The following is a 57,047-nucleotide window of genomic DNA, read 5'->3' as shown; positions in this document are numbered from 1 at the left end:
CACCGCCGCCTGGGATCACGAGTACTCGATGGCGGGGCGTCGTGCGGGGGTCATCGGTACCGGATCCACCGGGATCCAGGTCATCCCCGAGCTGGCCAAAGAGGTCGCCGAGCTGACGGTGTATCAGCGCACGCCGATCCTGGTGACGCCCAAATCCGACGTGGTGTTCCCGCCGGTGGTGCAACGGATGTTTGCCCGGGTGCCGTTCACCCAGCGCATCGTGCGGTGGCTGACCGACAACACCACGGACTTCATGATGGTCCTGACGATGTGGCGCTACCGGCGTTTCAAGTTCGTCAACAAGGCGATGGCGGCCCAATCGGCAATGCATCGGCTGTTCTCGGTGCGGGACCGCGAGCTCGCTCGCAAGATGCGCCCCGATTTCGACTTCGGCTGCAAGCGCCCGTCGATCTCCAATGACTACTACCCGACGTTCACCAAGCCGCACGTGCACCTGGACACCGAAGGCATCGAGCGGATCGAACCGGACGGCATCGTGTCCTGCGACGGCACCAAGCGCGAGATCGACACCCTGGTGCTGGCAACCGGTTACGACGTGTGGGAGGGCAACCTGCCGGCGATCGAGGTGATCGGTCGGGGCGGTCGCAACCTGGGCAAGTGGTGGCGCGAGACCCGCTTCCAGGCCTACCAGGGCATGACAGCCCCGGCGTTCCCGAACTTCATCAACATGTCCAGCCCGTTCGCCTGGGTGGGGCTGTCCTGGTTCAACACCGTCGAATACCAGATGCGGCACATGAACCGGTTGCTCGGCGAAGTGCAGCGGCGCCAGGCGCATACCTTCGAGGTCACCGAAGAGGCCAACACGCGGTTCTACGAGCGGATGATGGGCCTGCTGGACAGCTCGGTGTTCCACCTCGGCAACTGCGCGACCTCGAATTCCTATTGGTTCAACCACAACACCGGGGAGGCTCCGCTTTTCCGGCCGACCTCGGTGCGCAGTGCTGTCAAAGAGCAGGACAACTTCCCGCTGTCGGACTACTCGTTCGGGTAACTTCTCCAGGCAGCGGTCGGCGAACTGGGGGGTTACAGTGACCGTTTGGGCAGAACATCGGGTGAGGGGCTTGGGAAAGTGACGAATACGCACCACCTGAGCCGTAGCCGGCCGTCCGCGGCAGCCCTGGTCCGCCGGTTCGCCTGGCCGATCATTCTCGGCTGGGTGGCGCTCACGGCGTTGGTCAGCATCGCGGTCCCACCGCTGGAGCAGGTCGCCAAGGAACACCCGGTGTCGTTGAGCGCCAAGGACGCACCGTCGATTCAGGCGATGGCGCGGCTGGGGCACGTCTTCCAGGAATCCAACACCGACAGCGCGGCGATGATCGTCATCGAAGGCGATGAACCCCTCGGCGACGCCGCCCACCACTACTACAACGAGCTGATCGCCCAGCTCAACGCCGACACCAAGCACGTCCAGCACATCCAGGACTTCTGGGGCGACCCGCTCACCGCGGGCGGCGCCCAGAGTTCTGACGGCAAGGCGGCACTGGTTCAGCTGAACCTCGCCGGAAACCAGGGCGAGGCGCTGGCCAACGATTCCGTCGAGGCGGTGCGCGACGTCGTCGAGCGCACACCCGCGCCGCCGGGGGTGCGGGCCTACGTCACCGGCCCGGCGCCGATGGTCACCGACATGAACACCAGCGGCGACCGGGCGGTGCTCAAGATCCTGGTGGCCACCGTCTCGGTGATCTCGCTGATGCTGTTGCTGCTCTATCGCTCGATCGGCACCGTCGCGCTGCTGTTGGCCGTGGTCGGTATCGAGCTGGCCGCCGCGCGCGGAATCGTCGCGTTCCTGGGGCACAGTGAGCTGATCGGGCTGTCCACGTTCGCGATCAACATCCTGGTGACGTTGGCGATCGCCGCCGGCACCGACTACGGCATCTTCTTCATCGGCCGGTACCACGAGGCCCGGCACGCCGGCGAGGACCCGGAGACGGCCTACTTCACCACCTACCGCGGGGTCGCCCACGTGGTGCTGGCATCGGGTCTGACCATCGCCGGCGCCACCTACTGCTTGAGTTTCACCCGATTGCCGGTGTTCCAGACCATGGGCGCCCCGTGCGCGGTCGGCATGCTCGTCGCCGTCGCCATCGCGCTGACGCTGGTCCCGGCGGTCCTGGCCGTCGCCACGCGCCACGGCATGCTCGAACCCCGCCGCAAGATGTCCGACCGCGGCTGGCGCAGGGTGGGCACGGCGATCGTGCGCTGGCCCGGGCCGATCTTCGTGGCCGCCTGCGCGGTCGCGCTCATCGGCCTGCTCGCTCTGCCCGGCTACAAGGTGAGCTACAAGGACCCGTCGTTCATCCCGCAGGACACCCCGGCCAATCTCGGCTGGGCGGCCGCGGCGCGGCACTTCCCGGAATCGCGGTTGCTGCCCGAAGTGGTGCTGATCGAATCCGATCACGACATGCGCAACTCCGCGGACTTCCTGGTGCTCAACAAGCTGGCCAAGAGCATCTTCGCGGTCGAGGGCGTCGCCATGGTGCAGGGTGTCACCCGGCCCGAGGGCACCCCGCTCGGGCACACCTCGATCCCGTTCCTGCTCAGCATGCAGAACGCCGGGCAGATGCAGAACCTGGACTTCGTCAAAGCCCGGGTGGCCGACATGCGCAAGCAGGCCGACGATCTCGAGGGCACCATCACCTCGCTGCAGCGCATGTACGGGTTGATGCAGCAGATGGCCGCCAACACCCACCACGCGGCGGGTGTCTCGGACGAGGCCATGGAACTGGCTAAGCAGGTGCGCGGCCACATGGCCGATCTGAACGAGAACTCCAAAGCGGTGCGTGAATCCGTCGATGGGCAGGACTGCCGCGGCGACACCACCTGTCTGTCGCTGCGGGCCGCGTATGCGTCGATGGACAGCACCACCCTGCTCACCGAGAAGCTCAACGAGCTGGCGCCCGACATGAACAACATCGACGTGGTGACGCCGCAGCTGCTGGAGATGATGCCGGCGCAGATTGCCGCCATGCGCAGCATGCAGACCATGATGCTGACGCTGCACAGCACCATGTCCGGGATGATGGCGCAGGTCGAGGAGGTCGGCGGGGACTCGGCCGCCATGGGTCAGGACTTCGACGCGGCGAAGAGCGACGACTCGTTCTACCTGCCCCGGGAGGCCTTCGACAACCCGGACTTCAAACGCGTGGTCCAACTGTTCCTGTCACCGGACGGGCAGGCGGCGCGCTTCTTCGTCACCCACGACGGCTACCCGGCGACTCCGGAGGGTATGGCCCGGGTGAACCTGATCAAGAAGGCCGCGGCCGAATCCCTCAAGGGCACACCGCTGTCCGGTGCCAAGGTCTACGTGGCCGGCACCGCCGCGCTGTTCAACGACCTGCAGGGAACCGCGAACTACGACCTGCTGATTGCTGGAATCACTTCGCTGGCAATCATTTTCATTATCATGTTGCTGATCACCCGCAGCTTCATCGCCTCGGTGGTGATCGTCGGAACGGTGCTGGCATCGCTGGGGGCGTCGTTCGGCCTCTCGGTGCTGTTGTGGCAGTACATCTTCGGCATCCACCTGCACTGGCTGGTTCTGGTGATGTCGGTGATCATCCTGCTGGCGGTGGGCTGTGACTACAACCTGCTGCTGGTCGCCCGGTTCAAGGAGGAGATGGGCGCCGGGCTGAAGACCGGCATCATCCGGACCATGGGCGGCACCGGCAAGGTCGTCACCGCAGCCGGGCTGGTGTTCGCCTTCACCATGGCGTCCATGCTGGTCAGCGATCTGCGAGTGGTAGGCCAGGTCGGCACCACGATCGGGCTCGGCCTGCTGTTCGACACCCTGGTGGTGCGCTCGTTCATGATGCCGTCGATGGCGGCGCTGCTGGGCCGATGGTTCTGGTGGCCGCTGAATGTGCGGGAGCACCCGGCGCGTGCGCCGCGGGTCGCCGCATCGGTCACCGCGGACGCCAAAGCCGCCAAAGCCGCCAAAGCCGCCGATGAGATCGTTTCCGCGCCAACAGGATCGGGTCGCGAGCATGACCGAACCTTCGAGGATATGGTCGCCACGGCGTTCCCCGAGTTGTCCACGCGACCCGCGAAGCCGGTGGACGACCGGCCCACCGAGGTGCTCGCCGCGATCCAGCCGCCGGAGGAAGAGACCGAGCGCTGACCCGCTCTGGTCAGCCCGCCACCCATGGGTTAACTTTAAACAAGTCTTACTTGTAAAAAATGTGCGGGCTCCTGGCCGGCGTCAGCCGGTGCCCGCAGGGGGTGAAGGAGTCGGCCGGATGAGCATCGCAGATCGCACCGTAGCGCCCACCTCGGAGGGTTCGCTGTCGAGGGCGCTCGAACGCGAACATCGGCAGGTCGCGGCCGGGATCGGGGCCTTCCTGGAGAAGCTGGACGGCGGCAGCGTTGACGCCGATGCCCTCCGGACGACCCTGGCCGTGCTGCGGCGCCACATCTACCTGGAGGAGCAACTGCTGTTTCCGCCGATCAGCCAGGGCGCCCAGATGATGGCGGTGTTCGGGATGATCCTGGGCCACGGCGAGATCTGGCGCACCATGAGCGCACTCGACGACCTGGCCGGCGCGGGGGCCGACCACGACACCCTGCGCGGCGTCTGCCGACGACTGCTGGCCCTGCTGGCCGACCACAACCAGGTGGAGGAGCCGGTGATCTACCCGGTTGCCGACACCGGCCTGGCGCCGGAGAAAGCCGCAGAGCTGGCCGAGTTCCTCGCCACCGGCCGGATGCCCGACGGCTGGATGTGCGCAAAAGCCACGGCCTGAGCGTCCCTGAGCGTTGACGGCCCTGCCGGTGTGCGCGGTCGTTGGAGGCTTTAGAATTTCGGCCAACGGCATCGATCCGGCCATCACCGGGGAGCCTTCGGAAGAACAGCCCGGCCCGCGCAACGGACCGGCTCAGTAGACCCGAACGGGACGGCCCGTCACAGCCCTACATCGAGCGGTCGCGCCCCACGGCGGGTGCGGCAAGCGGGGTGGTACCGCGGCGCTCGCGCAACCGCGCGGCGTCGTCCCCGGGCTGGGTCCTTGGGAGACGACACACGTGAGCGAACGCAGCTATCCGAAGCCGGCCGCCGGCGCCCCCGACTTCCCGGCGGCCGAAGCCGAGGTCCTCGACTACTGGGCCGCCGACGACACTTTCCGGGCCAGCATCGCCCGCCGCGACGGCTCGCCAGAGTACGTGTTCTACGACGGGCCGCCGTTCGCCAACGGGCTGCCCCACTACGGTCATCTGCTGACCGGCTACGTCAAGGACATCGTGCCGCGCTACCGCACCATGCGCGGATACAAGGTGGAACGCCGGTTCGGCTGGGACACCCACGGGCTGCCCGCCGAACTGGAGGTGGAACGCCAGCTCGGTATCACCGACAAGTCGCAGATCGACGCGATGGGCATTGCCGCCTTCAACGAGGCCTGCCGGGATTCGGTGCTGCGCTACACATCCGAATGGCAGGCCTATGTCACCCGGCAGGCGCGCTGGGTGGATTTCGACAACGACTACAAGACCCTCGACCTGCCGTTCATGGAATCGGTGCTGTGGGCGTTCAAGCAACTGTGGGACAAGGGCCTGGCCTACGAGGGCTACCGGGTGCTGCCGTACTGCTGGCGCGACGAAACGCCCCTGTCCAACCACGAGCTGCGCATGGACGACGACGTCTACCAGAGCCGGCAGGACCCGGCGCTGACCGTCGGATTCCGGATCGCCGACGCCGGTCCGGACGGCTCGCTGGCCGGTGCTCACCTACTGGTGTGGACCACCACGCCGTGGACGTTGCCGTCCAACCAGGCGGTCGCGGTCAACCCCGAGGTGACCTACGTGCAGGTTGCGGCGGGGGAGCGGCGCTACCTGCTGGCCGAGGCGCGGCTGGGCGCCTACGCTCGCGAGCTCGGCCTGAGCGAGGGCGACGAACCACAGGTGCTGGGCAGCTACCGCGGCTCGGAGCTGCTCGGCTTGGGTTATCTGCCGCCCTTCCCGTACTTCATGGACTCACCGGGCGCCTTCCGAGTGCTCGCCGCCGACTTCGTCTCCACCGACGACGGCACGGGCATCGTGCACCTGGCACCCGCCTACGGCGAGGACGACAAGAACACCACCGACCCGGCCGGCATCACCCCGGTCACTCCGGTGGACGCCAAGGGGCGCTTCGACGCGACCGTCCCGGACTATGCCGGTCAGCACGTCTTCGACGCCAACAAGGCGATCATCGCCGACCTCAAGAACGGCACCGGTCCGGCCGCGGCCAACGGTGCGGTGCTGGTGCGCCACGAAACCTACGAGCACCCGTACCCGCACTGCTGGCGCTGCCGCAACCCGCTGATCTACAAGGCGGTGTCGTCGTGGTTCGTCCGCGTCACCGAATTCCGGGACCGGATGGTCGAACTCAACGAGCAGATCACCTGGTATCCCGAGCACATCAAGGACGGGATCTTCGGAAACTGGCTGCGCGGCGCCCGGGACTGGTCGATCTCGCGAAACCGCTACTGGGGCACCCCGATTCCGGTGTGGAAGTCGGACGACCCGGCCTACCCGCGGGTCGATGTGTACGGCAGCCTGGATGAGCTGGAACGCGACTTCGGGGTGCGGCCGGACAACCTGCACCGCCCCTACATCGACGAGCTGACCCGCCCCAATCCCGACGACCCGACCGGTCGTTCGACGATGCGGCGCATCCCCGACGTGCTGGACGTGTGGTTCGACTCGGGCTCGATGCCCTATGCCCAGGTGCATTACCCCTTCGAGAACGCCGAGTGGTTCGACGGCGGCGGGGGGCAGGCTGCCCATTACCCGGGCGATTTCATCGTCGAATACATCGGCCAGACCCGCGGCTGGTTCTACATGATGCATGTGCTGGCGACTGCGCTGTTCGACCGTCCGGCATTCAAAACCTGTGTGGCGCATGGCATCGTGCTGGGCAGCGACGGGCAGAAGATGAGCAAGTCGCTGCGCAACTACCCGGACGTCAGCGAAGTGTTCGACCGCGACGGCTCCGACGCCATGCGCTGGTTCCTGATGGCCTCGCCGATCCTGCGCGGCGGAAACCTGATCGTCACCGAGGCGGGCATCCGCGAGGGCGTACGCCAGGTGATGCTGCCGCTGACGAACGCCTACACCTTCCTGACGCTGTACGCCCCGAAACCCGGTGTCTGGCGCACCGATTCGCAGCACGTACTGGACCGCTACATCCTGGCCAAGCTGGCGTCGCTGCGCGACGACCTGACCGCGGCGCTGGACGTGTGTGACATCTCCGGTGCCTGCGAGCAATTGCGACAGTTCACCGAGGCGCTGACCAACTGGTACGTGCGCCGGTCCCGGCAGCGGTTCTGGGACGAGGACGCCGACGCGATCGACACCCTGCACACCGTGCTGGAGGTCACCGCGCGACTGGCCGCGCCACTGCTGCCGCTGACCACCGAGGTGATCTGGCGCGGGGTCACCGGGGAACGCTCGGTGCACCTGACCGACTGGCCCGAGACCGCCGATCTGCCCGCCGATACCGAACTGGTGGCGGCGATGGATCAGGTCCGCGAGGTCTGTTCGGCGGCGTCGTCGGTGCGCAAGGCGCACCAGCTGCGGGTCCGGTTGCCGCTGCCCAAACTCACCGTCGCCGTCGACGAACCGCAGCGGCTGGCACCCTTTACCTACCTGATCGCCGACGAGCTCAACGTCAAGGCCGTCGAGCTGACCGACGACATCGCCGGCTACGGGCGGTTCGACCTGGCGGTCAACGCCAAGGTGGCCGGCCCCCGGCTGGGCAAGGACGTACAGACCGCGATCAAGGCGGTCAAAGCGGGCGACGGCGTCGTCAACCCGGACGGCACCCTGAGCGCCGGGCCGGTGGTGTTGCTCGAGGGCGAATACACCTCCAAGCTGGTGGCCGCCGACCCGGAGTACACCGTGGCGCTGCCCGAGGGCGCCGGCCTGGTGGTGCTCGACAGCGCCGTGACCCCTGAGCTGGAGGCCGAGGGCTGGGCCAAGGACCGGATCCGGGAGCTGCAGGAGCTGCGCAAGAACACCGGCCTGGAGATATCAGACCGGATCAGCGTGGTGATGGCGGTGCCGGCAGGACGGCGGGACTGGGCACAGGCCCATGCCGGGCTGATCGCCGGAGAAATCCTGGCGACCAGTTTCGAATTCGGCGACCCGGCCGATCCGGTGGAAATCGGGGACGGTGTGCGGGTGTCGATCGCCAAGGTCTGACCGGTCACCCGCCGGATAACCGAAGCCCTGGGCTGGGCCGACTTTCTCGCGGCCAGATTCTTATGACCGCGATGGCCGGCGGACAGCGCCCGCACCCTCCGGCGGCAGCCGCCGCATCGCGGCATTTCCCCAGTTTGCGGTGGTGAAAACTAACCGGCGGCAGTCACGCGGCCGTGTCCGCGACGGCCGAGGCGTCGGCGCAACGCCTGTGCCGCCGAGGCCGCCGAGTCGACAGCTGTTGGCCGCCGATTAACCTCCAGTTCATACGAGCCGCAGTGCGCGGCTGGTGCTGACCCACCCGGCTTACCAGCGAGTTCCCAGGTAAGCCGGGTGGGTCGGTTCATGACACGGCCCGAAGGGGGTACTCATGGATTTCGGGGCACTACCGCCGGAAGTCAACTCCGCGCGGATGTATTCGGGTCCCGGCGCGGCGCCGTTGTTGGCCGCCGCCGCGAACTGGGCGGCGATGGCGACGGAATTGCACTACACGGCGACGTCGTATGACGCGGTGATCACCGAACTGGCGGACTCGGCCTGGCAGGGCCCCTCGGCGGCCTCGATGGCGGCAGCGGCAGCGCCGTACGCGGCGTGGATGAAGGCCACCGCGGTGGGCGCCGAGGAGACCGCGCTCAAGGCCGCCGCTGCGGCCGGTGCCTACGAGGCGGCCTTCGCCGCCACCGTGCCGCCACCGGTGATCGCCGCCAACCGCGCCCTGCTGGCGTCGCTGGTCGCGACCAACCTGCTGGGGCAGAACGCTCCGGCGATCGCGGCGACCGAAGCGCAGTACGCCGAGATGTGGGCGCAGGACGCGGCCGCGATGTACACCTACGCCGGCTCGTCGGCGGCGGCCAGCCAGTTGGAGCCCTTCAGCGCCGCACCGGAGACCACGAATGCCGGCGGACAGGTCAGTCAGTCGGCGGCGGGCACCAACGCGCTGCAGGATGCGGCCGGCGTTGTCCTGGACGACTACCAGGCCATCCTGAAGACCCTCACCAATATCATCAGCACCGCGAACGGACCCTACGGTCTCAACCTCACCAACTCGCTGCGGAGCGCCTATCAGATGGCCATCAGCATCCCGGCTGTGGCGATGGCGCTGGGAAACCTGGGAACCACACTCAACCCGAAGCCGATCGTGGGCGCCTTGGCGCCGCTGCTGGCCAGCCCCCTGCTCAGCGGTTCGCACACCGTTCCGGCGGCGGCGTCGGGGGTGCTCGGCCGAGCCGGTCTGGTCGGACGGCTGTCGGTGCCGGCGAACTGGGCGGCCGCTGTTCCTGCGGCCAAGACCGCCGCCGTGGCGTTGCAGGCCGGCGTGCTCGAGGCCGCACCGGCCCTGGCCGCGAACGGCGAGGGTGTGCTGGCCGGCCAGATGGCCCTGTCCAGCCTGGCCGGGCGCGCCCTGGGCACCCCGGTGCGTCAGGCCGCGGGCGCCACCACCACCCGCGCCATCAGTGCCATCAGCCACGTCACGAATCCCCAGACCGGCCCGGATATCGCCACGACGGCCACCGTCATCGTCATCCCTCCGATCGCGAAGTAGCGGAAAGCAGGTCGCGTTCATGGTTTTTCAGAGTTTCGCCGCGCAACCCCCGGAGGTCATCTCCGGGCAGATGTATTCGGGGCCGGGCGCTGACCCGCTGCTCGCCGCCGCGGCGGCATGGTCGGGCCTGGCGACCGAACTGCATTCCGCCGCATCCTCCTACGAGGCGGCGCTCGCGGGGCTCAGCGGCGGTTGGCAGGGGCCGGCAGCGGCGGCCATGGCGGCCGCTGCCGCTCCGTATGTGAGCTGGCTGTCGACCACGGCCACGCAAGCCGAACAGACCGCCGCCCAGGCGAGCGCCGCAGCCAGCGCCTATGAGTCGGCCTTTGCGGGAATCGTGCCGCCCCCGGCGATCGCCGCCAACCGCAGTCAACTGGCCGCATTGGTGTCGACGAACATCCTGGGGCAGAACAGCACCGCGATCGCAGCGGTCGAAGCGGAATACGGCCGAATGTGGGCGCAGGATGTCGCCGCGATGCTCGGCTATGCCGGCTCGTCGGCGGCGGCGGCCGATCTGACCACGTTCACCGCGGCGCCGCAGACCACCAGCGGCGGCGATGCGGGGAGCGCGGAGGCGGGGGCTGCCCAGCTCGCGGCCGCCTCGACTCCGCACGAGGTCCTGCAGGAGATCCTGCGGCAGATCAATTCACTCACCTCGGGTTACAACGACGGGTGGCGGAGCCTCATCGACGGCATCACGGGCAGCCCCGCGGCGACATCGTTGTGGGAGACCCACCTCGGAGCGGCCAACGGCGTCATTGGTCAGACCGCGTGGGTCAACGCGACCCATGGCACGACGAACCTGGGTATCAGCCAGTTCCGGAGCATCTACAAGGCGCCGGTGGTGGCAATCCCGAAATCTGCGCTCGGCGGCGGTCTGACCAGTTCCGGACTGACAGCGGGCGCGGGTCTGCACTCGGCTGCGGGGGCCGCTGCGGGCAGCGCGATGCGGGTGGGAGCGCTCTCGGTTCCGCCGAACTGGGCCAGTGCGACCTCGGCGATCCAGCTGGCCTCCACCTCGGTGCCCCAGAGCGCCCTGGCTGCGGCCCCGGCGGCGGGATCCGCGCCCGGCATGCTTGCGCCGGCCGCCCTGGGCAGCGCTGCCGGCGGTGCGCTGGGCGCCCCGGCCACCCGGACGGTCGCGCCGGCGGCCCGGGTGGTGTCGACCAACCTCAACGACCGCGACGCACCGGTCCCACTCGATCAGGTGATCGCGCAACTGCAACAGACGCCGGATGTGGTGCAGCATTGGCACGTCGATCAGGCCGGGCTAGACGAGCTGGTGGCCAAGTTGTCGCTGAAGCCGGGGATCCATGCCGTGCATGTGCTCGATGACGAGGACGGCGCGCTGGCCGGATCGCAATCCGCGCTCGGCTAGCGCGGCGCCGTCTGAAACGACGTCGACTTCCCAAGGAGGACCGTGTGAAACTGTTGTTCGTTCCGCTTGTCGCGACCGCGGCCATCGCTGTCGCCGCACCTGGGCATGCCGAACCCGGCGTCGTCGCGAGCGCGGTCGACAATGCGGAGTTCGTCGCATCGCTTCAGCAGATCGGCATAACCTTCGCCGACCCCGCCCAGGCCGTTTCGGCCGCCGAAGCGGTCTGCGGGTTGGCCGCCAATGGTGAGACGGGTCTGGAACTGCTCAACGACATCACTGACGCCAACCCGGCGCTCAGTGTCCCCGATGCGGCCAGGTTCGCAGCGATCGCAGCGAAATCATATTGCCCACAACAACTTCAAAAGGGCGGCGGCGGATCCAAGTAGCGCTCCCGTCAGGGCTTGACGGCCACCCAGCGTTGTCGGCCGTACGCGGTGGCCACGTGCACATCCCGGAAACCTTTGCTGCGCAGCCGGTCCGGCAATGTCTCGGGAGAGACCGGGTTGTAGGTGTCGCGGAAATGCAGCGCACGGAACACCGTTGAGTGCACGCCATCGCTGCCGGCAAAGACCGCGCCGGGCCTGAGCACGCGAAAGGCCTCGGCGAACAGTTGGTCCTGCAATGCGGGAGTCGGAACGTGATGCAGCATCGTGAAACACACCACGGAACTGAATTCGTCTGCGGGCAGACCGGTATCGGTACCGTCGCCGTTGATGATGCGGGCCTGTGCCCCGTACTTCTCCTGCAGTCGTCGCGTCATCGGTGGGTCGATCTCGACTGCAGTCAGCCGGGGCGTCATGTCCACCAGGCACCTCATGTTGGCCCCGTAGCCCGGGCCGATCTCCAGGGTGCTGTCGCCGAGGTCCACGTCTGCCAGCGCCCACGGCAGGAGTTCACGCTCGACGCTGCGGGCCCAGTACCGGGAACTGCAGCACAGCCGGTGCACCAGATTCATCGCCATGGTCCGACACTAGTTTCCCGATGCCGGCGACACGGGGCGCACTCAATAGGCTGTACGTCGTGGACGGCCGCTGGGTCCTGCACCTGGACATGGACGCCTTCTTCGCCTCGGTTGAGCAACTGACCCGCCCGACGCTGCGGGGCCGGCCGGTGCTGGTCGGCGGGCTGGGAGGCCGGGGCGTGGTGGCCGGGGCCAGCTACGAGGCCCGGGTCTTCGGCGCCCGCTCGGCGATGCCGATGCACCAGGCGCGCCGGCTGGTGGGTGCTTCGGCGGTGGTGTTGCCACCCCGCGGGGCGGTGTACGGGGTGGCCAGCCGCCGGGTCTTCGAGACCGTGCGAGCGGAGATTCCGGTTGTCGAGCAGCTGTCCTTCGACGAGGCGTTCGGTGAACCGGCCGAGCTGGCCGGAGCCGGCCGGGATGAGGTCCTGCGGTTCTGTGAACACTTGCGACGCCGGGTGCGGGAGGAGACCGGCCTGGTGGCCTCGGTCGGGGCGGGGTCGGGCAAGCAGATCGCCAAGATCGCTTCCGATCTGGCCAAGCCCGACGGGGTGCGGGTGGTCAGCCGTGCCGAGGAACGACTGCTGCTGGACGGCCTGCCGGTACGCCGGCTGTGGGGGATCGGGCCGGTCGCCGAGGAGAAGTTGCACCGGCTGGGCATCGCGACGATCGGGCAGTTCGCCGCGCTGACCGACTCCGAGGTCGCCGACATTCTGGGCGCCACGGTCGGCCCCGCTCTGCACCGGCTGGCCCGGGGGATCGATGACCGCCGGGTCGCCGAACGCGCCGAGGCCAAACAGATCAGCGCCGAATCCACGTTCGCCACCGACCTGACCACCTTGGCGCAGCTGCGGGCCGAGATCGGCCCGATCGGTGAACACGCCTACCGCAGACTGCTGCGCGACGGTCGCGGAGCCCGCACCGTGACGGTGAAGCTCAAGAAGGCCGACATGAGTGTGCTGACCCGCTCGGCCACCCTGCCCTATGCCACCACCGACGCCGGCGTACTCACGTCGGCGGCCGACCGGCTGCTGCTCGATCCCCAGGAGGTCGGTCCCATCCGGCTGCTCGGGGTGGGGTTCTCCGGGCTGACCGATGTCCGCCAGGAGTCGCTGTTCCCGGATCTGGAGTTCGGCGAGTCGGTACCCGATTCCCCGGAAACGCTGTCGCCGGAGCCGGTTTCGAGGCCGGTGTCAGGACAGGCTGCGGTGTCGTGGCGGGTCGGTGACGACGTCTCCCACGGCGATTTCGGGCATGGCTGGGTGCAGGGGGCCGGCCACGGCGTGATGACGGTGCGATTCGAGACCCGCAGTTCGGGCCCGGGCCTGGTCCGGACCTTCCCGGTCGACGAACCCGGGATCAGCCGGGCCGACCCCGTCGACAGCCTGGACTGGCCGGACTACCTCGCCAGCCCGGAGGAGCCCGCCTGAGGGCGAGTCACCACAGCACCCCGTAGACGCTGGAGAGGGTGAATCCGTGGTGGCCGTAGCCCTTGCAGGTCACCGTGCCCTGGTAGCCGACGGCGCAGCTGGAGCCCCAGTTCTCGAGTCGATGGCCCTCGGGCAGCACGTCGACGTCTCGGGTGAAGGACGCGACGTCGGTGTGGCGGTATGCCGCGGGCACGCCACCGGCTTCGATGACGGTCTGGTTGGCCCCGGCGGGAGCATCCATGGGCACCGCGTCGCAGCCGATCGGCCCGCCGTTGGGGCCAATACCGCATGAGCGGCCGTCGGGCGTCTTGAAGAACACCCAGTAGAAGTCGTTCGGCGACGAGTACCGGCCGGTGGCCACCGGGTAGCCATCGCCGGCGTCTGCACCGGGCGGCGGCTCGGCATGAGCGATGCCGGCGCCACCGAGAACGGCCGCCACGAGGAAGGGGAGAACTCGGGACATGCCTCAGCCCCACCGGCCGAAGACGTCGCCGACCGGCTGCCCGGCCGCCAGCGCCGCCATCAGCAGGACCCGGGCCTGCGGGGGCCGCAACCGCGGCACCATCACCGCACCGGCGTCCACCAGGGCACGGCCCGGCCCGTAGTCCGGGCCCACCCGACCGCCGGGCACCCGGCTGGACACCGCGACCGCCAGTCCCTGCCGGCAGTGTCGGCGCACCCCCTCGATTACCGCCGGCCCGGCATTGCCCCCACCCAACGCCTCCAGCACCACGCCGCGCGCACCGGCGGCCACGCAGGCGTCCAGGGCGACCGCATCCGCCCCGGCGTAGAGCGCGACGACGTCCACCCGGGGTGTGCCGACCGCGTGCAGGTGCGGGCGGATCTTGTCGTCGGCCAACTGCACGTGTCCGGCGGCCACCGTGCCCAGCCGCGGACCGGCGAAACCGGTCAGGTCGGTGGTGGTCACTTTGTGCAGCCCCAGTGCGGCCAGCACCTGCCCGGCGAAGCACACCAGCACCCCCAGCCCCTGTGCCGCCGGGTCGGCGGTCAGGGCCAGGGCGTCGCGCAGGTTGCCCGGCCCGTCAGCGTCGGGCGCATCCGCACCGCGCTGGGCCCCGGTCAGCACAACAGGAGCGTCCCCGGTGTAACCGAGTTCCAGCCACAGCGCGGTCTCTTCGCAGGTGTCGGTGCCGTGGATCACCACGACCCCGTCGGCGCCCCCGGCCACGGCGTCGCGCACCGCGGTGAGGATCCGGTCCCAGTCGGCCGGGCCCAGCTCCGAGCTGTCCCGCGCCATCAGATCCACCACGGTCACATCGGCGCCGCCGGCAGTGCTGGCGGTGGCCACCAGATCCGCGCCGTGCCGGGAGGGGCGCAGCACCCCGCGGTCGTCCGTGCTCGACGAGATGGTTCCGCCGGTGGCGATGACCGTGAGGCGCTTGGACACCATGCCGCGATCATGCCGCACGCGGGTTAAGGGATGATGGGGGCGTGACTGACGAGACAACCGACTCGACCGAGTCGGCGGTTGACCCGGTATCGGAGCCGGCCGCACCGCCCCGGCGGCTGAGACTGCTGCTGTCGGTGGCCGCGGTGGTGCTGATGGCCGACGTCGTCACCAAGGTGCTGGCGGTGAAGATGCTCACCCCCGGACAGCCCGTGTCGATCATCGGCGACACCGTGACCTGGACCCTGGTCCGCAACTCCGGTGCCGCGTTCTCGATGGCCACCAGCTACACCTGGGTGTTGACGCTGATCGCCAGCTCGGTGGTGCTCGGCATCATCTGGATGTCGCGTCGCCTGGTGTCGCCGTGGTGGGCGGTGGGGCTCGGCATGATCCTCGGCGGGGCGCTGGGAAACCTGGTGGACCGGTTCTTCCGGGCGCCGGGTCACCTGCAGGGCCACGTCGTCGACTTCTTGTCGATCGGCTGGTGGCCGGTGTTCAACGTCGCGGACCCCGCGGTGGTGGGCGGTGCGATCCTGCTGGTGGGGCTGTCGGTGTTCGGCTTCGACTTCGACACCGTCGGGCGGCGCCAGGTGAACCGCGCGGACGACGATGCGGAGCGCAGCGACGCTGAGGAGCCGCGCCAAGTGAGCGCGGCCGGCGACGGCGAGCAATCCTGATGCGGCTGTGACGGAACGATCCATGCCGGTCCCGGAGGGGCTGGCCGGCATGCGGGTCGACGCCGGACTGGCCCGACTGTTGGGCCTGTCACGGACCGTGGTCGCGACCCTGGCCGAGAACGGTGACGTCGAATTGGACGGATCACCGGTGGGCAAGTCCGATCGGCTGGCCGCCGGTGCGTGGCTGCAGGTGCGGCTGCCCGAGGCCCCGCCCCCGCTGGAGAACACCCCGGCCGAGGTCGAGGGCATGACGATCCTGTACTCCGACGCCGACATCGTTGCCGTCGACAAGCCCGCCGGGGTGGCCGCGCATGCGTCGGTGGGCTGGAGCGGGCCCACCGTGCTGGGTGGGCTGGCCGCGGCCGGCTACCGGATCACCACCTCAGGGGTGCCGGAACGCCAGGGCATCGTGCACCGTCTGGATGTCGGCACCTCCGGGGTGATGGTGGTGGCGATCTCCGAACGCGCCTACACCGCGCTCAAACGCGCCTTCAAGGCCCGCACTGTCGAAAAGCGCTACCACGCGCTGGTGCAGGGCCATCCGGACCCGTCCAGCGGCACCATCGACGCACCGATCGGCCGGCACCACGGGCCGGACTGGAAATTCGCGGTCACCGCGGACGGCCGGCACAGCATCACCCACTACGACACGCTGGAGGCGTTCGTGGCCGCCAGCCTGCTCGACGTGCACCTGGAAACCGGCCGCACCCACCAGATCCGGGTGCATTTCTCGGCCCTGCGCCATCCGTGCTGCGGTGACCTGACCTACGGCGCGGATCCGACGCTGGCCCGCAAGCTCGGCCTGGAACGTCAATGGCTGCATGCCCGCTCGCTGGCGTTCGCCCATCCCGGCGACGGACGGCGCATGGAGATCACCAGCGAATACCCAGCCGATCTGCAGCACGCCCTGGACGTCCTGCGGCGCTGAGTCAGCGCGCCGGCTTGCGGGCCTCGATGAGCACCCGCGTGGCGTGCGCGACGAACGGGCCCCGCGCCTCGATGAGTTCGTGCAACTCACGCAGCCGGTCCAGATGGCCTTCGACGGTGAAGCCCGGCACGATCCAGATCACCTTGCGCAGGAAGTAGATCACCGACCCGACGTCGAAGAACTCCACCCGCAGCCGCTCCATGCGCGCGTCCACCGGATGCAGGCCGACGGCTCGGGCCTCGGCGACCTGACCCGCCACATCCGACGCGGCGTGCCGGGCGGCGGGCGGTGCGTCGAAGTAGTCGGCCAGCTCACCGACGGTGCCCGGCCCGATGTGCTGAGCCAGGTAGCCACCGCCCGGCTTGAGTACCCGGGCGATCTCCGACCACCACACCACAATCGGGTGTCGACTGGTGACCAGGTCGAACGCCTCATCGGCGAACGGCAGCGGCGGGTGATCCGGCGTCACCACCACCACGACACCCCGCGGATGCAGCAGCTGCGTGGCGCGAGCGGCATTCGGCGGCCACGACTCGGTGGCGGCCATGGCGGGCGGGAACGCCTCGGCGCCGGCCAGGACTTCGCCGCCGCCGGTCTGCAGGTCGAGGCCGGCCGTCGCTGCCGCGAGCCGATGACTCATCAGCCGCTGATAACCCCACGATGGGCGCTCTTCGGTGGCCCGACCGTCCAGCCAGGAGAAATCCCAGCCATCGACCGGCGCGGCGACGGCCTCGGCTACCAGCTCGTCGAAGCTCCGCGGCATCGGCGCCGTCAGTCGGCGTCGTTCGCCGACTTGGGCGGCCGGATCTTGAAAGAGATCCGCAGCTTGGTGCGGTAGATGATCCCGCCCTTGTCGTCGAGGGTGAGGTCCTGCTCGACGACCTGAGCGACGCGGATGTCGTCGATGGTCTGCTTGGCCCGGTGCACCGCTTCGGCCGCGGCGTTCTCCCAGGACGACGGGCTGGTCCCGATGATGTCGATCACCCGGTACACGCTCATGTATGAATCTCCTCCGCTTCAGCCGAATCTCAACGTAGTGCACGGGGGCGGCCGCTGTCCCGGGAAGGTCGCAGAGACACACCCACCACGACACGCCGAGATCGGTCGGTGCGCGGCCATAGACTGGCGGTCCTATGGACAGTTCATCTTCGCGGTCCTTCGTGCACCTGCATAACCACACCGAGTACTCGATGCTCGATGGCGCGGCGAAGATCGCCCCCATGCTGGCCGAGGCGCAGCGCCTCGAGATGCCCGCGATCGGGATGACTGACCACGGAAACATGTTCGGCGCCAGCGAGTTCTACAACGCGGCCACCAAGGTCGGCATCAAGCCGATCATCGGGGTGGAGGCGTACATCGCGCCCGCTTCCCGGTTTGACACCCGCCGGATCCACTGGGGCGATCCCGGCCAGAAGAGCGACGACGTCTCCGGCAGCGGCTCCTACACCCACCTGACCATGGTCGCCGAGAACGCCACCGGGCTGCGCAACCTGTTCAGGCTGTCCTCGCTGGCCTCCTTCGAGGGTCAGCTCGGCAAGTGGTCGCGGATGGACGCCGAGATCATCGCCGAGCACGCCGAGGGCATCATCGCCACCACCGGCTGCCCGTCCGGTGAGGTGCAGACCCGGCTGCGCCTGGGCCAGGAGCGCGAGGCGTTGGAGTCGGCCGCGAAGTGGCGGGAGATCTTCGGCGCCGAGAATTATTTCCTGGAGGTGATGGACCACGGGCTGTCCATCGAGCGCCGGGTGCGCGACGGGCTGCTGGAAGTCGGTCGCAAGCTCGGCATCCCGACGTTGGCCACCAACGACTGCCACTACGTCACCCGCGACGCCTCGCAGAACCATGAGGCCCTGCTGTGCGTGCAGACCGGCAAGACATTGTCGGACCCCACCCGGTTCAAGTTCGACGGCGACGGCTACTACCTGAAGTCGGCCGCTGAGATGCGCGCGCTCTGGGACGATGTGCTGCCCGAGGCGTGCGACTCCACCCTGCTGATCGCCGAGCGGGTGCAGTCCTACGCCGACGTCTGGACCCCGCGGGACCGCATGCCGGTGTTCCCGGTTCCCGACGGGCACGATCAGGGCTCCTGGCTTCGGCACGAGGTGCGGGCCGGTTTAGAACGGCGCTTTCCGGCGGGCGTGCCGAGCGAGTACACCGAGCGCGCCGATTACGAGATCGATGTCATCTGCGGCAAGGGATTTCCGTCCTACTTCCTGATCGTCGCGGACCTGATCAACTACGCGCGCTCGATCAACATCCGGGTGGGCCCGGGCCGCGGTTCGGCGGCCGGATCGCTGGTGGCCTACGCGCTGGGCATCACCAATATCGACCCGATCCCGCACGGGCTGCTGTTCGAACGCTTCCTCAACCCGGAACGGCCGTCGGCCCCCGACATCGACATCGACTTCGACGACCGCCGCCGCGGCGAGATGGTGCGCTATGCCGCCGAGCGGTGGGGCAGTGACCGGGTCGCCCAGGTGATCACCTTCGGCACCATTAAAACCAAAGCGGCGCTGAAGGATTCGGCGCGTGTGCACTACGGTCAACCCGGGTATGCCATCGCCGACCGGATCACCAAGGCGCTGCCGCCGCCGATCATGGCCAAGGACATCCCGCTGTCGGGCATCACCGACCCGAACCACGAGCGGTACAAGGAGGCCGCCGAGGTCCGCGGGCTGATCGACACCGATCCCGACGTGCGCACCATCTACGAGACGGCGCGCGGGCTGGAGGGCCTGGTCCGCAACGCCGGCGTGCACGCCTGCGCGGTGATCATGAGCTCCGAGCCGCTGATCGACGCGATCCCGTTGTGGAAGCGTCCGCAGGACGGCGCCATCATCACCGGCTGGGACTACCCGTCGTGTGAGGAAATCGGCCTGCTGAAGATGGACTTCCTGGGCCTGCGCAACCTCACCATCATCGGCGACTGTCTGGAGAACATCAAAGCCAACCGGGGGGTGGATCTGGACCTCGACACTCTGCCCATGGACGACCCGCGCACCTACGAACTGCTGGGCCGTGGTGACACCCTCGGGGTGTTTCAGCTCGACGGCGGCCCGATGCGTGACCTGCTGCGGCGCATGCAGCCCACCGAGTTCAACGACATCGTCGCAGTACTCGCGCTGTACCGGCCCGGCCCGATGGGCATGAACGCCCACAATGACTACGCCGACCGAAAAAACAATCGCCAGGCCATCAAGCCCATCCATCCCGAGCTCGAAGATCCGCTGCGCGACATCCTGTCGGAGACCTACGGCCTGATCGTCTACCAAGAGCAGATCATGTTCATCGCCCAGAAGGTGGCCTCCTACTCGATGGGCAAGGCCGATGCGCTGCGTAAGGCCATGGGCAAGAAGAAGCTTGAAGTGCTGGAGGCCGAGTACAAAGGCTTCTACGAGGGGATGACGGCCAACGGGTTCTCCGAACGTGCCGTAAAGGCGTTGTGGGACACCATCCTTCCGTTTGCCGGCTATGCGTTCAACAAGTCGCACGCCGCCGGCTACGGCCTGGTGTCGTACTGGACCGCCTACCTGAAGGCCAACTACCCGGCCGAATACATGGCGGGCCTGTTGACTTCGGTCGGCGACGACAAGGACAAGGCCGCGGTGTACCTGGCGGACTGTCGCCGGTTGGGCATCACCGTGTTGCCGCCCGACGTCAACGAATCCGAGCTGAACTTCGCCTCGGTGGGCGCCGACATCCGCTATGGGCTGGGCGCGGTGCGCAACGTCGGTGCGAACGTCGTCGGGTCGCTCATCGCCACCCGGACGCGCAAGGGCCGGTTCACCGATTTCTCGGACTACCTGAACAAAATCGACATCGCCGCCTGCAACAAGAAGGTCACCGAGTCCTTGATCAAGGCCGGCGCCTTCGACTCGTTGGGGCATCCGCGCAAGGGCCTGTTCCTGGTGCACACCGACGCCGTCGACTCGGTGCTGGGCACCAAGAAGGCCGAGGCGATGGGGCAGTTCGACCTGTTCGGCGGCGGCGAGGGCGAAAGCGTGGCCACCGACGCGGTTTTCGGCATCAAGGTGCCGGATGAGGAGTGGGCCGACAAGCACAAACTGGCCCTGGAGCGGGAGATGTTGGGGCTCTATGTCTCCGGGCATCCGCTCAACGGCATCGCGCATCTGCTGGCCGCCCAGGTCGACACGCAGATTCCCGCGATCCTGGAGGGCGATATCGCCTCTGACACCCAGGTGCGGGTCGGCGGAATTCTGGCATCGGTGAACCGCCGGGTGAACAAGAACGGCCTGCCCTGGGCCTCAGCGCAACTGGAGGACCTCACCGGCGGCATCGAGGTGATGTTCTTCCCGCAGACCTACTCGGCCTACGGCGCCGAGGTGGTCGACGACGCCGTCGTGCTGGTCAGCGCCAAGGTGAACATCCGCGATGACCGGATCTCTTTGATCGCCAACGAGCTGGTGGTTCCCGACTTCTCAGCCAACGCCGCGGACCGGCCGTTGGCGGTCAGCCTGCCGACCCGGCAGTGCACCATGGACAAGGTCAGCGCACTCAAGCAGGTACTGACCCGGCATCCGGGAACCGCGCAGGTGCAGCTGCGGTTGATCAGCGGCGAGCGGATCACGGTGCTGGAACTGGATCCCTCGCTGCGGGTGACGCCGTCCTCGGCGCTGATGGGGGACTTGAAGGCGCTGCTGGGGCCGGGTTGCCTGGGCGGGTAGAGCGCGCACCGGCGCGATTCTTCGTCTGTCAGTCCATGGGCAGAACTGACACGCCGCGGCGGCATCATCAGCCAGAGCTAGCTTGCCCGGGTGTTTTGGCGGGTAGCGCACGTCTACTACCGATAACTACAATGTAGCCATGGGTAGTCCCACGTCTGTTCGTTTCGATGCCGATGTCGCCGCCCGCCTGGCTCGATTCGTGGCGGCGCACCCCGGACTGAGCGCATCTGCGGCGACCAACCAACTGGTGGACGAGGCGTTGCGCGTCCAGGAACACCCGTTGATCGTGTTTCGCGACGGGCCGGCCGGACGTCGGGCGGGACTAGTTGGCGGGCCCGACGTATGGGAGGTCGCGCGGGCGTTGCGTAGCGCGCGTAGCGCGGAGCCCGACCTCGATCCGGCGGCCCTGGTGGCGCTGGTCAGTGAGACGAGCGGGGTAGAGGCCAGGTTGATCCACGCCGCGATCGCTTACCAGGCGGCCTTCCCCGCCGAGATCGACGGCTGGATTGCCCGGGCAGAGGCCGAGGCGGCCGAGGCCCAGCTGCGCTGGCGGCGTGAGCAAGAGTTACTCGGTCGGTGACCGCGCGGCTGCTTCTCGACGAGATGTTCCATCCGCGCGTGGCAACCGAGTTGAACGCCCGCGGCCACGACTGTCTGGCGGTGGCCACCGACTCTGCGCTGCGTGGAGCTGCGGATGCGGACCTTGTGCAACGCGCCGTCGATGACGACCGCACCCTGGTCACCAACAATGTTGTCGATTTCGAGCGGCTACGGCGCCAACGCAGTGCAGCGGGGGAGGCCGTGCCCCAGCTGATCTATACCTCGGACATTGCTTTCCCGCGCAACCGCCGTTTCATCGGGCGCCTGATCGCTGCCCTCGATGAGGTGTGCCGCAGCGACGCGACGACCACGGCCGGCGGTGTCTGGTGGCTCGAACCGGCCACTGAGCGCGATGCGACCTGATCTGCCGTTGCGGTCTTGGCACGCCCTATTTCCCGGGTATCGAGGTGGGCAGGCCCGGGACCACGCCGACCAGCTCGCGCCAGTGCCCGAGCACCCGAAACGTTCGCCGGCAGATCGGGTTGAAGGACACACATCGCGACGTGATGAAGCGGTCGGCGTTGGCGTTCTCCACCGCGACCCGCAACTCGAATTCATAGGCCGTGGTGGCGTCGGTGGTCAGGGTCAGGCCAAGACCGGACTGGCTGAACGTATAGCCCACCCCGTCGATCTGTTCCGCGCCGACCGCGGGATCGAGCAACGTCCGGTTGATCCACCACGTCACCGATCGGACATCGATGATGTGGTCGACGACTGCGGTGAACACCGCGGTGCGCTGCCGCAGGACGAGAATGACGGCCAGCCGGCGCGGGAGGGCGTCGGACATGGCGATCGGCCGACGGTCAGCGAGGACCAGCAGTTCGCTGGCCGGCAGTGAGACCCGCGCATCACGCGAGCGCAGTTGCACCTGGGCGCTGCCACCCAGCGTCCCCTCCAGCGCTGCCATCTCCTCCAGCCGGGACACCTCGGCCGCCGGCAAGGGCGCGCCGGGTGCACTGGTGGTGCGAGAGAGCAACGGTGTCAGTTTGGCCGGCAATGCGGTCCGGGGCTGATGCGGGGCGCGGGTGATGACGGTGTCCACATCGATCTTCCCGTCGAGCACCACCGGACCGTGTGTGCGTGGCGGGCAGGCGAAATCACCCAGTATCCGCACTGTCGGGTCGGCGACGCCGAACGTCTTGTACCGCAGCGTCACCGTGTCGTCGTCGAGGTCGATGGCCTGGATCAGGGCGATCCTGCGCTCATTGGTGCGGACCGCGTACACCGACAGGCTGGGGGCGAAGAACTCGATGTCGGGCAGGATCGGCAGGTTGATGACCGCCAGGTGCCCGAGCTCACTGACCGGGATCAGCCGGCGGGAATACCTCAGCCCGTAGAGCCGGTATCGCGGGATCGCGCCGAACCGGATGTCATTGGTGTCGGCGATGCGCGTCACGCACAGCGCTTCCAGGCTCGCCCGGGTGCCGCCGCCGGTCCAGCGCAGATCGGCTCCGTCCACGACGCCGCCGACCGCGCCGTTGTCCAGGTCCAACTGCTGGCCGGGGCGAAGCCGCACGACGCCCTGGCACCGCACCGGTGCGGTGTCGGTGACGACGACACGGCAGCCGACGCCGATGTCGTCGACGAACGCGTTCTGAAACAGCAGATTGAAGCCGATCGCGGGAACGTTCACCGACGGGGTGGCGGAGTTGATCGCGGAGGTGACGGTGTCCGCGACGGTGTTGACCACGTCTTCGACCGTCGAGGTCACCAGGTGCAACAGCACCGGCAGCAGGACGGCGCCGACGATGCCGCCGAGCAGCGCACCGAGGACCGCGGCACCGAGCCAGCAGTACCAGGGGACATCGATGTCCATGTCGGGGTCGGAGAGGTCGGCATCGACGCGAAGTTCACCGTTGCGCACCTCGAGCCGGAAGTTCCCGCCGAAATCCGCGCTGGCGTCATAGCACGTCCCGCTCTTCTCCACCCGCGAGCGCACCTGTATGAAGCCGTCCTCGAGCGTGAAATCGAGCCGGGTCAGCCTGACGTCTTCGTCGTGGTCGATCACGACGGAGCGGGTGAGGTGACCGTCCTCGAAATCGCCTGGTGCCAAGCCGATCCCGGCTTCGATAGCGGGCTCCATCAGTCGCAGCAGCCAGCCGAACCCCATCATCAGGGTGGCGGTGCTGCCGTCCGGGATCGCACTCGTGGTCAGGTTCGCGAGACTGCCGGGGGTGCCGCCGCCGTAGGTGACGCACACGGCGAACGCGTTCTCGCCGACGGCGCCGTCGATGATCTTTACGTCCAGCCGGGTGGGGGTGAGGGTGGATGCATTCGGGTCGGTGCTGACCGTCATGGCCACCGGAAGCGGTATCGCCGCAACGGTGTTGCGCAGGTAGTCCGACAGCGCGGTGGTGTCCGCCGGGGCTGATCCGATGGTCCCGGACAGATGGTAGAGCCGGTCGCGCAGGTTCAGCCGGACCTGGTTGAGCCCGGGGGTGCCCCGGTCGACGTCGACCCCGGCGATCAGCCGGAGCCGCCACGCGACGCCGAGCGTTGCGGTGAGCTGGATGTCGACGGCATCGGTCTGCGCGGCGGTGAGCACCGAGCCGGCTGGGCGGTCGAGACTGACGGACACGTTGAATCCCTCGCAGGGGATGGCCAGCAGGTTCAGCAGCGTGCACAGGAAGTCGCTGGTGTCGAAGAAGACGCCGAGCAGTTCCTGCAATGGGGTTTCGGAGAACTCCATCACCAGGTCGAACCCGGCGCTTTGCTGACCGGCCATCTCAGCGCTTTCGGCCGACGATCCGAATCTTGGCCCGGGGGGTGATGGTCTGCCCGTTGGGCAGGCCCACCGGGCGGGCCGTTAGGTCCCCGATGCGATTGGCGTCGGGCAGTCGCAGCCGGTGAGCTATCGCCGCGGGAACCGGAATCTTCAGGCGCCGTAGCACTGCGCTCGGATCGGCCAGAAACGCTTTGGTGGCAGCGGGATCGGCCAAGTGGTCGAGGAGGCGCTTCTCGTGCTCGGCCAACTCTTCGACCGCGGCGGTGAACTCGTCATCGTCGGTGACGCCCGGCTCGGGCGTGTCAGATCCGCAACATCCGTCGTTCAAGGGAAACTTCCTGGTGGCCAGTGGCCCAGACGGTAAGTCTAAACCCGGGGCCGTGGCCGCGGAATGGCCTGACGTGGGAGAGTTTATGGCGCGATCGACGGCTCTGTGCCGTCGTCTGACCCCGCCGCGTCCCACAGCCGACTGCCAGGTTCAACCTCTACATAACGTTAACGTCCGTTCTCAATAACAACTTCGCATCACTCATGTAACGTCTGGAACTTCCCACACAGCCTGTGTGGCATGGGCAAGGTGATGTTTCTGATGTCAAGCAAGACGGGTCGTGTCGCTGCTCGGGGGGAGCGGCTGTCGGCCTCGACTTCGACCCCCGGTACGTTCGGCACCACGTGGTCGGGGTCTCAGCGCTGAGATACCTCAACCTTTACCAAAGGTTTAAATTAAATTAAGATGTCAATCCTGTAACGCCAGAGTAACGTCTGGTCACCAGAGCGTTCACAGGTACGCATGTGCAACAAGAACACGGAGGCAATCATGTGGGTTTCGCGTCGTCTTCTAACCCTGCTCGGGGTCGGCGCCGCCGCTGCCTTCGCCGCGCTCGTGCTGCCGATGTCGGCCGCCCACGCCGCGGGGGAAGGCAGCGGACCGCCTCCCCTGCCCGGGTGGGGCGGGGGCCCCTATGAGACCTGCAACGGGGCGGTCTGCCTGGTGATGGAGGACCTGACCCGGGAAAGCGTGGCTAGAGACTGGACGTATGAGGGCATCCGTCCGTTCATCACCGACTGGAAGGGCGACCAGGCCTACAACGTTGTGTACTCCCCGGAGGATGCCGAGGCGATCCAGGCGGGTACCTACAACATCAAGATCGAAGACTTCTGGAACTCGTTCTACTCCACCTCGGCCTACCAGTTCGGTGACTTCGTGGTGAATCCGGACCTGCCCGAAGACTTCAACCTCAGCGCCTTGGGCCAGTTCGGTTACCTGTCGGGGTCGTCGATCTACGTGATCAACATCGGCGACTTCACCAACCTGACGATGAACGGGATCGGGCCGCACGACATGAACTACTGGGTCATGTCTGCCGGCGACTTCACCTACACCGTGGCGACCGACCCCACCACCTTCACCTCCGCGGGATACTTCGAGATCGGAGACGACGGGCCGGTTCAGCTGTGGAACAGCCTGTTCCACCCGTGGGTTCCCAATGTGCCGGACTACCTGATCCCGAACGATCCGTTCGCCCTGCTCGACTTCGACCCGGCCGACTTCTTCAACGGGGGGGCGTTGGCCACGCTGTTCTGACCGGGGCCTCGCTGTTCTGACCCAGCGGTTCAGAACTTGTAGCGCAGTACCCGGGCCTTGCCGGCCGCCGCTTTGAATCGGCCGGCAAGCCGGGTCATCGCGCGGGCAGCCCCGGGAAACGAGTCGACCTCGGCGGCGTGCGCCAGGCAGGCCTGCTCGACCAGACGCAGTCGTGGGTCCCACCGCTCGGGGGTGTGCGGGTCGGTGAAGCCGGGATTGGCCCAGACGTGGCGAAGCACGCTGAACATTCCCCGGGGAGCCAGCTTCATGGCCAGCGAGCTCATCGCGCCGACCCGGCCGTAGTCGTTGAAGGCCAGCTCGCCGGTCCCGAAGTAGTCGATGACGTGACCGATCAGCGCGATGACCTGCGGTTCGGACAGAAAGGCGAACAGGCCGTCGGCGATCACCATGGTGGGTCGCCCGACCGGGATGCCGGCTGTCCAGTCTGTGCCAGTCAGATCGGCTGCAATGGCGTGCTCGGCGCGCTGAGCCGGCACCACCTTGTCGCGCAGCGCGATCACGTTTGGCAGGTCGATGCTGTACCAGTCGACGCCGGCCGGCGGGCTCACCCGTGCCAGCGGTTCGTTGATCCCGGCGCCGAGGTCGACCACCACCGCGTCCGGATTCGCGGCGGTGTATTTGCGCACCCGCTCGTCGAGCATCTTGGCGCGCAAGGCGGTTTGGCGCACCACGCTGGCCGGGATCCGGAAAGCCTCGAAGTCGTAGTCGATCAGGCCGACCACCCGCTCGGAGAACTCGTCACCGAGGATCGGAGTGGGTGCGCGATTGTCGAGTGCGCGGGCGTACGCGGTGAGGAACGCGGTCTGCTCGACCAGGCTGAACTCGGTGACGGCGATCGACATAGGGCTCACCGTAAGCGATGGCGGCCGATCGGACACGCAGGGGCAAAACCCGCGTCAATCCCGCATCGGGGCCACGGCGGCGCCGCTAACGTCAACGGAATGGAATCGCAGCAGGCCACCACCATCGCGGTGGTGGCCGATGGTGATCGGGGCTCGATCACCCTGAATCGCCCGGACAAGCTCAATCCCCTGAGCACGGTGACCCTCGATGAGCTGGTGGCGGCGGCGCGCTGGTTCGACGCGCGGCCCACGGTGAAGGTCGTGGTGGTCGCGGGAAACGGCCGGGCGTTCTCGGCCGGTGCGGACCTTGCCGCGTTCGTGGCCGCCGCCGACGGTGCCGCAGCCATGCGGGAGGCCGCCGACGCCGGACGGCGGATGGCGGATGCCGTCGAGGCCATGCGCGCGGTGACCGTGGCGCGCCTGCACGGGCACTGCGTGGGCGGTGGCGTGGTGCTGGCCGCGGCCTGCGACCTGCGGGTGGCCGCCGAGGACACCCGGTTTTCGATCCCGGAGGTCGACCTGGGCATCCCGCTGGCCTGGGGCGGCATCCCGCGACTGGTCCGCGAGATCGGCCCGGCGCTCACCAAGGAGCTGGTGATGACCTGCCGGCCGTTCGGCGCCGACGAGGCGAAGTCGTCGGGGTTCGTCAACCGGGTGGTGCCCGAGGCCGACCTGGACGCCGAGATAGCGCAGTTGGTCGGCCAGCTGGTCGCCAAGTCCGCGCTCACCCTGGGCGGCACCAAGCGCCAGGTCAATGCGGTGACCGAAGGCATGGTGGGGACCGCACGCAGCTGGAACGACGCCGACGCACTGGTGACGGCGCTTCACGACACCGAGTCGCGGGCCTCGGCCATGGCATATCTGGAACGGGTCCATCGCCGCTGAGGTGCGGCCGGGAGCAGGAGGAACAGATGACGCAGACACCGCGGGCGGCCACGCTGTGCGAGGCGTTTCAGCGCACGGCCGCGATCGATCCGGACGCCGTCGCGGTGCGCACGGTCGGCGGCGGGCAGACGCTGACCTGGCGTGACTACGCCGCGCAGGTGCGTCAGGTGGCGGCCGGGCTGGCCGGGCTCGGAGTGTGCCACGGCGACACGGTGTCTCTGATGATGGCGAACCGGCTGGAGTTCTACCCGCTGGAGGTCGGCGCCCAGCACGTGGGCGCCACGTCGTTCTCGGTGTACAACACCCTGCCCCCCGAGCAGCTCGGGTATCTGTTCGACAACGCCGGGACCAAGGTCGTCATGTGCGAGGCCGCCTACGTCGAAACGATCCGGGCCAGCGGTGCGCCCGTCGAACACATCGTGTGCGTCGACGGCAACCCGGACGGCACCTTGTCGGTCGAGGATCTGCTGGCCGCGGGAGCGGACGACTTCGACTTCGAATCCTCCTGGCGGGCAGTGCAACCCGACGACGTCGTCACGCTGATCTACACCTCCGGGACCACCGGCCTGCCCAAGGGGGTGGAGATGACGCACACCAACCTGCTGTTCGAGGCGGCCGCCCTCGATGCGGTGCTCGGGGTGCGCTTCGGTGACCGGATCACCTCCTACCTGCCCTCGGCGCACATCGCCGACCGGGCGATGGCGCTCTACAACCAGGAGATCGCCGGGGTGCAGATCACCGTGGTGCCCGACGCCCGCCAGATCGGCGCGGCACTGCCGGATGTGCGGCCCACGATCTGGGGCGCGGTGCCGCGGGTATGGGAGAAGCTCAAGGCCGCAACCGAATTCGCCGTCGCGGGGGAGCCGGACGACAACCGTCGCGCCGCCCTGCAGTGGGCGCTGGCCGTCGGCGGAAAGCGCTCTGCGGCCCTGCTGGCCGGCGATCCGGTTCCCGACGACGTGGCCGCGGAATGGGCGCGGGCCGACGAACTGGTGCTTTCCAAGCTGCGGGCCAGGCTGGGATTGGATGAGCTGCGCTGGGCGGTGTCGGGCGCGGCGCCCATTCCCAAGGAGACCATCGGCTTCTTCGCCGGGATCGGGATTCCGATCTGCGAGGTCTGGGGCATGTCGGAGCTCAGCTGCGTGGCGTCGACCGCGCATCCGCGGGATGCCCGGCTCGGTACGGTCGGAAAGTTGTTGCCCGGGTTGGAAAGCCGCATCGCCTCCGACGGCGAGTTCCTGGTGCGGGGGCCGCTGGTGATGCGGGGGTACCGCAAGGAGCCGGCCAAGACCGCCGAGGCGATCGACTCCGACGGTTGGCTGCATACCGGCGACATCCTCGACGAGGACGCCGACGGCTACCTGCGGGTGGTCGACCGAAAGAAGGAGTTGATCATCAATGCCGCCGGTAAGAACATGTCGCCGGCGAACATCGAGAACGCCATCCTGGCGTCGTGCCCGATGATCGGGGCGATGGTGACCATCGGTGATTCCCGGCCCTACAACACCGCGCTGATGGTCTTCGACGCCGACTCGGTCGCCCCCTACGCGGCCGCCCACGGGCTGTCGGAGGCGACTCCGGCCGCACTGGCGTCCGATCCCCGGGTGATCGCCGAGATTGCAGCGGGGGTGGCCGACGGCAACACCAAGCTTTCGCGGGTGGAACAGATCAAGCGCTTCCGGGTGCTGCCGGCGCTGTGGGAGCCCGGCGGCGACGAGGTGACCCTCACCATGAAGCTCAAGCGCCGGCCGATCGCGGCGAAGTATGCCGATGAGATCGAAGGGCTCTACGCCGACGAACCCGGCCCGCAGGTGCACCAGCCGCGCAGCGCCGAGGCTGTCCGATAGCTGCGTTCAGTGCTGTGAAGGACGCTGCAAGCCCAGCACCAGCCACACCGCGCTGCAGAGGCCGGCGGCGGTCAGCACCGCGGCCGCGGCGCTGGAGGTCACCGCGCCGACGCCCAGCAGGGTGACCAGTCCGACGGCCAGCGCGATCAGCTTGTAGGCCGGCCAGGGCACGCCCGCGATGGGCACTTGCTGTCCGGAATACTCGGCGAGGGCCATGCACCAACGGTACGTGATAACTAATTGTTAGGCCAGCCGAAACCTCATGGTCGGGCAGTCGTGTCGCGCGCCCGGGCTAGGCTGGACGAATGCCTCTGAGCGGAGAATATGCACCCAGCCCCTGGGATTGGTCCCGAGAGAACGCCGAGCAGTACATGGCATCCGGCGGCACCGAGGGTACCGAGCTGAAGGGCATGCCGGTCGTCCTGCTGACCACGGTCGGAGCCAAGACCGGCAAGCTGCGCAAGACCCCGCTGATGCGGGTCGAGCACGACGGCCGGTACGCGATCGTCGCCTCGCTGGGCGGCGCCCCGAAGAACCCGGTCTGGTACCACAACGTCGTCAAGAACCCGCGGGTCGAACTGCAGGACGGAACGGTCACCGGGGACTACGACGCCCGGGAGGTGTTCGGCGATGAGCGGGCGCAGTGGTGGGAACGCGCGGTCGCGGCCTACCCGGACTATGCCGGCTATCAGAAGAAGACCGAGCGTCAGATCCCGGTGTTCGTACTGACCCCGGTGGGCTGAACCCGCTGCTGGGTGACACCATATTGCGGTGTCCGCCGAACTGCGCCAGAACCGGAGTGCTCCCGACTTGGACCCCTCGACAGACCCCGCGAAGGGTCCGTTGACGGCGGCCGACATCGACGCGGCGGCCGAGCGGATCGCCGGCGTGGTGGCACCCACCCCGCTGCAGCACAGCGACCGGCTGTCGGCGCTCACCGGAGCCGACGTGTATTTCAAGCGCGAAGACCTGCAGTCGGTGCGGTCCTACAAGCTGCGTGGCGCCTACAACCTGCTGGTGCAGCTCAGCGAGCAGGAGATCGCCGCCGGCGTGGTGTGCTCGTCAGCCGGCAATCACGCGCAGGGCTTCGCCTACGCCTGCCGCTCGCTGGGCATCCACGGGCGGGTCTACGTGCCGGCCAAGACACCGAAGCAGAAGCGCGACCGGATCCGCTATCACGGCGGGGAATTCATCGAGCTGATCGTGGGCGGGGCGACCTATGATCTGGCCGCGGAGGCGGCCCTGGCCGATGTCGCCCGTACCGGCGCCACCCTGGTGCCACCCTACGACGACCTGCGGACCATGGCGGGGCAGGGCACCATCGCCGTGGAGATACTCGACCAACTCGGAGAGCTCGGCACGGCGCCGGATCTGGTGGTCGTTCCGGTCGGCGGCGGGGGCTGCATCGCCGGCATCACCACCTACCTGGCGGAGCGGACCACCAACTCCGCCGTGCTGGGCATCGAGCCGGCCGGTGCGGCCTCGATGATGGCGGCGCTGGCCGCCGGCGAACTGGTGACCCTGGACCACGTCGACCAGTTCGTCGACGGTGCCGCAGTCAGGCGTGCCGGGGCGCTGCCGTACGCGACGCTGGCCGCGGCCGGTGACATGGTGTCGGTCACCACCGTCGACGAAGGCGCGGTCTGCACCGCGATGCTCGACCTCTACCAGAACGAGGGCATCATCGCCGAGCCCGCGGGCGCCCTGTCGGTGGCCGGCCTGCTGGAGGCCGATCTGGCCCCCGGCTCGACGGTGGTGTGCCTGATCTCCGGGGGCAACAACGACGTCTCCCGGTACGGCGAGATCCTGGAACGCTCGCTGGTGCATCTGGGCCTCAAGCACTACTTCCTGGTGGACTTCCCCCAGGAGCCGGGCGCCCTGCGGCGGTTCCTCGACGAGGTCCTCGGGCCCGGTGATGACATCACCCTGTTCGAGTACGTCAAACGCAACAACCGGGAGACCGGCGAGGCACTGGTCGGCGTGCAACTGAGCTCGGCGGCCGACCTCGACGGACTGCTGTCCCGGATGCGTACCACTGAGATCCATGTCGAGCCTCTGGAGCCGGGGTCGGCTGCATACCGCTACCTGCTGTAGCCGAAGTCAGGTAGCGCGGAACGGGTTTTCCACCCGTACGCCGGCGTAGTCCTGCCCGTCGGCGAGATCTTCGGAGAGGACCACCGCACATCCCAAGGCGCGAGCGGCCTCGAGGATCGCGGCGTCCCAATATGAGATCTCAAATCGTCGATGGCTGTCGAGTGCTGCCAGCATCAGCTCCGAGGTGATCGGCGCGGCGGGAAATCGCAGGAACGATTCCACCAGTGCGGTGCCGTCCTCATGGCTGAGCGCGTCGCTGCGGCTGATCCGGGTGGCTTGGACGTAGAACTCCTGTAGCACCTGCACAGACAGCGCCACATCCCGGGACGCCAGGATCGCGTTTGCTTGGTCGGCTTTGACCTGTTCGTCTGGATCACGCGAAATCGCGTAGAGAAGCACGTTGGTGTCAACGAATCGCACGGTCGTGAACCTCATCGCGGCTGAGCCGATCACTCGCCCGGAACCGGCGGATTCCGCGCTGGACCTGCCGCTGCTTTGCCTCCAGTCGGGCGAACTCCGCCTCGCGCTCGGACAGCGAATTCAGGAATTCGGCAACGAGGCCGCTGACGGACGTGCCGGCTTCTGCGGCGCGAATCCGTGCCTGGCGATATACCGCGTCGGGTACGGCCACGGTGATATTTTTCACTGTTTCACAGTATCACAGAATCTGTGTTGGTGGGGGGAGCATCTTGATGCATGGATGCTACGATGTTCAGATGCGGACAACCGTGGATCTGCCCGACGACCTGCACCGACAGGCGCAGGCGATTGCGCGGGATACTCGCCGCACGATGAGCGAGACGATCGCCGAGCTGATGCGGCGCGGTCTGGGTCAGGGTGCTGTCGCGCGCGTGCAGGAAAGTCAGCTCACCGGGCTGCCGGTGATACATCTCGGGACCGTGGTGACCTCGGAGGATGTCCGATCCCTGGAGGACGAGGGTTGACCACGTTGCTCGACGCCAACGTGCTGGTGGCGCTGCTGGTCGAGGACCATGTCCACCACCGACCGGCGGAGCGGTGGCTTGCCGCCAACGGTTCCGGCTTCGCAACGTGTCCCATGACGCAAGGCAGCCTGGTTCGCCTGTTGCTCAGAGCAGGGCAGACGGCCGCGACCGCGCGGGAACTCGTCGGTGCCGTGGCACGCGATCCACGGCACGAGTTCTGGCCGGACAGCCTGCCGTTCACCGATGTCACGCTGACCGGCATCATCGGCCATCGGCAGGTGACTGACGCGTATCTGGCGCAACTGGCCAGATCCCACAACGGTCGACTCGCAACCTTCGACCGAGGCTTGGCGCAACTGCACAGCGACGTGACGGACTTGTTGCCCGCTGAGTGACCCACATAGCCAACGTCAGGTGCGTTCCAGCAGAACCACGGGCAGCTCGGCGAACAAGGCGGCGGTAGGTGCGGCATCCGCCCAGCGCCGGCCGGTCAGCCGGTCGGTCCACTGGCCGCCGGACAGTGCCATCTCGGTGTCCCGCCACCCGGTTTCGCCCAACCGGACCGTCCAGCGGGTGACCGCCACCGCGACATCGTCGCCCCGCTGGAAGGCCACCACGTGGTCGGCGGCCGGTCCCGCCGCCAGCAGGGGCCGATAACCACCGCCCAGGAAGGTGTCCGGCCGGTCGCGGCGCAACTGCAGGCCGGCCCGCACAATTCGCATCTTCGGATGCCGGGCCTCCACCAGCGCGGCGCGGCGGGCGGCGAAGTCGACGGGGCGGCGGTTGTCCGGGTCGGTGAGGCTGTCGTCCCAGCACTCGGTCCCCTGATAGACGTCCGGGACTCCGGGTACGGTCAGGGCCAGCAGCTTCTGGCCCAGTGCATCGCTTTGGGCATGCGACTGCAGACGCGCCACCAGCTCGGTGATCTCGCCGGCGACCGATCCGTCGAGCACGGCGTCGAGCCAGTCGCCGACGGCCTCCTCGAATGCGAGATCAGGGTTCTGCCAGCAGCTGCGCCGGCCCGCCTCCCGTACCGCCTTGCGGGCGTAGGTGTGCAGCCTTGTTCGCAATGCTCCGGTGACGGATCCGTCGGCCGGCCACACCCCGAAGATGTTCTGCCACAGGAACAGTCCCGTCGCTGCATCGGGAGGTGGGACCCTGGACTCCCAGCGGGCGACGGCGTCGGCCCACCGGCCGGGCACCTGGGAGAGCACCCCGATGCGGGCCCGGACATCCTCGCCGCGCAGGGTGTCGTGGGTCGACACCGTGGTCATCGCGTGCGGCCAGCGGTGTTCGCGGCCGGCCAGGGCGGTGTGAAACTCCGCGGTGCTGCACCCGAAGCGCAGCGGATCACCGCCGAACTCGTTCAGGGACACCAGCCGGGCGTCCCGATGGAACAGTCGGCCCTCGACCGCGCCGGCAACCACCGTGACAGCCAGTTGCTGCAACCGCACCGCCGCCTCGCCCCCGGCGGCCACCGCGGTGCTGATGATCGCCAGCGGGGTCGCGAGTTCCGGTGCAGCCGTGGCGGTTTGGGCCATCGCATCGCTCAGCGCCGGTTCGGTGGTCAGATAGTCGCAGCGGTAGACCCCGATACGGCCGAGCACCGCGGCCAGTGCCTCCGCCAGCCGGGCATGGTCGCATCCGGCCGCGGCCCTGATGCAGCGGAGCAGACGGTGCATGTCGTTGCTCAGCCCGGACGCGGCGGCGGCCCGCAGTTCGGGGAGCGGGCCCACCGCCGACGGGGCGGCCAGGGTGGTCAGCGCCGGTGCTCCGTCGGGGTCGATGAAGACCCCGCCGATCAGGCGCAGCGCGTCATAGCCGGTGGTTCCGGCGACCGGCAGGGAAGGCTCCAGGGCTTCGTCCGCGGCCAGATTCTTCTCGACGACGATCCAGGCGTCCGGTCCGATCAGTTCGCGCAGTCGGCGCAGATAGCCGGCGGGGTCGGCCAGTCCGTCGAGGTGGTCGATGCGTACCCCGTCGACCAGGCCTTCGGTGAACCAACGGGCTACCTCCCGGTGCGTCAGCGCGAAGACCTGCTCGTCCTCCTGGCGCAGCGCGGCAAGGGAATTGATCGTCAGGAACCGGCGATAGCCGCATGCGCCGCTGCGCCAGTCGACCAGTCGATAGTGTTGGCGTTCGAGCATTTCCGCCGCACTGCCGGAGGTGGTTCCGGGGGCGATCGGCAGCACCAGGCCGCCCAGCACCAGCGTGTCGCCGTCGCGGGTCAAACCGGCCAGATCCTGTTCGGACTCCAGCATCGGCAGCACGATCCGGCCGGCACCGAGTTCCCAGTCGATGTCGAAGAAGCGGGCATAACGCGATGCGGGCCCGTGCCGCAGCACGTCCCACCACCAAGGGTTCTGTGCGGGCACCTCGACCCCGACGTGGTTGGGAACGATGTCGACGATCAGGCCCATGCCCCGGGCACGCGCCTCGGCGGACAGGCCGCGAAACCCTTGGATACCGCCGAGCTCGGCGGAGACCGTCGTGGGATCGGTGACGTCATAGCCGTGGCTGGAGCCGCGCGTCGCGGTCAGGATCGGGGACAGGTACAGATGCGTTATCCCCAGGGCACCCAGGTAGTCCAGCAGCTTCTCGGCGTCGGCGAAGGTGAGTCTGAAGCCGTCGGGACCGCGCAGCTGCAGCCGATAGGTCGACAGCACCGGGCTGCGAGCCACTGGCTCACCTGCTCTTCTGCAGGATGATCAGCGAGCGTGCCGCCACCGTGATCGCGTGGCCGGCATCGACGGCGAGGTCGGTGCTGCCGGCCGGGTGGGCGGTGTCGATCACCGCGGCCCAACCCTGTGCGTAGTCGGTGTTCGGGGTGACGAACTCGACCGGTGTCTCGCCGGCGTTGAAGCACAACAGAAATGAGTCGTCGATGATCCGCTGGCCGCGCGCATCGGGCTCGGGAAGCGCCTCGCCGTTGAGGAAAACCATGACGCACCTGCCGAATTCGCTGCCCCAATCGTGTTGGGTCATCTCGTGTCCGGCCGGGGTCAGCCAGGCGATATCACGGACTTCGTCGCCGCCGCGGATCGGCCGGCCCTCGAAGAACCGGCGCCTGCGGAACACCGGGTGCGCGGTGCGCAGTGTGGTCATAGCCCGGGTGAAGGCCAGCAGATCGGTGTTCTTCTCGACCAGCGTCCAGTCCATCCAGGACAGCTCCGAGTCCTGGCAGTAGACGTTGTTGTTGCCGAGCTGGGTCCGGCCCATCTCGTCACCGTGCAGGATCATCGGGGTGCCCTGGCTGATCAGCAGCGTGGCCATGATGTTGCGGACCTGGAGGGCGCGCAACTCCAAGATGGCGGGATCGTCTGTCGGGCCCTCGACGCCGCAGTTCCACGATCGGTTGTGACTCTCCCCGTCGCGGTTGTCCTCGCCGTTGGCGTCGTTGTGTTTCTCGTTGTAGGACACCAGATCTTGCAGCGTGAAACCGTCGTGGCAGGTGACGAAGTTGATGCTGGCGCTGGGCCGCCGACCGGTCGCCTCGTACAGGTCCGAGGAACCGGTCAGCCGGGAGGCGAACTCGCCGAGGGTCTCCGGCTCGCCGCGCCAGTAGTCGCGCACGGTGTCGCGATACTTGCCGTTCCATTCCGTCCACAGCCCGGGGAAGTTGCCCACCTGGTAGCCGCCTTCGCCGACGTCCCACGGCTCGGCGATCAGCTTGACCTGGCTGACCACCGGATCCTGTTGCACCAGATCGAAAAAGGCGGACAGCCGATCGACGTCGTGGAGTTCCCGCGCCAGCGTGGAGGCCAGGTCGAAGCGGAAGCCGTCGACGTGCATCTCGGTCACCCAGTAGCGCAGCGAGTCCATGATCAGCTGCAAAGTGTGCGGGTGGCGGGCGTTGAGACTGTTCCCGGTGCCGGTGTAGTCGGTGTAGCGCCGCAGATCGGACTCGTCGAGGCGGTAGTAGGCGGCGTTGTCGATGCCGCGGAAGTTGAGCGTGGGCCCCAGGTGGTTGCCCTCGGCGGTGTGGTTGTAGACCACGTCGAGGATCACCTCGATGCCGGCCCGGTGGAACGCACGCACCATCGCCTTGAACTCCGCCACCGCACCGCCGGCCTGGCGGCTCGCCGCGTACTGGTTGTGCGGCGCGAAGAACCCGAACGTGTTGTAGCCCCAGTAGTTACGCAGCCCCAACTCCAACAGTCGCTGATCGTGCAGGAACTGGTGAACCGGCATCAGCTCGATGGCGGTCACGTTCAGCGACTTGAGGTGATCGATGATCACCGGGTGTGCCAGCCCGGCGTAGGTGCCGCGCAACTCCGCCGGGATCCCCGGATGGGTCTGGGTCATGCCTTTGACATGCGCCTCGTAGATGATCGTCTCGTGGTACGGGGTGCCGGGTGACCGATCGGTCGCCCAGTCGAAGAACGGGTTGATCACCACGCTGGTCATGGTGTGACCCAACGAGTCCAGCGCCGGGGGAGCAGCGTCACCATCGGGATCGGCCAGGTCGTAGGAGAACAGCGCCGGGCCGAAGTCGAAGTCGCCGTGGAAGGCCTTCCCGTACGGGTCCAGCAGCAACTTGCCGGGGTCGCAGCGCTGGCCTGCGGCCGGGTCGAAAGGTCCGTGTACCCGGAAGCCGTAGTGCTGGCCGGGCTCGACACCGGGCAGATAGGCGTGCCACACGTAGCCGTCCACCTCGTCCAGGTCGATCCTGGTTTCGGTGTTGTCGCGGGCGTCGATCAGGCACAGTTCGACATGCTCGGCGACCTCGGAGAACACCGCGAAGTTGGTGCCGGCGCCGTCGTAGGTGGCCCCCAGGGGATAGCTGTGGCCGGGCCAGACCGTGGGCGCGGACGGGCCCGGTGTGGGTTCCGCGCCCGACTCAGCCGACGACACCGCTCGACCTTATCCGCTTTCCCGGCATCTACCGACGAGCGCGGCCGGGCTCACCACCAGCCGGTTGCCGTACCCATCTGCCGGCCGAGCTCACCGGTCATGGTGCGCATGTAGGTCGCCGAGAGGTGATGAGAGTCGTGATAGATCAGCACATTCCCCTCCACCGCCCGGCAGATGTCGGTGTCGCATACGGCGTTGGACAGGTCCAGCGGCTTGAGCAGCGGGAACCGTTCGACGAAATCCAGTGTCGGATTGCGGTCGACGAGCACTTCGGAGCGTTTGATGCCGCAGGACTCCGCGTCACCGCCGGAGGCCAGACAGTCCGCCGGCTGGAACGGGTCGCCGTTGCGCACCAGCCACGGCGTGTCGCGCACCCCGAGAATGGGAATGTGGTTGTCGGACAGTTTCTTCCAGATGCCGATATAGGTACCCGGCATCACGTCACCGGGTTTGATGTTCCACGGCCGGGTGGCGGTGGTGAACACGAAGTCGGGATGGTCGGCGATCAACTTGTCCATCGTCTTGCCCACCCAGTCGTAGCACTGCGGGTAGGGGGCGTTGTTGCCCATGATCAGCGGGACCTTCTCGGTGGACAGCGGGCAGCCCATCTTGAGGTAGGTCACGACCTTGAAATGGTGCCGTTGGCCGAGGATGTCCAGCGCGGGCAGCCAGTGCTCGGCATGCGATCCGCCGGCCAACGCGACGGTCCGGGTCGCCTCCATATCGCCGTAGGTGCAGTTGATCAGCGCCGGATTGGTGAAGTTGCTGATGCATCCGTCCCGGGTGGAGCGCGGCAGGTCTTTCTTGGCCTCCAGGATGGTGGGCCGCATCCGAAGCTTGGGCACCCGCCGGTGCTTCAGCAGCGCGCGGGCGCCCGGGTAGTCGTCCTTGCTGAGCCGGACCAGTTCGGTGCCGTTGGCGCGTTGCACGGTGACGTGCTCCCGCCAGGTGAACGACGTCGCCGTCAGCGCCACCCCCAGCAGCACCACCGTGGAGCCCAGCACCATCGTCGGACGCCGCCACCAGCCCGCCGCGGGCTTGCGCCACCGACGCCGCACCACCGGGGCGGACGCCGCGTCGCCGGCCGGCGCACGGTAGCGCAGCGGATCCTCGACGAACCGGGTGGTCAGATAGGCCAACACGCCGGAGAGCAGCAGGATGACCGTGCCCTCCAGCAGGCTGGCGTGGCGGTGCCCGGTGTAGGACAACCAGAAGATCAGCAGCGGCCAGTGCCACAGGTACAGCGAATAGGCCATCGCACCCAGCGTCACCAGCGGTCGCGCTGCCAGCCACCGGTTCGGCCACGGCAGCTTCGCGCCAGTCCTGGGATCTGCCTGCCGGTTGGCCCCGGCCAGGATGAACGCGACCGTCGCACCCACCGGCACCAGAGCCCACGGGCCCGGGAACTCCCGCACACCCTCGATCAACGCCCCACAGCTCAGAATCGCGGCCAACGCCAGGGTGCCGACCGCGGTCCGCAGCCACATCGGCCAGCGGATGTAGGGAACCAGCGCCCCGGCCAGCGCGCCGATCAACAGCTCCCAGGCCCGCGCGAAGCTGTTGTAGTAGGCCAGGGACTGGTTGGCCTGGTGCGCGACGATCGCATACCAGAACGAGGCGACGGTCAGCGACGTGAGCAGCACCACGAATGCGGTCCGCAGGTGTGCGCGCAGCGGGCGCCGGAACAGGAACGCGCAGCCGAAGATCAGCAGCAGGAAGCTCAGATAGAACTGGCCCTGTACCGACATCGACCAGATGTGCTGCAGGGGACTGACCGCTTCGCCGGCCTGCAGGTAGTCGGCGGCGGAGCGGGCCAGCTCCCAGTTCTGGTAGTAGCCGAGGCTGGCCAGGCTCTGGTCGGCGAAGGTCTCCCAGCGGGTCTGCGGCTGGATCCAGATGGTGAGCACCGCGCACGCGGCCAGCACCACCACCAGGGCGGGCAGCAGCCGGCGGATCAGCCGGATCAGGTCCGGCACCGGCGACAGTGATGACGCCGGGTTCAGTGCGACCCGCAGCAGTTTGCCGCCGAAGAAGAAACCGGACAGCGTCAGGAAGACGTCCACCCCGCCGGACACCCGCCCGAACCAGACGTGGAAGACCGCCACCAACGCAATCGCGACGCCGCGCAGGCCGTCGAGGTCGTGACGGTAGAAGCCCTCCTTGCGGGTGCCCATGACCGCAGCAGCCGCCGGGGCCGGAACGGATCCGGACGCGGGCCGCGCAACAGGTGTTGCCGCCGGTCGAGGCGGGGACAGGGCAATCATGATCGCCCGATAATCTACCTAACCAGCCTGTAGGAACCGCATTCCAACCGGTGTGACGTCGACCGAGTCGGTCAGGAGATCACCCGAGTCAGGTAGGGGACCATGTTGGAGGTGCGGGCCGGCGACACCGCGACCGCGGGGCTGGTCCCCTCGATCATCTGGTTGTTGCCCAGGTACAGCGCGACGCTCTGGGTCCCCCCCGGCCCGTAGCAGAGCAGGTCGCCGGCGCGGGCCTGCGCGGGCGGGACCTTGTGTCCGACGCTGCACTGTTCGCCGGAGGTGCGCGGCATCTTGATCCCGGCACCGGCGAACGCGTACTGGATCAGGCCGGACGCATCGAAACCGACGGTGGTGGTGTCCGGGATGTCCTCGGTGGGGGCCGGGGTCGTTCCCGGCAGGCCCGGGGTGGTGCTGCCGGCTGTGACGGGGCCGCTCGGCAGGGCGGTGCGGGCGGTGGGGTCGGTCAGGGCGCTTCGGGTGGTGGCGGCCCTGGCCCGCGCGCTGTTGGTCGGGCCGTTGATGTCGCCGCCGCCGTAGACATACGGCACCCCGCGCTGGGACAGCGCACGCTGGATCACCCGCTCGATGAGCTGGCTCTGCCCGGACTGCGAGATCGGGTCAGCGCCGGCGGGGGCGGCGCTCAGCACCGGGGCCAGTGCAGCCGTCAGTGCGATCGCGGTGGCGCAGACGCGTTTCATAGAGAACATCCCCCTTCTTGGCCGATAGTCACGGCAGCCTCATTCGTCACTTCTGCCACAGAGGCTACCGGCCGAATACGCGCCTTTCGCCGTCGCGGGGAGAAATTGCGCAACCTGTGACCCAATGGTGATGCCGCCGGCCACTACTGTCGTCAGGCATGTCCGCGTTGAGCCCCGAGCAGATCAGCGCGATCGACACCGCACACCTGTGGCACCCCTACAGCACCATCGGCGCCGAGACGCTTGCGCCGACGGTGGCCCTGGCCGCCCGCGGCGCATATCTGACTCTGGTCGTCGACGGCACGCCGGTCGATGCGCTCGACGCCATGAGCTCGTGGTGGACCGCGATCCACGGCCACGGGCACCCGGACCTGGATGCCGCGCTCACGGCGCAACTGGCCACCATGAGCCACGTCATGTTCGGCGGGCTCACCCACGAACCGGCGGCCCGGCTGGCGCAGCTGCTGGTGGAGATCACCCCGGCCGGCTTGGACACGGTGTTCTTCTCCGACTCGGGATCGGTGTCGGTGGAGGTCGCCGTCAAGATGGCGCTGCAATACTGGCGCGCCCGCGGCCGGCCCGGCAAACACCGGCTGATGACCTGGCGCGGCGGCTACCACGGCGACACGTTCACCCCGATGAGCATCTGCGACCCCGACGGCGGCATGCATTCGTTGTGGCGTGACGTCTTGGCAGCGCAGGTGTTCGCCCCACAGGTGCCCCGTCACTATGACCCGGCCTACAGCTCCGCGTTCGAGGCGCAGCTGACGCGGCACCGCGACGAGTTGGCGGCGGTGGTCGTGGAGCCGGTGGTGCAGGGCGCCGGCGGCATGCGCTTCCACGATCCGCGCTACCTGGCAGATTTGCGCGAGATCTGCGACCGCCACGGCGTGCTGCTGGTCTTCGACGAGATCGCCACCGGATTCGGACGCACCGGTGAGCTGTTCGCCGCCGATCACGCCGGCGTCAGCCCCGACATCATGTGCGTGGGCAAGGCACTCACCGGCGGCTACCTCAGCCTGGCCGCCACCCTGTGCAGCACCGAGATCGCCCACACCATCAGCGGCGGTGAGGCCGGCGCCCTCATGCATGGCCCCACCTTCATGGCCAACCCGCTGGCCTGCGCGGTGTCGGTGGCCAGCACCGAACTGCTGCTGGCCCAGGACTGGCGCGCGACGGTGGCAGGGATCGGCGCCGGGCTGGCCGCCGCCCTGGAACCGGCCCGCGACCTGCCCGGCGTCACCGACGTGCGGGTGTGCGGCGCCATCGGGGTCATCGAATGCCGGGAGCCGGTGGACCTGGCGGTGGCCACCCCGGCGGCGCTGGCCCAGGGGGTGTGGCTGCGCCCGTTCCGCAACCTGGTGTACGCGATGCCGCCCTACGTCTGTACGCCCGAGGAGGTCGCCCGGATCGGCGCCGCGATGGTGGACGTGGTGCATGCCTTAACCTGAACGGTGTTCAAGTCGTCTTGAGACCGCACAGGAGCGTCGCGTGACCCGCACGGATCTGTCGCCACTGGCCTGGCTGGCCGAGGTGGAACAGCAGCGCCGTCAGACGGGCCTGCGACGCTCGCTGCGGGTGCGGCCGGCGGTGGCCACCGAGCTGGACCTGGCGTCCAACGACTATCTCGGGCTGTCGACCCACCCGGCGGTCATCGCCGGCGGTATCGAGGCCCTGCGCACCTGGGGCGGCGGCGCCGGCGGATCGCGGCTGGTGACCGGCAACACCGAACTGCATCAGCAGTTCGAACAGGAACTGGCCGACTTCGTCGGTGCGCCTGCGGGTTTGGTGTTCTCCTCCGGTTACACCGCCAACCTCGGCGCGGTGGTCAGCCTGTCCGGGCCGGGTTCGGTGGTGGTGTCGGATGCCTACTGTCACGCCTCTCTGGTGGACGCCTGCCGACTGTCCAAGGCGCGGGTCGTCGTCACCGGGCACCGCGACGTGGACGCCGTCGCCGCGGCCTTGGCCGGCCGCGCCGAGGACCGCGCCGTGGTCCTCACCGAGTCGGTGTTCAGCGCCGACGGTGCGCTGGCGCCGCTGCGTGACCTGCACGAGGTGTGCCGCCGGTACGGGGCGCTGCTGATCGTCGACGAGGCGCACGCGCTGGGCGTGCGCGGCGAGGGTGGCCGCGGGCTGGTGCACGAGGTCGGGCTGGCCGGGGCGCCCGACGTGGTGGTGACGACGACGCTGTCCAAGGCGCTGGGCAGTCAGGGCGGTGCGGTGCTGGGACCGGTCGCCGTCCGTGATCACCTGATCGACGCCGCCAGGACGTTCATCTTCGACACCGGGCTGGCCCCGGCGGCCCTGGGCGCCGCGTCGGCCGCGCTCGGGGTGTTGGCCGCCGAGCCGTCCCGCGCTGCCGACGTATTGCGGAACGCCGGCGTGCTGGCCGAGATCTGCGGCGTCCGCCAACAGCCGGAATCGGCGGTGGTCTCGGTCATCATCGGCGACGCCGAACGGGCTGTCGCTGCTGCCACCGCCTGCCTGGACGCCGGGGTGCGGGTGGGTTGTTTCCGGCCGCCCACCGTGCCGGCCGGGACGTCGCGACTGCGGCTGACCGCGCGGACCTCCCTGACCGCCGACGAGCTGGACTTGGCCGGCCGGGTGCTGCGCGAGGTCCTGCGCGCGCACCCCGCTATGCCGCTATGACCGTCCTGGTGATCACCGGCACCGGCACCGGGGTCGGCAAGACCATCGCCACCGCCGCCCTGGCCGGCTGTGCCCGCCAGGCGGGCCTGGACGTGGCGGTGTGCAAGCCGGTACAGACCGGCACCGCCGACGGCGACGACGACCTGGCCGAGGTCGGCCGACTGTCCGGGGTCACCGAATTGTTCGGGTCCGCCCGCTACCCGGAGCCACTGGCCCCGGTCGCCGCCGCGGAGCAGGCCGGGATGGCGTTGCCCACCCGCGCCGGGCTGCTGGCGATGATCCGCGCCGCCGACCGCCCCGGGCGGCTGACCCTGGTCGAGGGCGCCGGGGGTCTGCTGGTGGAGCTGGGCGCCGAGGGGGTGACCCTGCGTGGTCTGGCCGTCGACCTGCACGCCGCTGTGCTGGTGGTGGTGGCCGCCGAACTGGGCACCCTCAACCACACCGCACTGACTCTGGAAGCACTTGCCGGACAAGGGCTCTCATGTGCGGGACTGGTGATCGGCAGCTGGCCCGAGCAGCCCGGGCCGGCTGCGGCCGGCAATCGCCGCGCACTGGCCCGGCTGGCGCCGGTGCGTGCCGTGCTGCCGGCGGGGTCGGCAGCGCTGGGCGTCGCGGAGTTCGCCGCCATGAGCCGGGCCGCGTTCGATCTCGACTGGGTACGCACCCTGGTGGGCTGAGCAGTGGTGCACTCGATAGAGCTGGTCTTCGATCCCGACACCGAGACGGTGATCCGGCGGATCTGGGCCGACCTGGCCGCCGCCGGGGTGCCCAGCCAGGCGCCGGCCAGCCGTCCGCACGTCACCCTGGCGGTAGCCCAGCGCATCGATCCGCAGGTCGACGCGGCGCTGTCCGGGGTCGTCGGACGGCTGCCGGTCGGCTGCACCCTGGGTGCGACGCTGATCTTCGGCCGATCACACGGAGTGCTGGCACGGCTGGTGGTGCCGACCGTCTCCTTACTCGACCTGCACGCCCAAGTGCACCGGCTGTGTGCACCGCACTTGATACCGGGCCCCATGCCCAACGTGCTGCCCGGCGAGTGGACCGCCCACGTCACGCTGGCCCGCCGGGTCGGGCCGGCCCAGTTGGGCCGGGCTCAGCGGATCGCCGGCCGGTCCGGTATCGCCGGCCGGTTTGTCGGGTTGCGACGGTGGGACGGCAACGCCCGCACCGAATATCCGATCAGCCAACGGTGATCCCGGCCCGCATCGCCAGTCCGTCGATCAGCAAGCCCAGCCCGAACGCGAAGGCGCTGCCCGGGTCGGCGTCGGACGAGATCTCGGCTGCTCCGGCGGCGTCCCACTGCAGCCGGGACTGCTCGTCGGCGGTGAACCCCAAGACGTAGTACACGACGGTGCGCCCCACCTGCTCGGCCTGATCGAGGGGTACGCCCGCAGCCGTGGCCGCCGCAGCCAGCAGGGCGACGATCTCGGTGGCCGCCTGGGACTGTCCCGCGGCCAGGCTCGCTGACACCAGTTCGGCGCCGTCGGTGTGGGACAGCAGCGCGTCGCGCAGGCGTTCGCCCACCGTCTGGATGCGCCACTGCCAGCTGCCCGGCCCGGGGTCTGCGCAGGCCGGGGCCAGCACCCGGTCGGCGACCGCACCCAGCAATTGCTGCTTGTTGGCGAAGTGCCAGTACAGCGCGCTGGGGCTGACGTTGAGCTCGCGCGCCAGCCGGCGCATCGACAGGTCGGCGATGCCGTAGTCGTCCAGGATGGTGGTCGCCGCGGCGACCACGTCAGGTTTGTGCAGCTGCACCCCGCTACCCTAACCTGAACACCGTTCAAGTTCTGAGGGGAGCACGCGTGACCGACGACATCCTGGCGCTGGCGCGGGAACAGGTACTCGAGCGCGGCGAGGCGTTGCGGCGGGATCAGGTCCTCGAGGTGCTGCAACTGCCCGACGACCGGCTCGAGGAGCTGTTGGCTCTGGCCCACGATGTGCGGATGCGCTGGTGCGGCCCGGAGATCGAGGTCGAGGGCATCATCAGCCTGAAGACCGGTGGCTGCCCGGAGGACTGCCACTTCTGTTCGCAGTCGGGGTTGTTCCAATCGCCGGTGCGCAGCGCGTGGCTCGACATTCCCAGCCTGGTCGAGGCCGCCAAGCAGACCGCCAAGACCGGCGCCACCGAATTCTGCATCGTGGCTGCGGTGCGCGGGCCCGACGAGCGACTGCTGGCCCAGGTCTCCGCCGGTATCGAGGCGATCCGCAACGAGGTCGAGATCCAGATCGCCTGTTCACTGGGCATGCTGACCCAGGAACAGGTGGACCAGCTGGCCGCCATGGGTGTGCACCGCTACAACCACAACCTGGAGACCGCCCGGTCGCATTTCCCCAACGTCGTCACCACCCACACCTGGGAAGAGCGGTGGGAGACCCTGCGGATGGTGGGCGAGGCCGGCATGGAGGTCTGCTGCGGCGGCATCCTCGGTATGGGGGAGACGCTGGAGCAGCGCGCGGAGTTCGCCGCCGATCTGGCCGAGCTGAACCCCGACGAGGTGCCGCTGAACTTCCTCAATCCGCGCCCGGGCACCCCGTTCGGTGACCTGGAGGTGCTGCCCGCCGCCGACGCGCTGCGGGCTGTGGCCGCCTTCCGGCTGGCGCTGCCGCGCACCATGCTGCGCTTCGCCGGCGGCCGGGAGATCACGTTGGGCGACCTGGGTGCCAAGCAGGGGATCCTGGGCGGCATCAACGCCATCATCGTCGGCAACTACCTGACCACGCTGGGCCGTCCGGCCGAGACCGACCTGGAACTGCTCGACGACCTGCAGATGCCGATCAAGGCACTCAACGCCACCCTGTAATGGTCCGCGACCTGCCCACTCCGCTGGGAGCCGGCGTCTACAACGTCTACACCGGCGTGCAGATCGAGGATCCCGCCGGTGGATCGCTGCCGACGGCCGCCCAGCTGGGTCTGGAGCCACCCCGGTTCTGCGCCGCCTGCGGGCGCCGGATGATGGTGCAGGTGCGACCGGATGGCTGGTGGGCCAAGTGTTCTCGGCACGGCCTGGTGGATTCGACCGACTTGGACCCCCGGCGATGACGGCGCCGCAGCCGGGCAGCGGCCGCCCGCGTATGACGCGGCGGCAGGCCGGCCTGATCGTCGCCGCCGGACTGGCCGCCACCGGCCTGCCGATCGGTGCGTTGTGGGCGTGGATCGCCCCACCCATCCACGGCGTGGTGGCACTCACCCGCGGCGGGGAACGCGTCCAGGCCTACCTGGGCAACGAGGCCGAACACTTCTTCGTGGCGCCGTCTCTGCTGCTCGGGCTGTTGGGCGTGCTGGCGGTGGTGTCGGCCGCGCTGGTGTGGCAATGGCGGGCGCATCGGGGCCCGGGCATGATCGCGGCCCTGTCGGCGGGACTGAGCGCGGCGGCGACGCTGGCGGTGCTGACCGGCGGTGTCATGGTCCGGCGCCGCTACGGCACCATCGACGTCGACGCCGCACCGGTGACACCCGAGCACCGGGTGCACTACGTCGCGGAGGGACCGCCGGTGTTCTTCGGGCACACGCCGTTGCAGGTGGCGGCCTCATTGCTGTTGCCGGCGGCGACGGCGGCCCTGGTGTACGGCGTGTGCGCCACCTGGAGCACCCGCGATGACCTGGGCGGTTATCCGCCCGAGCCCGCGAGGCAGCCGCTGACGCCCGCTCCGACGGTCACAGCCGAAGGCGTCATCCCGCCCCGCCGGTGACGACTCGCGCCGCCACCAGGCCCAGGCGGATCAGCCCGAGGTAGGTCTTGGGGTTCAGCAGCGCCGGCCAGTCGCTGCGGACCGGGGACTGCGGCAACGGCCGATCGGCGAACCGGTCAGCCAGCCAGTCCAGCACCATCGGCGTCGACACCGGGTGCAGTGTGATGTGCTCGCTGAGCAGGTCACGGTGGTAGGTCAGCCGCGTGCCGCCGGCGATGTAAGCCTGGGCCAGGGTGTCGATGTCGTCGACGTGGATCACCTGGTCGTGGATGGCCTGCAGCATCAGTACCGGCGGGGTCGGCGCCAGGGATCCCAGCCTGGTGTCGTTGAAGACGTGCTGCACCACCGGGGTCTCCACCAGCTCGTCCAGCGGCTTGTCGATGTAGGAGCTCAGCGAACGGTGGTGCAGCCGCAGCACCGCGACCGCGGTGCTCGTCGACTCCAACATGCGCATCAGCGCACGTCCGTCGGCGGTGGCGTGGTCTTCGACGAATTTGTCGAGTTCGGGATAGACCCGCCGCAGGGCGGCGATCATGAGCGCCGGCAGGCCGGACCAGAACGATCCGTTCAGCCGCAACAGGGTGTTGCCCAGGTCGCCGACCGGCGAGCCGAGCGCGACGCCGACGATGTTGAGGTCGGGGGCGTAGCCGTCGCAGACCTCGGCCGCCCATGCGGTGGACAGGCCGCCGCCGGAGTAGCCCCACAGCCCGATCGGGGCCTCAGTGGACAGTCCCAGTTGTTCGCTGGCCAGTGCGGCGCGCAGGCCGTCGAGCACGAAGTAGCCCGGCTCGAACGGTGCCCCCCAGTGGCCGTCGCGGCCCTCGTGGTCGGGGATCGACACCGCCCAGCCCCGCGACAGGAGGGCGGCGATCAGCAGGTATTCGAACTGGGTGAACGCCCCGTGCGCCCTGGCGCGTCGGCGCAGCGCGAAGGACGGGAAGCAACGGCCGTCCACCGCGTCGATCGCGCACTGATACGACACGATCGGACACGGCCGGGCCGGGTCGCGGTCGGTGGGCACCAGCACCGTGGTCACCGCCGCCTGCGGGATGTCGTTGCGGTCGGTGGTGCGGTAGAGCAGCTGGGTGGCGTGCAGACGCTGCGGGATCAGGCCCAGAAAGGCCAGCTCGACGTCGCGGGAGCGCAGCACCGTGCCGGGCAGGGCATGGTGGAAGCCCGCCGGCGGTTCGTAGAACGGGTCCTGAGCAGGCTGCAGGGGGCGATCGCCGGGCTGCAGAGGCTCATGCGGGGCCTGCCCGATCCACTCGACAGAATCCTCACGGGCCAGGCTGTTGAATTCCACCGGGACATTGTTGCTTAAGACGTCGTTAAGAATCCAGTCCGACTCACCCCGGCGGCCGCAATGCCGCGAATTCGTCGGTGACCCGCAGCTCGGACTCGGTGAACCGGTACCGGGCCGCCGGCCGCCCCCCGCTGCGGCCCGAACGGGCGGTGGTGCCGGTACGGGTGATCACCCCGCGGCGAACCAGCACCCGCTGCAGGTTGGTGGCGTCGACCTGGTACCCCAGTACCACGCTGTAGATGTCACGCAACGTCGACAGGATGAATTCCGTTGGAGCCAAACCGAATCCGATGTTCGTATAGGACATCTTGGCGACCAGCCGGCTGCGGGCGTGTGCCACCATGGGCGCGTGGTCGAAGGCCATCGGCGGCAGGTCGTCGACCGGATGCCAGTGGGTGTCACCCGGCAGTTCCGGGTCGGCGGGGGAGGGCACCAGGCCCAAAAACGTCGAGGCGATGGTGCGCACGCCGGGCACCCGGCCTGGGTCGGAGAACACAGCCAGCTGCTCAAGGTGGGCGATTTCACGCAGATCGACCTTCTCGGCCAGTTGGCGGCGCGCCGAGGCCGTCACATCCTCGTCGTTGCGCAGCAGGCCACCCGGTAGCGACCACCTGCCCGATTGCGGTTCGCGGGCGCGTTGCCACAGCAGCACGTTGAGCCGCGGGCGTCGCTGGTCAAGGCCGCCAACCTGGAAGACGACGGTGAGTACTTCATGCGCGGTGCTAGTATGGACCACGTTTTCGATTATAAGTCGAAAACCTGTTTTGAGAGGAGTCACCCCATGACCACCCTCACCGACAGCGGTGTGCAGGCGGGCAGCCTGGCCGACCGCATCGTCAACTCTCCGGCCGGCTACAGCGGTATCGAGCCCGACGATGAGTGGGTGGCCGAGATCCTCCGGCTCAAGGAAGAACGCAACGCGACGATCCTCGCGCACAACTACCAGCTGCCGGCGATCCAGGACATCGCCGACCACGTAGGGGACTCCCTGGCCCTGGCGCGCATCGCGGCCACGGCTGCAGAGGACACCATCGTGTTCTGCGGCGTGCACTTCATGGCCGAGACCGCCAAGATCCTCTCGCCGGACAAGATGGTGTTGCTGCCCGACACGCGGGCGGGCTGCTCGCTGGCCGATTCGATCACCGCCGAGGAACTGCGGGCCTGGCGCGACGAGTTTCCGGACGCGGTCGTGGTCTCGTATGTGAACACCACGGCGGCGGTCAAGGCGCTCACCGACTACTGCTGCACCTCGTCCAACGCCGTCGACGTGGTCAACGCGATCGACCCGGACCGCGAGGTGCTCTTTCTGCCCGACCAGTTCCTGGGCCAGCACGTCAAGCGAGTCACCGGGCGAGAGAACATGCACATCTGGGCGGGCGAATGCCATGTGCACGCGGCCATCAACGGCGACGAACTCGAGGAGAAGGCGCGGGCGAACCCGGAGGCCGAGCTGTTCGTGCACCCCGAATGCGGCTGCGCGACGTCATCGCTGTACCTGGTCAGCGAGGGCCACTTCCCCGAAGACCAGGTCAAGATCCTCTCCACCGGCGGCATGCTCGAGGAGGCCGCACGTACCGGGGCCCGCAAGGTGCTGGTCGCCACCGAGGTCGGCATGATCCACCAGCTGCGCAAGGCGGCACCGCAGGTCGACTTCGAGGCGGTCAACCGCAAGGCGGCCTGCAAGTTCATGAAGATGATCACCCCGGCGGCCCTGCTGCGCAGCCTGACCGAGGGCGCCGACGAGATCCATGTCGACGCCGAGACGGCACGGCTGGCGGCGCGCAGTGTGCAGCGGATGATCTCGATCGGACACTCCGTCCCGGTCAGCAAGTGACCAGAAGTCCCGGCTGGCAGCAGCGGGCCGATGTCGTCGTCATCGGCACCGGCGTCGGCGGGCTGGCCGCGGCCCGTGCCGCGCACCGGGCCGGGCGCGACGTGGTGGTGCTCAGCAAATCCGTGGCCGGCTCGGCGGCCACCGCGACGCACTACGCCCAGGGCGGGATCGCGGTGGTGCTGCCCGGCACCGACGACTCGGTGGAGGCCCACGTCGCGGACACCCTGGCCGCCGGCGGCGGCTTGTGCGATCGCGACGCGGTGACCTCGATCGTGGCCGACAGCTATCGCGCGGTCACCGACCTCGCCGGTGCCGGCGCGCGATTCGACCGGGATCCGGACGGGAACTGGGCGCTCACCCGCGAGGGCGGGCACTCACGGCGCCGCATCATTCACGCGGGCGGGGACGCGACCGGAGCCGAGGTGCAGCGCGCGCTGGACCACGCCGCGGCCGGACTGGACATCCGCTGCGGCCAGGTGGTGCTGCAGATCCTGCGTGACGCCGATGCGGTCACCGGCGTGCTGGTGGCCAATGCCGACGGTGTCGGCGTGATCCACGCCCCCTCGGTGGTGCTGGCCACCGGAGGCTTGGGCCACCTGTACCGGGCGACCACCAATCCCGGCGGTGCGACCGGGGACGGGCTGGCCCTGGCGCTGTGGGCGGGGGCGGCGGTCAGCGACCTGGAATTCATCCAGTTCCATCCGACCATGCTGGCCGCCGCCACCGGCGGCGCGACCGGCGGTCGCCGGCCGTTGATCACCGAGGCGGTCCGTGGAGAGGGCGCGAAGCTGATCGACGCCCGGGGCGCCTCCATCACCGAAGGAGTGCACCCGATGGGCGACCTGGCTCCGCGCGACGTGGTGGCGGCGGCCATCGACGCCAGGATCCGCGAGACCGGTGACGCCTGCGTCTACCTCGACGCCCGCGGAATCGACGGGTTCGAAGGCCGCTTCCCGACCGTGACCGCGGCCTGCCGCAAGGCCGGCATCGACCCGGTCGCCCAACCGATCCCGGTGGTTCCGGGCGCGCACTACAGCTGCGGTGGCGTCGTCACCGACGTCAACGGCCGGACCGAGCTGCCCGGCCTGTTCGCCGCCGGCGAGGTCGGCCGGACCGGCATGCACGGCGCGAACCGGCTGGCCTCCAACAGCCTGCTGGAAGGCCTGGTGGTCGGTGACCGTGCCGGGACGGCGGCGGCCGCCCACGCGGTAGCCGTCGGCCGCGTCCAGGCCGGCCCGCCCGAGCCGGCCTGGCACCCAGCGCTGGACCGGAAACACTTGCAGGAGGCGATGTCTCGCGACGCCTCGGTGGTCCGTGACGCCCACGGGCTGGCGCAGCTGGAGGAACTGCTCTCGACCGCCGGTGCACGCCAGGCCGTCGACCGGACCGGTGCCGAGGACGCGGCCTTGACACTGGCGGCCCGGGTGGTCGCGGTGGCGGCGTCGGCGCGCACCGAGAGCCGGGGTTGTCACCACCGGGCTGACCACCGCGCCGCCGACCCCGGACAGGCCCGCAGTTCTACGGTCCGGCTGCATGACGGCGCGGTCGCCCTGGTCGCACCCGCGGGGGTGGCGTCATGACGCTGCCGATGGCACTTTCGCAGACCGAACTCGACGAGGCGCGGCAGATCATCGCCCGGGCTCTCGACGAGGACCTGCGTTACGGACCTGATGTCACCACCGCTGCGACGGTGCCCGCCGACACCGTCGCAGAGGCGGCCATGGTGACTCGGGTGGCCGGGGTGATCGCCGGGGTCGACCTGGCCCTGCTGGTGCTCGACGAGGTGTTGGGCACCGACGGCTACCGGGTGCTGAACCGGGTGGCGGACGGGGCCCGGCTGGCGGCCGGTGAGTCGGTCCTGCGCCTGCAGGCCGACACCCGCGGCCTGCTGACCGCCGAACGCACCATGCTCAACCTGGTCTGCCACCTGTCCGGGATCGCCACCGCCACCGCGGCATGGGTCGACGCGGTGGACGGCACGTCGGCGCGCATCCGCGACACCCGCAAGACGCTGCCGGGCCTGCGGGTGCTGCAGAAGTACGCGGTGCGCGTCGGCGGCGGGGTCAACCACCGGATGGGGCTGGGGGACGCCGCGCTGATCAAGGACAACCACGTCGCCGCGGCGGGATCGGTGGCTGCGGCGCTGCGCGCGGTCCGGGCGACCGCCCCCGAGGTGCCCTGCGAGGTCGAGGTGGATTCCCTGGAGCAGTTCGACGAGGTGCTCACCGAAGGGCCCGAGCTGGTGCTGCTGGACAATTTCGAGGTCTGGCAGACCCAGATGGCGGTGCAGCGGCGCGATTCCCGCGCACCCGGCGTGCTGCTGGAGTCCTCAGGCGGGCTGACCCTGGACAGCGCGGCCGCCTACGCGGCCACCGGTGTCGACTATCTGGCCGTGGGTGCGCTCACCCATTCGGTGCAGGTGCTCGACATCGGCCTGGATATGTAACCCTCGCCGGGTGTGCGTCAGCTGCTGACGTCGGTGACCAGCACCGCGACCTTGCGGTTCTGCAACCGCACCGCGAACGGCAGCGAGGTGTCGCCTGAGCCGGCCGGCAGGATCCGCGGGTTGACCAGGTGCAGTTCGCGGCGGAACAGTCGGACGTCGGCCTCGCCGGCGGCCAGCACGTTCTTGACCCAGTCGGTCCTGCCGTGGCCCAGCGCGATCGCCAGCTGGTCGCCCTTGCGGTAGGTCGTCACCACCGTCTCGTAGGGCTTACCGGACTTGCGCCCGCGATGCCTGATCACCGACGCGCCCGGCAGGAACCGGGACAGCGGCTTGACCACCGGATTCACGTATTTGATCTGCAAGCGGTCCGTCCATGCCGGGAACACCGAAGGCAGCTTGGAGGTGTCGTCGGCACTCTTGTCGACAGCCATGGGGACTCCGTTTCTCGTGGTGTTTCAGGTGATATCTGCGACCAGTATCCCGACCCACCGTGCGCCCACCCGGGCGATCCACGGCAGGCCACTGGTGTCGCCGCCGACCGGCACGATCCGCGGATTGGTGACGCGTACGTCGCGCCGGAACAGATGCACGTCGGCCTCGCCGGCGGCCAGCACGTTCCTGACCCAGTCGGCCTTGCCGTGACCGAGCAGCACCGCCAGCCGCGGACCCCTGCAGAACGCACGCACCACGGTCCGGTACGGGTTGCCGGACTTGCGGCCCCGATGGTCGATCACCGCGAAGGTGGGCAGGTGGAATCGTCTGACCACGGGGCTTTCGATCGTGCGCTGCAGGTAGTCCAGCCAGTCGGGGAAGACGTAGGGCACTCCGGGAACGCTCTTGGGGTGGTCCTTGGTGGACATGCCGGCGCCTCCGTTCGCGAGATCACAGCTGCGGACCAGCCTAGCCGCGGGGCGGGTGCCCGGCGGGTCGTCCCGGCGCTGCGATATTGACTTGAGGCCCTCTGGGAGAATGGACGACGTGAACACCGGCCTGATGGCACGCATCGACCTGCGCGGCACCGAGCAGTCGGACCCGTCTTCGCTGTCGAAGGCCCGGCTGCGCTCCGTGCTGCCGCGCGGCGGTGTGGACGTGGAGGCGGTGTTGCCGCGGGTGCGCCCGATCGTCGAGGCGATCGCGGAGCGCGGAGCCGCCGCCGCCCTGGAGTTCGGGGAATCCTTCGACCGGGTACGACCGGCCACCGTCCGGGTCCCGGGTGCGGCGCTGGACGCCGCGCTGGCCGGGCTGGACCCCGCCGTGCGGACCGCCTTGGAGGTGGCGATCGCCCGCGCCCGCGCGGTGCACGCTGACCAGCGGCGCACTGACACCACCACCACCCTGGCTCCGGGCGCCACCGTCACCGAACGCTGGGTTCCGGTCGATCGGGTAGGTCTGTACGTGCCGGGTGGCAACGCTGTCTACCCGTCCAGCGTGGTGATGAACGTCGTCCCGGCCCAGATCGCCGGTGTCGACTCGCTGGTGATCGCCAGCCCGCCGCAGGCGGCTTTCGACGGCCTGCCACACCCGACGATCCTGGCCGCGGCCCGGCTGCTCGGTGTCGAGGAGGTCTGGGCGGTCGGTGGTGCGCAGGCGGTGGCGCTGCTGGCCTACGGCGGCACCGACACCGATCAAGGTGAGCTGGCGCCGGTCGACATGATCACCGGGCCCGGCAACATCTACGTCACCGCCGCCAAACGACTGTGCCGTTCGCAGGTCGGTATCGACGCCGAAGCCGGCCCCACCGAAATCGCCATCCTGGCCGACAACACCGCCAACCCGGCGCATCTGGCCGCCGACCTGATCAGCCAGGCCGAACACGATGAGATGGCCGCCAGCGTGCTGGTCACCACCAGTCCCGAACTGGCCGACGCCACCGACCGTGAGGTGACGGCTCAGCTGCAGACCACCGTGCACCGGGAGCGGGTGACCACGGCGCTGTCCGGACCCCAGTCGGCGATCGTGCTGGTCGACGACCTGGACGCCGGCATCCGCGTGGTGAACGCCTACGCCGCCGAGCACCTGGAGATCCAGACTGCCGACCCCGCCGCGGTGGTGGCCCGGATCCGTTCGGCTGGAGCCATTTTCGTCGGACCGTATGCGCCGGTCAGTCTCGGTGACTATTGCGCCGGCTCCAATCACGTACTGCCCACCGCGGGCAGCGCACGGCACTCCAGCGGGCTGTCGGTGCAGACTTTCCTGCGCGGCATTCACGTCGTCGACTACACCGAGGCCGCGCTCAAGGACGTCAGCGGGCACGTGATCGCGCTGGCCCAAGCCGAGGACCTGCCGTCGCACGGCGAAGCGGTCCGCAGGAGGTTCGAGCAGTGACCGGCACCGACCAGCGGCCGGGCGGTGACATCACGCTGGCGGAGTTGCCGTTGCGCGATGACCTGCGCGGCAAATCACCTTACGGCGCACCGCAACTCGACGTTCCGGTGCGGCTCAACACCAACGAGAACCCGCACCCGCCGAGCACGGCGCTCATCGACGACGTCGCCCGTTCGGTGCGGGAGGCCGCAGCCGAACTGCACCGCTATCCCGACCGTGACGCGGTGGCGCTGCGCACCGACCTGGCCGGTTATCTGAGCACCCAGACCGGTGTCGCGGTGGGGCCGGAGAATGTCTGGGCGGCCAACGGTTCCAACGAGATCCTGCAACAGTTGCTGCAGGCGTTCGGCGGGCCGGGCCGCAGCGCGATCGGGTTCGTCCCGTCGTATTCGATGCACCCGATCATCTCCGACGGCACCCAGACCCGGTGGCTGGCCGCGAACCGGGCCGACGACTTCGGCCTGGACGTTGCCGTGGCCGCTGCGGCCATCGCCGAGCACAAGCCCGATGTGGTGTTCGTCGCTTCGCCGAACAACCCGTCCGGGCAGAGCATCTCGCTGCAGGATCTGCGTGGCCTGCTCGACGTCGCGCCGGGGATCGTGATCGTGGACGAGGCCTACGGTGAATTCTCCTCCGAGCCCAGCGCCATCGGGCTGATCGCGGACTACCCGGTCAAGCTGATCGTCACCCGCACCATGAGCAAGGCGTTCGCGTTCGCCGGTGGCCGGCTCGGCTACCTGATCGCGGCCCCCGCGGTGATCGAGGCGATGCTGCTGGTGCGCCTGCCCTACCACCTGTCGGTGGTCACTCAGGCGGCCGCCCGCGCCGCGCTGCGGCACGCCGACGACACCCTGGGCAGCGTCGCGCAGCTGGTCGCCGAGCGGGAACGCGTCTCGGTGGCACTGACCGCCATGGGATTTCGGGTCATTCCCAGCGACGCCAATTTCGTGCTGTTCGGCCGGTTCGCCGACGCACCCGCGACCTGGCAGCACTACCTGGACGCCGGCATCCTCATCCGCGACGTCGGTATCCCCGGATACCTGCGAGCCACCACCGGATTGCCGGAGGAGAACGACGCGCTGCTCGCCGCCAGCCGACAACTTGCGGCCACCGAACTGGCCCAAACACCCCTAGGAGCAACATGACCCGCCGCGCCAGGGTGGAACGCACCACCCGCGAATCCGAGATCACGGTCGAACTCGACCTGGACGGCACCGGGATCGTCGACATCGACACCGGGGTCCCGTTCTACGACCACATGCTGACCGCGCTGGGCAGCCACGCCAGCTTCGACCTGACGGTGCGGGCCCGCGGCGACGTCGAGATCGAAGCGCACCACACCGTCGAGGACACCGCGATCGTGCTCGGGCAGGCGCTGGGTGAAGCGCTCGGCGACAAGAAAGGCATCCGCCGGTTCGGCGACGCGTTCATCCCGATGGACGAAACGCTGGCCCACGCTGCCGTCGATGTGTCCGGGCGGCCCTACTGCGTGCACACCGGCGAGCCGGACCACTTGCAGCACACCACAATTGCCGGATCGCAGGTGCCCTACCACACCGTCATCAACCGGCACGTGTTCGAGACCCTGGCGTCCAACGCGCGTATCGCGCTGCACGTGCGGGTGCTCTACGGGCGCGACCCGCACCACATCACCGAAGCTCAGTACAAGGCGGTCGCGCGTGCGCTGCGCGAGGCCGTGGAACCCGACCCCCGGGTGACGGGTGTGCCGTCCACCAAAGGTGCCCTGTGACCGCGAAACCCCGGGTGGTGATCCTGGACTACGGTTCCGGAAACCTGCGCTCGGCCCAGCGCGCCCTGCAGCGGGCCGGTGCCGACGTCGAGGTGACCGCGGATGCCGACGCCGCGGCCGCCGCCGACGGTCTGCTGGTTCCGGGTGTCGGGGCGTTCGCGGCGTGCATGGCCGGACTGCGCAAGGTGCACGGCGAGAAGATCATCGCCGAGCGGGTGCACGGCGGGCGCCCCGTGTTGGGGGTGTGCGTCGGCATGCAGATTCTGTTCGCCCACGGTGTGGAGTTCGGGATGGACACCACCGGCTGCGGCCAGTGGCCGGGTGCGGTCACCCGGCTGGACGCCCCGGTGATCCCGCACATGGGCTGGAACGTCGTCGACGCGGCACCGGGCAGCACACTGTTCGCCGGGCTGGACGCCGACACCCGGTTCTACTTCGTGCACTCCTACGCCGCGCAGCGCTGGGAGGGCCGCCCTGAGGCTTTGGTGACCTGG

Annotated in this window: 54 protein-coding genes (2 of these 54 cut by a window edge); 34 read left to right on the top strand and 20 right to left on the bottom strand. The window is 68.8% G+C overall.

Translation table 11 applies throughout. The features are described from left to right. From AWC16_RS08135 to AWC16_RS08105, 7 genes are all read left to right on the top strand, one after another. Window positions 1–1,012, top strand: the 3' portion of a protein-coding gene (locus tag AWC16_RS08135) for a flavin-containing monooxygenase (RefSeq protein ID WP_085264235.1). It extends 485 nt beyond the left edge of the window; the window shows 1,012 of its 1,497 coding nt (coding positions 486–1,497); its start codon lies off the left edge, out of view; it ends in the stop codon at window positions 1,010–1,012. A gap of 78 nt (window positions 1,013–1,090) precedes the next feature. Further along, a complete protein-coding gene (locus AWC16_RS08130; RefSeq protein WP_272937810.1) occupies window positions 1,091–4,138 on the top strand; it encodes an MMPL/RND family transporter in 3,048 nt (1,015 codons plus the stop codon). Window positions 4,139–4,256: 118 nt separating this feature from the next. Next, window positions 4,257–4,760 (top strand): hemerythrin domain-containing protein, encoded by a 504-nt coding sequence (locus AWC16_RS08125; protein WP_085264234.1) that lies wholly within the window; start codon window positions 4,257–4,259, stop codon window positions 4,758–4,760. A 277-nt stretch (window positions 4,761–5,037) separates the two neighbouring features. Then, window positions 5,038–8,193 carry an isoleucine--tRNA ligase gene (gene ileS / locus AWC16_RS08120; RefSeq protein WP_085264233.1) on the top strand — a complete coding sequence of 1,052 codons (3,156 nt, stop codon included), beginning with the start codon at window positions 5,038–5,040 and terminating at the stop codon, window positions 8,191–8,193. A gap of 367 nt (window positions 8,194–8,560) precedes the next feature. Next, the gene (locus tag AWC16_RS08115; RefSeq protein ID WP_085264232.1) at window positions 8,561–9,733 is read left to right on the top strand and encodes a PPE family protein; all 1,173 of its coding nucleotides are present in this window, start codon (window positions 8,561–8,563) and stop codon (window positions 9,731–9,733) included. A 19-nt stretch (window positions 9,734–9,752) separates the two neighbouring features. Then, a complete protein-coding gene (locus AWC16_RS08110; RefSeq protein ID WP_085264231.1) occupies window positions 9,753–11,111 on the top strand; it encodes a PPE family protein in 1,359 nt (452 codons plus the stop codon). Between the two features lie 44 nt (window positions 11,112–11,155). Further along, window positions 11,156–11,497 (top strand): DUF732 domain-containing protein, encoded by a 342-nt coding sequence (locus tag AWC16_RS08105; RefSeq protein WP_085264230.1) that lies wholly within the window; start codon window positions 11,156–11,158, stop codon window positions 11,495–11,497. Between the two features lie 8 nt (window positions 11,498–11,505). Here AWC16_RS08105 and AWC16_RS08100 read toward each other — a convergent pair whose 3' ends face one another. Continuing rightward, window positions 11,506–12,072: a class I SAM-dependent methyltransferase gene (locus AWC16_RS08100; protein ID WP_165759187.1), complete on the bottom strand. Its 567-nt coding sequence runs from the start codon at window positions 12,070–12,072 to the stop codon at window positions 11,506–11,508. 59 nt (window positions 12,073–12,131) lie between these two features. Between AWC16_RS08100 and AWC16_RS08095 the strand changes: the two genes are divergently transcribed. Next, entirely contained in the window at window positions 12,132–13,499 is a 1,368-nt protein-coding gene (locus tag AWC16_RS08095; protein WP_085264266.1) for a DNA polymerase IV, read from the top strand. A 7-nt stretch (window positions 13,500–13,506) separates the two neighbouring features. Here AWC16_RS08095 and AWC16_RS08090 read toward each other — a convergent pair whose 3' ends face one another. Both AWC16_RS08090 and AWC16_RS08085 read right to left on the bottom strand, forming a co-directional pair. Next, window positions 13,507–13,962 (bottom strand): hypothetical protein, encoded by a 456-nt coding sequence (locus AWC16_RS08090; RefSeq protein ID WP_085264229.1) that lies wholly within the window; start codon window positions 13,960–13,962, stop codon window positions 13,507–13,509. Between the two features lie 3 nt (window positions 13,963–13,965). Next, window positions 13,966–14,910, bottom strand: a complete 945-nt coding sequence (locus AWC16_RS08085; RefSeq protein ID WP_109561329.1) for an asparaginase — start codon at window positions 14,908–14,910, stop codon at window positions 13,966–13,968. A gap of 41 nt (window positions 14,911–14,951) precedes the next feature. Between AWC16_RS08085 and lspA the strand changes: the two genes are divergently transcribed. Both lspA and AWC16_RS08075 read left to right on the top strand, forming a co-directional pair. Continuing rightward, window positions 14,952–15,584, top strand: coding sequence for a signal peptidase II (gene lspA / locus AWC16_RS08080; protein WP_085264227.1), 633 nt, complete (start codon window positions 14,952–14,954; stop codon window positions 15,582–15,584). A gap of 7 nt (window positions 15,585–15,591) precedes the next feature. Continuing rightward, window positions 15,592–16,512 (top strand): RluA family pseudouridine synthase, encoded by a 921-nt coding sequence (locus tag AWC16_RS08075; protein WP_085264226.1) that lies wholly within the window; start codon window positions 15,592–15,594, stop codon window positions 16,510–16,512. Window position 16,513: 1 nt separating this feature from the next. Here the strand turns inward: AWC16_RS08075 and AWC16_RS08070 are convergent, their stop codons facing one another. Together AWC16_RS08070 and AWC16_RS08065 are read right to left on the bottom strand one after the other, a co-directional pair. Then, on the bottom strand, window positions 16,514–17,275 hold the full coding sequence (locus AWC16_RS08070) for a class I SAM-dependent methyltransferase (protein ID WP_207572281.1): 762 nt from the start codon (window positions 17,273–17,275) through the stop codon (window positions 16,514–16,516). An 8-nt stretch (window positions 17,276–17,283) separates the two neighbouring features. Further along, window positions 17,284–17,511, bottom strand: coding sequence for a dodecin family protein (locus AWC16_RS08065; protein WP_085264264.1), 228 nt, complete (start codon window positions 17,509–17,511; stop codon window positions 17,284–17,286). Between the two features lie 134 nt (window positions 17,512–17,645). On the opposite strand from AWC16_RS08065, the gene dnaE reads away from it, so the two are divergent. The 3 genes from dnaE (at window position 17,646) to AWC16_RS08050 (ending at window position 22,160) form a co-directional block, all read left to right on the top strand. After that, the gene (gene dnaE / locus AWC16_RS08060) at window positions 17,646–21,197 is read left to right on the top strand and encodes a DNA polymerase III subunit alpha (RefSeq protein WP_085264225.1); all 3,552 of its coding nucleotides are present in this window, start codon (window positions 17,646–17,648) and stop codon (window positions 21,195–21,197) included. Between the two features lie 139 nt (window positions 21,198–21,336). Further along, window positions 21,337–21,777, top strand: coding sequence for a hypothetical protein (locus tag AWC16_RS08055; protein WP_085264224.1), 441 nt, complete (start codon window positions 21,337–21,339; stop codon window positions 21,775–21,777). Further along, complete coding sequence (locus tag AWC16_RS08050; protein WP_085264223.1) at window positions 21,774–22,160, top strand: DUF5615 family PIN-like protein; 387 nt, start codon at window positions 21,774–21,776, stop codon at window positions 22,158–22,160. The genes AWC16_RS08055 and AWC16_RS08050 overlap by 4 nt, the downstream gene beginning before the upstream one ends. 25 nt (window positions 22,161–22,185) lie before the next feature. Here AWC16_RS08050 and AWC16_RS08045 read toward each other — a convergent pair whose 3' ends face one another. Together AWC16_RS08045 and AWC16_RS08040 are read right to left on the bottom strand one after the other, a co-directional pair. Beyond that, window positions 22,186–24,522, bottom strand: a complete 2,337-nt coding sequence (locus AWC16_RS08045; protein WP_085264222.1) for a hypothetical protein — start codon at window positions 24,520–24,522, stop codon at window positions 22,186–22,188. A gap of 1 nt (window position 24,523) precedes the next feature. Then, window positions 24,524–24,850, bottom strand: a complete 327-nt coding sequence (locus AWC16_RS08040; RefSeq protein ID WP_085264221.1) for a hypothetical protein — start codon at window positions 24,848–24,850, stop codon at window positions 24,524–24,526. 489 nt (window positions 24,851–25,339) lie between these two features. On the opposite strand from AWC16_RS08040, the gene AWC16_RS08035 reads away from it, so the two are divergent. Then, window positions 25,340–26,107, top strand: coding sequence for a hypothetical protein (locus AWC16_RS08035; RefSeq protein WP_133055922.1), 768 nt, complete (start codon window positions 25,340–25,342; stop codon window positions 26,105–26,107). A 29-nt stretch (window positions 26,108–26,136) separates the two neighbouring features. Here AWC16_RS08035 and AWC16_RS08030 read toward each other — a convergent pair whose 3' ends face one another. Beyond that, on the bottom strand, window positions 26,137–26,970 hold the full coding sequence (locus AWC16_RS08030; RefSeq protein ID WP_085264219.1) for a class I SAM-dependent methyltransferase: 834 nt from the start codon (window positions 26,968–26,970) through the stop codon (window positions 26,137–26,139). Between the two features lie 99 nt (window positions 26,971–27,069). Between AWC16_RS08030 and AWC16_RS08025 the strand changes: the two genes are divergently transcribed. Together AWC16_RS08025 and fadD11 are read left to right on the top strand one after the other, a co-directional pair. Continuing rightward, window positions 27,070–27,855, top strand: coding sequence for an enoyl-CoA hydratase/isomerase family protein (locus AWC16_RS08025; protein ID WP_085264218.1), 786 nt, complete (start codon window positions 27,070–27,072; stop codon window positions 27,853–27,855). A 26-nt stretch (window positions 27,856–27,881) separates the two neighbouring features. Next, window positions 27,882–29,702 carry a fatty acid--CoA ligase FadD11 gene (fadD11, locus tag AWC16_RS08020; RefSeq protein WP_085264217.1) on the top strand — a complete coding sequence of 607 codons (1,821 nt, stop codon included), beginning with the start codon at window positions 27,882–27,884 and terminating at the stop codon, window positions 29,700–29,702. A gap of 6 nt (window positions 29,703–29,708) precedes the next feature. On the opposite strand, the gene AWC16_RS08015 is transcribed toward fadD11, so the two are convergent. After that, window positions 29,709–29,918 (bottom strand): hypothetical protein, encoded by a 210-nt coding sequence (locus AWC16_RS08015; RefSeq protein WP_085264216.1) that lies wholly within the window; start codon window positions 29,916–29,918, stop codon window positions 29,709–29,711. An 89-nt stretch (window positions 29,919–30,007) separates the two neighbouring features. Here AWC16_RS08015 and AWC16_RS08010 point away from each other — a divergent pair, with 89 nt between their 5' ends. Together AWC16_RS08010 and ilvA are read left to right on the top strand one after the other, a co-directional pair. Then, the gene (locus AWC16_RS08010; protein WP_085264215.1) at window positions 30,008–30,445 is read left to right on the top strand and encodes a nitroreductase family deazaflavin-dependent oxidoreductase; all 438 of its coding nucleotides are present in this window, start codon (window positions 30,008–30,010) and stop codon (window positions 30,443–30,445) included. Between the two features lie 28 nt (window positions 30,446–30,473). Continuing rightward, window positions 30,474–31,796, top strand: coding sequence for a threonine ammonia-lyase IlvA (ilvA, locus tag AWC16_RS08005; protein ID WP_409370660.1), 1,323 nt, complete (start codon window positions 30,474–30,476; stop codon window positions 31,794–31,796). A 6-nt stretch (window positions 31,797–31,802) separates the two neighbouring features. Here ilvA and AWC16_RS08000 read toward each other — a convergent pair whose 3' ends face one another. Both AWC16_RS08000 and AWC16_RS07995 read right to left on the bottom strand, forming a co-directional pair. Further along, entirely contained in the window at window positions 31,803–32,216 is a 414-nt protein-coding gene (locus tag AWC16_RS08000; RefSeq protein WP_207572280.1) for a PIN domain-containing protein, read from the bottom strand. Beyond that, on the bottom strand, window positions 32,203–32,427 hold the full coding sequence (locus AWC16_RS07995) for a hypothetical protein (protein ID WP_207572279.1): 225 nt from the start codon (window positions 32,425–32,427) through the stop codon (window positions 32,203–32,205). The genes AWC16_RS08000 and AWC16_RS07995 overlap by 14 nt, the downstream gene beginning before the upstream one ends. A gap of 85 nt (window positions 32,428–32,512) precedes the next feature. On the opposite strand from AWC16_RS07995, the gene AWC16_RS07990 reads away from it, so the two are divergent. Both AWC16_RS07990 and AWC16_RS07985 read left to right on the top strand, forming a co-directional pair. Further along, window positions 32,513–32,740 carry an antitoxin gene (locus AWC16_RS07990; protein ID WP_085264262.1) on the top strand — a complete coding sequence of 76 codons (228 nt, stop codon included), beginning with the start codon at window positions 32,513–32,515 and terminating at the stop codon, window positions 32,738–32,740. A 5-nt stretch (window positions 32,741–32,745) separates the two neighbouring features. After that, window positions 32,746–33,135, top strand: coding sequence for a TA system VapC family ribonuclease toxin (locus AWC16_RS07985; RefSeq protein WP_272937809.1), 390 nt, complete (start codon window positions 32,746–32,748; stop codon window positions 33,133–33,135). A 15-nt stretch (window positions 33,136–33,150) separates the two neighbouring features. On the opposite strand, the gene treY is transcribed toward AWC16_RS07985, so the two are convergent. The 4 genes from treY to ripD form a co-directional block, all read right to left on the bottom strand. Next, complete coding sequence (gene treY / locus AWC16_RS07980; protein ID WP_234812171.1) at window positions 33,151–35,421, bottom strand: malto-oligosyltrehalose synthase; 2,271 nt, start codon at window positions 35,419–35,421, stop codon at window positions 33,151–33,153. A 4-nt stretch (window positions 35,422–35,425) separates the two neighbouring features. Beyond that, window positions 35,426–37,594: a glycogen debranching protein GlgX gene (gene glgX, locus AWC16_RS07975; protein WP_085264211.1), complete on the bottom strand. Its 2,169-nt coding sequence runs from the start codon at window positions 37,592–37,594 to the stop codon at window positions 35,426–35,428. A 50-nt stretch (window positions 37,595–37,644) separates the two neighbouring features. Beyond that, entirely contained in the window at window positions 37,645–39,858 is a 2,214-nt protein-coding gene (locus tag AWC16_RS07970; RefSeq protein ID WP_109561328.1) for an acyltransferase family protein, read from the bottom strand. 71 nt (window positions 39,859–39,929) lie between these two features. Further along, on the bottom strand, window positions 39,930–40,556 hold the full coding sequence (ripD, locus tag AWC16_RS07965; protein WP_085264209.1) for an NlpC/P60 family peptidoglycan-binding protein RipD: 627 nt from the start codon (window positions 40,554–40,556) through the stop codon (window positions 39,930–39,932). Between the two features lie 158 nt (window positions 40,557–40,714). Here ripD and AWC16_RS07960 point away from each other — a divergent pair, with 158 nt between their 5' ends. Genes AWC16_RS07960 through AWC16_RS07945 form a run of 4 tightly spaced genes read left to right on the top strand, consistent with a single transcriptional unit; the run spans window position 40,715 to window position 44,398 of the window. After that, entirely contained in the window at window positions 40,715–42,007 is a 1,293-nt protein-coding gene (locus AWC16_RS07960) for an adenosylmethionine--8-amino-7-oxononanoate transaminase (RefSeq protein ID WP_109561327.1), read from the top strand. Between the two features lie 40 nt (window positions 42,008–42,047). Beyond that, the gene (locus AWC16_RS07955; protein WP_085264207.1) at window positions 42,048–43,205 is read left to right on the top strand and encodes an 8-amino-7-oxononanoate synthase; all 1,158 of its coding nucleotides are present in this window, start codon (window positions 42,048–42,050) and stop codon (window positions 43,203–43,205) included. Then, window positions 43,202–43,882: a dethiobiotin synthase gene (bioD, locus tag AWC16_RS07950; RefSeq protein ID WP_085264206.1), complete on the top strand. Its 681-nt coding sequence runs from the start codon at window positions 43,202–43,204 to the stop codon at window positions 43,880–43,882. Before AWC16_RS07955 ends, bioD begins: the two co-directional genes overlap by 4 nt. Window positions 43,883–43,885: 3 nt before the next feature. Continuing rightward, window positions 43,886–44,398 (top strand): 2'-5' RNA ligase family protein, encoded by a 513-nt coding sequence (locus AWC16_RS07945; protein ID WP_085264205.1) that lies wholly within the window; start codon window positions 43,886–43,888, stop codon window positions 44,396–44,398. Here the strand turns inward: AWC16_RS07945 and AWC16_RS07940 are convergent. After that, complete coding sequence (locus tag AWC16_RS07940; protein ID WP_085264204.1) at window positions 44,385–44,960, bottom strand: TetR/AcrR family transcriptional regulator C-terminal domain-containing protein; 576 nt, start codon at window positions 44,958–44,960, stop codon at window positions 44,385–44,387. The two genes, AWC16_RS07945 and AWC16_RS07940, sit on opposite strands and share 14 nt — an antisense overlap. Window positions 44,961–44,992: 32 nt before the next feature. Here AWC16_RS07940 and bioB point away from each other — a divergent pair, with 32 nt between their 5' ends. From bioB to AWC16_RS07925, 3 genes are read left to right on the top strand one after another with little or no spacing between them, the layout of a single operon-like run. After that, the gene (gene bioB / locus AWC16_RS07935) at window positions 44,993–46,006 is read left to right on the top strand and encodes a biotin synthase BioB (RefSeq protein ID WP_085264203.1); all 1,014 of its coding nucleotides are present in this window, start codon (window positions 44,993–44,995) and stop codon (window positions 46,004–46,006) included. Further along, window positions 46,006–46,245 carry a biotin synthase auxiliary protein BsaP gene (bsaP, locus tag AWC16_RS07930; RefSeq protein ID WP_085264202.1) on the top strand — a complete coding sequence of 80 codons (240 nt, stop codon included), beginning with the start codon at window positions 46,006–46,008 and terminating at the stop codon, window positions 46,243–46,245. The genes bioB and bsaP overlap by 1 nt, the downstream gene beginning before the upstream one ends. Continuing rightward, window positions 46,242–46,895 carry a DUF2567 domain-containing protein gene (locus tag AWC16_RS07925; protein WP_085264201.1) on the top strand — a complete coding sequence of 218 codons (654 nt, stop codon included), beginning with the start codon at window positions 46,242–46,244 and terminating at the stop codon, window positions 46,893–46,895. Before bsaP ends, AWC16_RS07925 begins: the two co-directional genes overlap by 4 nt. Here AWC16_RS07925 and AWC16_RS07920 read toward each other — a convergent pair. Then, window positions 46,876–48,198 carry a lipase family protein gene (locus AWC16_RS07920; protein ID WP_085264200.1) on the bottom strand — a complete coding sequence of 441 codons (1,323 nt, stop codon included), beginning with the start codon at window positions 48,196–48,198 and terminating at the stop codon, window positions 46,876–46,878. The genes AWC16_RS07925 and AWC16_RS07920 overlap by 20 nt on opposite strands. Before the next feature lie 43 nt (window positions 48,199–48,241). After that, window positions 48,242–48,934, bottom strand: coding sequence for an NUDIX hydrolase (locus tag AWC16_RS07915; protein WP_085264199.1), 693 nt, complete (start codon window positions 48,932–48,934; stop codon window positions 48,242–48,244). Window positions 48,935–48,979: 45 nt separating this feature from the next. On the opposite strand from AWC16_RS07915, the gene nadA reads away from it, so the two are divergent. The 3 genes from nadA to nadC are packed head-to-tail and all read left to right on the top strand — an operon-like array spanning window position 48,980 to window position 52,478. Then, window positions 48,980–50,032: a quinolinate synthase NadA gene (gene nadA, locus AWC16_RS07910; protein ID WP_085264198.1), complete on the top strand. Its 1,053-nt coding sequence runs from the start codon at window positions 48,980–48,982 to the stop codon at window positions 50,030–50,032. Continuing rightward, window positions 50,029–51,612: an L-aspartate oxidase gene (locus AWC16_RS07905; protein ID WP_085264197.1), complete on the top strand. Its 1,584-nt coding sequence runs from the start codon at window positions 50,029–50,031 to the stop codon at window positions 51,610–51,612. Before nadA ends, AWC16_RS07905 begins: the two co-directional genes overlap by 4 nt. After that, a complete protein-coding gene (gene nadC / locus AWC16_RS07900; RefSeq protein ID WP_207572278.1) occupies window positions 51,609–52,478 on the top strand; it encodes a carboxylating nicotinate-nucleotide diphosphorylase in 870 nt (289 codons plus the stop codon). Before AWC16_RS07905 ends, nadC begins: the two co-directional genes overlap by 4 nt. 17 nt (window positions 52,479–52,495) lie before the next feature. On the opposite strand, the gene AWC16_RS07895 is transcribed toward nadC, so the two are convergent. Beyond that, window positions 52,496–52,909 (bottom strand): nitroreductase family deazaflavin-dependent oxidoreductase, encoded by a 414-nt coding sequence (locus AWC16_RS07895; protein WP_085264196.1) that lies wholly within the window; start codon window positions 52,907–52,909, stop codon window positions 52,496–52,498. 24 nt (window positions 52,910–52,933) lie between these two features. Further along, window positions 52,934–53,338, bottom strand: a complete 405-nt coding sequence (locus tag AWC16_RS07890; protein WP_085264195.1) for a nitroreductase family deazaflavin-dependent oxidoreductase — start codon at window positions 53,336–53,338, stop codon at window positions 52,934–52,936. Window positions 53,339–53,447: 109 nt separating this feature from the next. On the opposite strand from AWC16_RS07890, the gene hisD reads away from it, so the two are divergent. The 4 genes in view from hisD to hisH are tightly spaced (each overlapping or abutting the next) and all read left to right on the top strand, a layout consistent with a single transcriptional unit that may run on beyond the window. Further along, window positions 53,448–54,803 (top strand): histidinol dehydrogenase, encoded by a 1,356-nt coding sequence (gene hisD / locus AWC16_RS07885; protein WP_085264194.1) that lies wholly within the window; start codon window positions 53,448–53,450, stop codon window positions 54,801–54,803. Next, a complete protein-coding gene (locus AWC16_RS07880) occupies window positions 54,800–55,948 on the top strand; it encodes a histidinol-phosphate transaminase (protein ID WP_085264193.1) in 1,149 nt (382 codons plus the stop codon). Before hisD ends, AWC16_RS07880 begins: the two co-directional genes overlap by 4 nt. Next, the gene (gene hisB, locus AWC16_RS07875; RefSeq protein WP_085264192.1) at window positions 55,945–56,553 is read left to right on the top strand and encodes an imidazoleglycerol-phosphate dehydratase HisB; all 609 of its coding nucleotides are present in this window, start codon (window positions 55,945–55,947) and stop codon (window positions 56,551–56,553) included. The genes AWC16_RS07880 and hisB overlap by 4 nt, the downstream gene beginning before the upstream one ends. Next, window positions 56,550–57,047: the 5' portion of an imidazole glycerol phosphate synthase subunit HisH gene (hisH, locus tag AWC16_RS07870; protein WP_085264191.1), read on the top strand. 126 nt of this gene lie beyond the right edge of the window; only the first 498 of its 624 coding nucleotides appear in the window; the start codon lies at window positions 56,550–56,552; its stop codon lies off the right edge, out of view. The genes hisB and hisH overlap by 4 nt, the downstream gene beginning before the upstream one ends.

The sequence above is a fragment of the Mycolicibacter longobardus genome, assembly GCF_002102265.1.
In the GTDB taxonomy this organism is placed as follows: domain Bacteria; phylum Actinomycetota; class Actinomycetes; order Mycobacteriales; family Mycobacteriaceae; genus Mycobacterium; species Mycobacterium longobardum.
Note: the sequence above shows the minus strand (reverse complement) of the source record. Positions and strands in the feature narration are given on the sequence as shown.

What these genes read in the sequence shown, in the direction of transcription:
- AWC16_RS08125 (WP_085264234.1), top strand. Translation starts at nt 4,257, where the DNA reads ATGAGCATCGCAGATCGCACCGTAGCGCCCACCTCGGAGGGTTCGCTG.
- AWC16_RS08115 (WP_085264232.1), top strand. Translation starts at nt 8,561, where the DNA reads ATGGATTTCGGGGCACTACCGCCGGAAGTCAACTCCGCGCGGATGTAT.
- AWC16_RS08110 (WP_085264231.1), top strand. Translation starts at nt 9,753, where the DNA reads ATGGTTTTTCAGAGTTTCGCCGCGCAACCCCCGGAGGTCATCTCCGGG.
- AWC16_RS08100 (WP_165759187.1), bottom strand. Translation starts at nt 12,072, where the DNA reads ATGGCGATGAATCTGGTGCACCGGCTGTGCTGCAGTTCCCGGTACTGG.
- AWC16_RS08090 (WP_085264229.1), bottom strand. Translation starts at nt 13,962, where the DNA reads ATGTCCCGAGTTCTCCCCTTCCTCGTGGCGGCCGTTCTCGGTGGCGCC.
- AWC16_RS08085 (WP_109561329.1), bottom strand. Translation starts at nt 14,910, where the DNA reads ATGGTGTCCAAGCGCCTCACGGTCATCGCCACCGGCGGAACCATCTCG.
- AWC16_RS08070 (WP_207572281.1), bottom strand. Translation starts at nt 17,275, where the DNA reads ATGCCGCGGAGCTTCGACGAGCTGGTAGCCGAGGCCGTCGCCGCGCCG.
- AWC16_RS08065 (WP_085264264.1), bottom strand. Translation starts at nt 17,511, where the DNA reads ATGAGCGTGTACCGGGTGATCGACATCATCGGGACCAGCCCGTCGTCC.
- dnaE (WP_085264225.1), top strand. Translation starts at nt 17,646, where the DNA reads ATGGACAGTTCATCTTCGCGGTCCTTCGTGCACCTGCATAACCACACC.
- AWC16_RS08055 (WP_085264224.1), top strand. Translation starts at nt 21,337, where the DNA reads ATGGGTAGTCCCACGTCTGTTCGTTTCGATGCCGATGTCGCCGCCCGC.
- AWC16_RS08045 (WP_085264222.1), bottom strand. Translation starts at nt 24,522, where the DNA reads ATGGCCGGTCAGCAAAGCGCCGGGTTCGACCTGGTGATGGAGTTCTCC.
- AWC16_RS08035 (WP_133055922.1), top strand. Translation starts at nt 25,340, where the DNA reads ATGTGGGTTTCGCGTCGTCTTCTAACCCTGCTCGGGGTCGGCGCCGCC.
- AWC16_RS08030 (WP_085264219.1), bottom strand. Translation starts at nt 26,970, where the DNA reads ATGTCGATCGCCGTCACCGAGTTCAGCCTGGTCGAGCAGACCGCGTTC.
- AWC16_RS08025 (WP_085264218.1), top strand. Translation starts at nt 27,070, where the DNA reads ATGGAATCGCAGCAGGCCACCACCATCGCGGTGGTGGCCGATGGTGAT.
- fadD11 (WP_085264217.1), top strand. Translation starts at nt 27,882, where the DNA reads ATGACGCAGACACCGCGGGCGGCCACGCTGTGCGAGGCGTTTCAGCGC.
- AWC16_RS08015 (WP_085264216.1), bottom strand. Translation starts at nt 29,918, where the DNA reads ATGGCCCTCGCCGAGTATTCCGGACAGCAAGTGCCCATCGCGGGCGTG.
- AWC16_RS08010 (WP_085264215.1), top strand. Translation starts at nt 30,008, where the DNA reads ATGCCTCTGAGCGGAGAATATGCACCCAGCCCCTGGGATTGGTCCCGA.
- AWC16_RS07990 (WP_085264262.1), top strand. Translation starts at nt 32,513, where the DNA reads ATGCGGACAACCGTGGATCTGCCCGACGACCTGCACCGACAGGCGCAG.
- AWC16_RS07970 (WP_109561328.1), bottom strand. Translation starts at nt 39,858, where the DNA reads ATGATTGCCCTGTCCCCGCCTCGACCGGCGGCAACACCTGTTGCGCGG.
- ripD (WP_085264209.1), bottom strand. Translation starts at nt 40,556, where the DNA reads ATGAAACGCGTCTGCGCCACCGCGATCGCACTGACGGCTGCACTGGCC.
- AWC16_RS07960 (WP_109561327.1), top strand. Translation starts at nt 40,715, where the DNA reads ATGTCCGCGTTGAGCCCCGAGCAGATCAGCGCGATCGACACCGCACAC.
- bioD (WP_085264206.1), top strand. Translation starts at nt 43,202, where the DNA reads ATGACCGTCCTGGTGATCACCGGCACCGGCACCGGGGTCGGCAAGACC.
- bsaP (WP_085264202.1), top strand. Translation starts at nt 46,006, where the DNA reads ATGGTCCGCGACCTGCCCACTCCGCTGGGAGCCGGCGTCTACAACGTC.
- AWC16_RS07925 (WP_085264201.1), top strand. Translation starts at nt 46,242, where the DNA reads ATGACGGCGCCGCAGCCGGGCAGCGGCCGCCCGCGTATGACGCGGCGG.
- nadA (WP_085264198.1), top strand. Translation starts at nt 48,980, where the DNA reads ATGACCACCCTCACCGACAGCGGTGTGCAGGCGGGCAGCCTGGCCGAC.
- nadC (WP_207572278.1), top strand. Translation starts at nt 51,609, where the DNA reads ATGACGCTGCCGATGGCACTTTCGCAGACCGAACTCGACGAGGCGCGG.
- AWC16_RS07895 (WP_085264196.1), bottom strand. Translation starts at nt 52,909, where the DNA reads ATGGCTGTCGACAAGAGTGCCGACGACACCTCCAAGCTGCCTTCGGTG.
- AWC16_RS07890 (WP_085264195.1), bottom strand. Translation starts at nt 53,338, where the DNA reads ATGTCCACCAAGGACCACCCCAAGAGCGTTCCCGGAGTGCCCTACGTC.
- hisD (WP_085264194.1), top strand. Translation starts at nt 53,448, where the DNA reads ATGGACGACGTGAACACCGGCCTGATGGCACGCATCGACCTGCGCGGC.
- hisB (WP_085264192.1), top strand. Translation starts at nt 55,945, where the DNA reads ATGACCCGCCGCGCCAGGGTGGAACGCACCACCCGCGAATCCGAGATC.